At 73.4% G+C, this 40,691-nt stretch carries 39 protein-coding genes, 1 other RNA gene and 1 pseudogene; 17 read left to right on the forward strand and 24 right to left on the reverse strand.

What is annotated here, in order from left to right; all coding sequences use genetic code 11:
* The 3 genes and pseudogenes from A3IG_RS0118955 to A3IG_RS30405 all read right to left on the reverse strand — a co-directional run.
* A pseudogene (locus tag A3IG_RS0118955) lies at positions 1-216 on the reverse strand (YciI family protein); the annotation flags it as partial.
* A gap of 186 nt (positions 217-402) precedes the next feature.
* Positions 403-1,335, reverse strand: coding sequence for a hypothetical protein (locus A3IG_RS34320; RefSeq protein WP_157862365.1), 933 nt, complete (start codon positions 1,333-1,335; stop codon positions 403-405).
* 182 nt (positions 1,336-1,517) lie between these two features.
* Positions 1,518-1,946, reverse strand: a complete 429-nt coding sequence (locus A3IG_RS30405; RefSeq protein ID WP_018385169.1) for an ATP-binding protein — start codon at positions 1,944-1,946, stop codon at positions 1,518-1,520.
* A gap of 196 nt (positions 1,947-2,142) precedes the next feature.
* Between A3IG_RS30405 and A3IG_RS0118975 the strand changes: the two genes are divergently transcribed.
* Together A3IG_RS0118975 and A3IG_RS0118980 are read left to right on the forward strand one after the other, a co-directional pair.
* Positions 2,143-2,997, forward strand: a complete 855-nt coding sequence (locus tag A3IG_RS0118975; RefSeq protein ID WP_265736654.1) for a helix-turn-helix domain-containing protein — start codon at positions 2,143-2,145, stop codon at positions 2,995-2,997.
* Between the two features lies 1 nt (position 2,998).
* Positions 2,999-3,223 (forward strand): DUF397 domain-containing protein, encoded by a 225-nt coding sequence (locus tag A3IG_RS0118980; protein WP_236719299.1) that lies wholly within the window; start codon positions 2,999-3,001, stop codon positions 3,221-3,223.
* A gap of 149 nt (positions 3,224-3,372) precedes the next feature.
* Here the strand turns inward: A3IG_RS0118980 and A3IG_RS30410 are convergent, their stop codons facing one another.
* The 5 genes from A3IG_RS30410 to A3IG_RS34600 all read right to left on the reverse strand — a co-directional run bounded on the left by A3IG_RS30410 (position 3,373) and on the right by A3IG_RS34600 (position 7,421).
* Entirely contained in the window at positions 3,373-3,915 is a 543-nt protein-coding gene (locus tag A3IG_RS30410) for a GNAT family N-acetyltransferase (protein ID WP_018385172.1), read from the reverse strand.
* A 444-nt stretch (positions 3,916-4,359) separates the two neighbouring features.
* Complete coding sequence (locus tag A3IG_RS0118990; RefSeq protein WP_018385173.1) at positions 4,360-5,142, reverse strand: phosphotransferase; 783 nt, start codon at positions 5,140-5,142, stop codon at positions 4,360-4,362.
* A 19-nt stretch (positions 5,143-5,161) separates the two neighbouring features.
* A complete protein-coding gene (locus A3IG_RS0118995; protein WP_018385174.1) occupies positions 5,162-6,061 on the reverse strand; it encodes an aldo/keto reductase in 900 nt (299 codons plus the stop codon).
* Complete coding sequence (locus A3IG_RS0119000; protein WP_018385175.1) at positions 6,061-7,242, reverse strand: cupin domain-containing protein; 1,182 nt, start codon at positions 7,240-7,242, stop codon at positions 6,061-6,063. Before A3IG_RS0119000 ends, A3IG_RS0118995 begins: the two co-directional genes overlap by 1 nt.
* 17 nt (positions 7,243-7,259) lie before the next feature.
* The gene (locus A3IG_RS34600; protein ID WP_169366232.1) at positions 7,260-7,421 is read right to left on the reverse strand and encodes a hypothetical protein; all 162 of its coding nucleotides are present in this window, start codon (positions 7,419-7,421) and stop codon (positions 7,260-7,262) included.
* A gap of 181 nt (positions 7,422-7,602) precedes the next feature.
* Here A3IG_RS34600 and A3IG_RS0119010 point away from each other — a divergent pair, with 181 nt between their 5' ends.
* Complete coding sequence (locus A3IG_RS0119010) at positions 7,603-9,021, forward strand: helix-turn-helix domain-containing protein (RefSeq protein ID WP_236719298.1); 1,419 nt, start codon at positions 7,603-7,605, stop codon at positions 9,019-9,021.
* 55 nt (positions 9,022-9,076) lie between these two features.
* A complete protein-coding gene (locus A3IG_RS0119015) occupies positions 9,077-9,280 on the forward strand; it encodes a hypothetical protein (RefSeq protein WP_018385178.1) in 204 nt (67 codons plus the stop codon).
* A 4-nt stretch (positions 9,281-9,284) separates the two neighbouring features.
* On the opposite strand, the gene rnpB is transcribed toward A3IG_RS0119015, so the two are convergent.
* Both rnpB and A3IG_RS34325 read right to left on the reverse strand, forming a co-directional pair.
* Positions 9,285-9,688, reverse strand: an RNA gene (rnpB, locus tag A3IG_RS32025) — RNase P RNA component class A.
* Positions 9,689-9,729: 41 nt separating this feature from the next.
* Positions 9,730-10,404, reverse strand: a complete 675-nt coding sequence (locus A3IG_RS34325; protein ID WP_018385179.1) for an antibiotic biosynthesis monooxygenase family protein — start codon at positions 10,402-10,404, stop codon at positions 9,730-9,732.
* Positions 10,405-10,662: 258 nt separating this feature from the next.
* Here A3IG_RS34325 and yaaA point away from each other — a divergent pair, with 258 nt between their 5' ends.
* Positions 10,663-11,460, forward strand: coding sequence for a peroxide stress protein YaaA (gene yaaA, locus A3IG_RS34330; protein ID WP_026220419.1), 798 nt, complete (start codon positions 10,663-10,665; stop codon positions 11,458-11,460).
* A gap of 59 nt (positions 11,461-11,519) precedes the next feature.
* Complete coding sequence (eda, locus tag A3IG_RS0119030; protein WP_018385181.1) at positions 11,520-12,140, forward strand: bifunctional 4-hydroxy-2-oxoglutarate aldolase/2-dehydro-3-deoxy-phosphogluconate aldolase; 621 nt, start codon at positions 11,520-11,522, stop codon at positions 12,138-12,140.
* Between the two features lie 54 nt (positions 12,141-12,194).
* Here eda and A3IG_RS0119035 read toward each other — a convergent pair whose 3' ends face one another.
* From A3IG_RS0119035 to A3IG_RS0119045, 3 genes are read right to left on the reverse strand one after another with little or no spacing between them, the layout of a single operon-like run.
* A complete protein-coding gene (locus tag A3IG_RS0119035) occupies positions 12,195-13,409 on the reverse strand; it encodes a bifunctional RNase H/acid phosphatase (protein WP_018385182.1) in 1,215 nt (404 codons plus the stop codon).
* On the reverse strand, positions 13,409-14,152 hold the full coding sequence (locus A3IG_RS0119040; protein WP_040911908.1) for a zinc ribbon domain-containing protein: 744 nt from the start codon (positions 14,150-14,152) through the stop codon (positions 13,409-13,411). Before A3IG_RS0119040 ends, A3IG_RS0119035 begins: the two co-directional genes overlap by 1 nt.
* Positions 14,149-15,027: a Nif3-like dinuclear metal center hexameric protein gene (locus A3IG_RS0119045; protein ID WP_018385184.1), complete on the reverse strand. Its 879-nt coding sequence runs from the start codon at positions 15,025-15,027 to the stop codon at positions 14,149-14,151. Before A3IG_RS0119045 ends, A3IG_RS0119040 begins: the two co-directional genes overlap by 4 nt.
* A gap of 213 nt (positions 15,028-15,240) precedes the next feature.
* Here A3IG_RS0119045 and A3IG_RS34335 point away from each other — a divergent pair, with 213 nt between their 5' ends.
* Positions 15,241-16,692, forward strand: a complete 1,452-nt coding sequence (locus A3IG_RS34335; protein WP_211219469.1) for a hypothetical protein — start codon at positions 15,241-15,243, stop codon at positions 16,690-16,692.
* Between the two features lie 260 nt (positions 16,693-16,952).
* Positions 16,953-17,129, forward strand: a complete 177-nt coding sequence (locus A3IG_RS34605) for a hypothetical protein (protein ID WP_018385186.1) — start codon at positions 16,953-16,955, stop codon at positions 17,127-17,129.
* Positions 17,130-17,270: 141 nt separating this feature from the next.
* On the opposite strand, the gene A3IG_RS0119060 is transcribed toward A3IG_RS34605, so the two are convergent.
* The 8 genes from A3IG_RS0119060 to A3IG_RS0119095 all read right to left on the reverse strand — a co-directional run bounded on the left by A3IG_RS0119060 (position 17,271) and on the right by A3IG_RS0119095 (position 25,292).
* Positions 17,271-18,125 carry a MaoC/PaaZ C-terminal domain-containing protein gene (locus A3IG_RS0119060; RefSeq protein ID WP_018385187.1) on the reverse strand — a complete coding sequence of 285 codons (855 nt, stop codon included), beginning with the start codon at positions 18,123-18,125 and terminating at the stop codon, positions 17,271-17,273.
* A gap of 201 nt (positions 18,126-18,326) precedes the next feature.
* Positions 18,327-19,199 carry a DUF5336 domain-containing protein gene (locus A3IG_RS0119065; RefSeq protein ID WP_018385188.1) on the reverse strand — a complete coding sequence of 291 codons (873 nt, stop codon included), beginning with the start codon at positions 19,197-19,199 and terminating at the stop codon, positions 18,327-18,329.
* A 130-nt stretch (positions 19,200-19,329) separates the two neighbouring features.
* The gene (locus tag A3IG_RS0119070; protein WP_040911896.1) at positions 19,330-20,289 is read right to left on the reverse strand and encodes an N-acetylmuramoyl-L-alanine amidase; all 960 of its coding nucleotides are present in this window, start codon (positions 20,287-20,289) and stop codon (positions 19,330-19,332) included.
* A complete protein-coding gene (locus A3IG_RS32015; RefSeq protein WP_018385190.1) occupies positions 20,279-21,304 on the reverse strand; it encodes a hypothetical protein in 1,026 nt (341 codons plus the stop codon). The genes A3IG_RS0119070 and A3IG_RS32015 overlap by 11 nt, the downstream gene beginning before the upstream one ends.
* 79 nt (positions 21,305-21,383) lie before the next feature.
* Positions 21,384-21,959 carry a class I SAM-dependent methyltransferase gene (locus A3IG_RS0119080; RefSeq protein ID WP_078500675.1) on the reverse strand — a complete coding sequence of 192 codons (576 nt, stop codon included), beginning with the start codon at positions 21,957-21,959 and terminating at the stop codon, positions 21,384-21,386.
* A 68-nt stretch (positions 21,960-22,027) separates the two neighbouring features.
* Positions 22,028-23,068 (reverse strand): prenyltransferase, encoded by a 1,041-nt coding sequence (locus A3IG_RS0119085; protein WP_051087558.1) that lies wholly within the window; start codon positions 23,066-23,068, stop codon positions 22,028-22,030.
* A 59-nt stretch (positions 23,069-23,127) separates the two neighbouring features.
* Positions 23,128-23,865 (reverse strand): class I SAM-dependent methyltransferase, encoded by a 738-nt coding sequence (locus A3IG_RS0119090; protein ID WP_018385193.1) that lies wholly within the window; start codon positions 23,863-23,865, stop codon positions 23,128-23,130.
* 59 nt (positions 23,866-23,924) lie between these two features.
* A complete protein-coding gene (locus A3IG_RS0119095) occupies positions 23,925-25,292 on the reverse strand; it encodes a glycosyltransferase family 4 protein (protein ID WP_018385194.1) in 1,368 nt (455 codons plus the stop codon).
* 308 nt (positions 25,293-25,600) lie between these two features.
* Between A3IG_RS0119095 and A3IG_RS0119100 the strand changes: the two genes are divergently transcribed.
* Positions 25,601-26,200, forward strand: a complete 600-nt coding sequence (locus A3IG_RS0119100) for a TetR family transcriptional regulator (RefSeq protein WP_018385195.1) — start codon at positions 25,601-25,603, stop codon at positions 26,198-26,200.
* Between the two features lie 121 nt (positions 26,201-26,321).
* Here A3IG_RS0119100 and A3IG_RS0119105 read toward each other — a convergent pair whose 3' ends face one another.
* Positions 26,322-26,555 carry a ferredoxin gene (locus A3IG_RS0119105; RefSeq protein WP_018385196.1) on the reverse strand — a complete coding sequence of 78 codons (234 nt, stop codon included), beginning with the start codon at positions 26,553-26,555 and terminating at the stop codon, positions 26,322-26,324.
* Between the two features lie 498 nt (positions 26,556-27,053).
* Between A3IG_RS0119105 and A3IG_RS0119110 the strand changes: the two genes are divergently transcribed.
* Genes A3IG_RS0119110 through A3IG_RS30430 form a run of 5 tightly spaced genes read left to right on the forward strand, consistent with a single transcriptional unit; the run spans position 27,054 to position 32,788 of the window.
* Positions 27,054-28,421 (forward strand): prenyltransferase/squalene oxidase repeat-containing protein, encoded by a 1,368-nt coding sequence (locus A3IG_RS0119110; protein ID WP_018385197.1) that lies wholly within the window; start codon positions 27,054-27,056, stop codon positions 28,419-28,421.
* On the forward strand, positions 28,421-29,086 hold the full coding sequence (locus A3IG_RS0119115) for an SCO2322 family protein (protein ID WP_018385198.1): 666 nt from the start codon (positions 28,421-28,423) through the stop codon (positions 29,084-29,086). Before A3IG_RS0119110 ends, A3IG_RS0119115 begins: the two co-directional genes overlap by 1 nt.
* The gene (locus A3IG_RS30425; protein WP_078500689.1) at positions 29,086-30,246 is read left to right on the forward strand and encodes an energy-coupling factor transporter transmembrane component T; all 1,161 of its coding nucleotides are present in this window, start codon (positions 29,086-29,088) and stop codon (positions 30,244-30,246) included. Before A3IG_RS0119115 ends, A3IG_RS30425 begins: the two co-directional genes overlap by 1 nt.
* A complete protein-coding gene (locus tag A3IG_RS0119125) occupies positions 30,243-31,865 on the forward strand; it encodes an ABC transporter ATP-binding protein (RefSeq protein WP_018385200.1) in 1,623 nt (540 codons plus the stop codon). The genes A3IG_RS30425 and A3IG_RS0119125 overlap by 4 nt, the downstream gene beginning before the upstream one ends.
* Positions 31,862-32,788: an ECF transporter S component gene (locus tag A3IG_RS30430; RefSeq protein WP_051087557.1), complete on the forward strand. Its 927-nt coding sequence runs from the start codon at positions 31,862-31,864 to the stop codon at positions 32,786-32,788. Before A3IG_RS0119125 ends, A3IG_RS30430 begins: the two co-directional genes overlap by 4 nt.
* On the opposite strand, the gene A3IG_RS30435 is transcribed toward A3IG_RS30430, so the two are convergent.
* Positions 32,785-35,178, reverse strand: a complete 2,394-nt coding sequence (locus A3IG_RS30435; protein WP_018385202.1) for a bifunctional glycosyltransferase 87/phosphatase PAP2 family protein — start codon at positions 35,176-35,178, stop codon at positions 32,785-32,787. The genes A3IG_RS30430 and A3IG_RS30435 overlap by 4 nt on opposite strands.
* Positions 35,179-35,470: 292 nt before the next feature.
* On the opposite strand from A3IG_RS30435, the gene A3IG_RS0119140 reads away from it, so the two are divergent.
* Entirely contained in the window at positions 35,471-35,833 is a 363-nt protein-coding gene (locus tag A3IG_RS0119140; RefSeq protein WP_026220421.1) for an antibiotic biosynthesis monooxygenase family protein, read from the forward strand.
* Positions 35,834-35,959: 126 nt separating this feature from the next.
* On the opposite strand, the gene A3IG_RS0119145 is transcribed toward A3IG_RS0119140, so the two are convergent.
* Positions 35,960-38,215, reverse strand: coding sequence for an MFS transporter (locus tag A3IG_RS0119145; RefSeq protein WP_018385204.1), 2,256 nt, complete (start codon positions 38,213-38,215; stop codon positions 35,960-35,962).
* Between the two features lie 294 nt (positions 38,216-38,509).
* On the opposite strand from A3IG_RS0119145, the gene A3IG_RS32020 reads away from it, so the two are divergent.
* Together A3IG_RS32020 and A3IG_RS0119155 are read left to right on the forward strand one after the other, a co-directional pair.
* Positions 38,510-39,598 (forward strand): peptidoglycan-binding domain-containing protein, encoded by a 1,089-nt coding sequence (locus A3IG_RS32020; protein ID WP_157862362.1) that lies wholly within the window; start codon positions 38,510-38,512, stop codon positions 39,596-39,598.
* Positions 39,599-39,881: 283 nt separating this feature from the next.
* On the forward strand, positions 39,882-40,544 hold the full coding sequence (locus tag A3IG_RS0119155) for an HAD-IA family hydrolase (protein WP_018385206.1): 663 nt from the start codon (positions 39,882-39,884) through the stop codon (positions 40,542-40,544).
* Positions 40,545-40,691 lie beyond the last annotated feature (147 nt).

Below are 40,691 nucleotides of genomic sequence, written 5' to 3' on the forward strand. Positions count from 1 at the left end.
CGGCGGGCGCCCCTCACCGTCATACCGGACCCACGCCCCCTCCGGAGCCAACGCCTGACCGTCCACGAACTCGCCCGTCTCCTCCAGCCGCGCCGCGAAGTCGTTCATGTACTGCACGTGCGCCGAGATCTCCTCCGGCGTCCACCGGTCCATCGGCACGTCGTTGACCGCCGCCGGGGCACCCCGGTAGTGCTTCAACAGCAGGTACTTCGCCATCGTGGTTCTCCTCGGTACTCGTGCGACCCCCGGTGGATGCCGCCTTCACCCCCAGGACGGAGCAGGACACGGGTTCTCGACATCGCCGTCCGACTTTTTTGGAATCTCGCGGACGGGCGTGGTCAACGGGGCGAGCGTCGCCCGGGGCGGCCCCCGGGCGGCTCGCCCGTTCCGATCCTCCCGAGGCTAGAAGGAGGTTCCGAAGCCGCCGATGTAGCCACCGGAGCCGAGGCTGCCGGTACCGCCGAAGCTGGGGCGGGTGGGAGGCGGGGCGGGGGTGGGGCCGGAGGGGGTGGTGCGCCAGGTGTGCCGGGTCACCTGGTTCCACCAGGTGCTGAACGCCATGGGCTCGCCCAGGTCGCGGCACTCGCGCTCGACCTCGGCGCACGCGTCGGGGTCCCAGGCGAACCGGGGCCGGGGGCTGGTGGAGCGCCAGAGCTCCAACAGGCTCTCCTCCAACTCGTACGCGGTCAGCCGTGGCGGCGCGGGCTCGCTGGGCGCCTCCGGGGAGATCCCGATGTTCACGGTCCTGCCGCTCCTGCTCGGGGCGTGGACCCAGTGGCGGTGGGAGGCGACCGTCCGCACCACCTGGCGCAGTCGTTCCGCCGCGCGCCGGCGCTCCTCCTGGACGGCCTGCTGCTCGGCGCGGTGGGCCGCGACCAGGGCCTCGATCTCCTCGCGCACCGGGCGGTACTCCTGGGCCGCGTGCTCCAGCCGCTCCAGGAAGACCTGTTGCGCCCTCGCCGACCGTGCCGCCGTCCTGCGTCGCCTGCCGGGCCAGGGGAACGGCTCCCCCGGCGTCGCCCAGGACCTCACCCGGTGGTACAGGTCCACGGAGGCCCGTCGCCCACCGTGTGCCCGGTGCAGCTCCTCCAACGCCCGGGACACCGCGTCGAGGTAGCGGCGCGCCGCGGCCTGCCAGCGCACGCGTTGCGCCTCGGTGCAGGAGATCCCTCCGTACCGCCCGATCTTCCACGGCCGGAAGACCACGATGTGGCCGGGCAGCGGCGCCGAGGCGACGGGGACGAAACGAGCACCGCACAGCTTCGCCGCGTCGAGGGCCACCCTGTCCTCGTCCAGCGAGACCCGGACGGTCTCACCGGAACCGGTCTCCGTCACGACGACCGACCTTCCCGCCCCGCCGGCCGCGACCACCCGTGCGGCCCGGGCGAACTCCGCGTCGCGGCCGTCGTCTCAGGACGGCCGCACGTACCCGGGCAATACCCGCCGCAGTGGCCGGATATGCGGCCACCACCGCCGGCACCCGCCCGAGGGGCGTGCGTCAGAGGGACCGGGGGTTCCTACCCGTCCCCCTCACCCGCTGAGGCCACCAGGAGGAACGTCGCTCGCACGCGGTTGCCCTCGGGCGTCCGACCGAAGTCGAGGGCGCACCCGTGGCCCAGCAACAGGCGAAGCCCACGGCCGGACTCGCACTCGTCGTCCGCGTCCGGGTCGCCGACGCGCGGGAGCTGAGGTGACCGGTCACGGACCCCGATGAGGACGTGATCCTCGTCCCTCTCGATGGTCAGGCCACATCGCGGGTCCTCAACGTGCCTGATCACGTTGGTCAGGAGCTCGCTGACCACCAGGGCCGCGAGCTGCTCGGCCCGCTCGTCGCCCCCGAGGTGCCGCACGGATCTCCGCGCGACCTCACGCCACCCGGCAAGGCCCTTCGGCTCCGCCGACAGGGACCAGTTGAACCCGGTCTCTTGATCCTGGGACACAGGCATGAGGCACCTCCAACAGGGCGAGTAACGCAGGCGCGTTCACCCAACGTGGTCGGATGTATGACACGCCGTCACCACCGATCATGCAAGTGCCCACCACTCGAGTCAAGTACTTGCTTGGCAACTTGCCACGCAAGAAGACTCGCTTGAGTGTGTACGAACGGTAACCTGCACCGCGAAGGGAGTAGCTGTGTCTGTTGTGTCCAACACCGGTCCGCTGGCGGCCCGGCGACAGCTCGGAGCCGCACTGCGTCGACTCCGGGACCAACGCGCCATGACGGCGGAGGAGGTTGGCGGGCACCTCGACTGTCACCTATCGAAGGTCACGCGGCTGGAGCAGGGCAAACGCGCCTGCACCAAACGGGACTTCGAGGCCCTGATGGATCTGTACGGGGTCGAGGCGCAGGAGCGTGAGCGACTCCACGCGCTCATGTTGCGGGGCAGACAGCGGGTCGCGCCCTGGTGGCACGCCTACCGCGATGTGATCTCAGCGAACTACGACGAGTTCCTGACGTACGAAGCGGAAGCGTCGCGCTGCCTCGAATATCAGCCGTTGCTCATCCCCGCTCAGCTTCAGACCGAAGACTACGCACGCGCGGTTACCGGCGTTGGCTTCGCCGCTCTCGGCCCTGATCAGGTGGACAGCCTGGTCGAGGTCAAGTTGAAGAGGCAAGCCCGCCTCCGCGAGGAACCTCCGCTCGAGATTCGGGCCGTGATCACGGAGGCCGCCCTACGCTTCCACGTCGGCGGCCCTGCGGTCATGCGAGATCAGCTCCGGGCACTCACCAAGGCCGCCGCAGCCCCTCACGCCAGTCTGCGGGTCATCCCTTGCTCAGCCGGCGAGAAGGGCATCGCAACGGGAGCGTTCACCCTGTTCGGCATCGGGAATGACGCAGACGTGGCGTTCGTTGAGTCGGCAGAAGTCACAACCTTCCGCGATGAACCACTCACGCTACGTCGCCTGAACCGCTTGTTCAAGAACCTCTCCGAAGCTGCGCTGCCTGAGCAAGATAGCCTTGACCTGGTCAAACGTATCGAGAGAGAGCTGATCTGAGATGAGCGAACGGGCCGTCATGTCTGCGGCTGATGTTGAAGGCGTGTCGTGGCGCAAGAGCACCTACACGGCCAACAACGGTAACTGTGTCGAGGTGGCTGACGGCCTCACAGGTGTCATCCCGGTCCGCGACTCCAAGGACCCGGCCGGCCCGGCCCTGCTTTTCACTTCCGACGCATGGTCCTCGTTCGTGGAGGCGGTGAAGCGGGGCGAGCTGCCTCTCTGACAAACGGAGAGTTGAAGCCCGCCTGTTCCTCGGGTGGGCTTCCCCATGTCCGGGGAAACTGACCGGCTGGAGCGGCGGCACCGACCGAGGCGTGTGACTCTGCCGGTGCTTACCCCGAACGTCGCGGGGACACGTAGCGCCACACGAGATCACATGCGGTTATGCGTAGTTGTGGATTGCTGAGATGCCGATGCGTGCCCGCGTTCCAGCAGCGTGATGGTGACACCGGGCGCGACCTGGCGCTCGCCGACAGGTATGAATCCGCGCCGACGATAGAGCGCTATCGCGGGCAGGTTGGCGGTTCCGGTGGACACGACCGTCAGTTCCGCGGGCTCGATCGAGTCCAGGGCGTTGAGCAGTGCTGTGGCGACGCCGCGGCGGTGTGCGACGGGGTGAACCACGAGGCGGCAGATCTCCAGAGCGCCGTTCGGCAAGCGGGTCCAGGCCACCGCTCCGACAAGTCCCGACTCGTCGCGAACTCCGAGGAACGACTCCTCACACGCGCGCAGCTGCTCGAGGGTCTCGTGCAGGGGCGGGATTCCGTCGAAGCCGATGAGCCGCGCTTCGACCGCGTATGAAGCCCGCTGGAGGTCCCACAGATGGCTCAGGATGTCGGAATCGGTCAGGTCGAGCCGGAACGGTTCACCAAGAGGCCAGTGGGATTCGGGGGCGGCGTGGGATCGGCCGGTCATACTGCGATTCTCTCAAAGCTCGCGTCTACCTCCGCACCGAGGCTCTTGGCCCAGCAGCGTCACTCCGATTCATCCGTGATGTGTTCAAGGAATTCAAGATGGCCAAACTCTCAGCACGCAGAGCCGGCCAAACCCCACTGAGAGCGACCTGGTGGCGCGCCTGGCCGCGACTGGCGTGCGTGGCGCGGTGGCTGCTGATGGTCGGCGCGGGCGGGGGGCTACCAAGTGACAGGAACCGTGGGTGCGGTTCGGCCTGGACCATCGCGGCAGAGGGCGCTGACGTGACGGCGACGATGCTGGTCATGCCCGTTGTGTAGTCGATCCTGCGCCCGTCGGGGTGCAGATGCGCGTTGCCGATCTTCGGGATTCCACGGTCCCAGTCCCGGGCAGTGCGTTCGTGGCCCCCCACCTGTGCCGCAGCGTCCCGTCGCCCGGCCCTGATGGTCAGGGTCTGCCCTCAAGGAGTCGTCGCAGCGCCGGCTCCAGGTCGGGGTGGTCGCCGCGGCTGGCGGACTGGAGCAGGTCCGCCACGACCACGAGCATCACGGCGCGGCCTGACTCACCCGTGATGAGGTCGCCGAACGTCTCCCGAACCTGGTCCGCAAGCGAGGGCTCGCGGAGGGAGTAGGCCAACAGCAGCGCCGCGTCGTATCCGGCCGGGGCCAACCCCCATCCCTCCCAGTCGAGGATGACTCCGCTGGTGGTGATGTTGGCCAGGTGCAGGTCCCCGTGGGCCGTCGTCCACTCGGTGATCCTGGGCGCGGCACATCCGGTGTACTGGGGGACCACACGGTCGATCCACTCCTGCCGTACTGCGACTCGGTCCGTGTCCACCGTGGCGATCCGGTCCAGGTCCGCGCGGAGCTGCTTCCACCAGGTGGGCGGGAGTTCCAGCGGGGAGCGTACGACCGGATCGGGTGAGCACGTGGGGGCGTCGATGTACTGGGTCAGTTCCGCCCGGTACGCCGTGTCGTCGACCACCTGGTCGTGCACGGCGTACAGGGCCGGTTTGCTCACCGTGCCGTCGAGCACGGATGCCGCGGCGGTGCCCTCCCAGATCTTGCCGCCCTGCTTCCCGGCCGGTGCGGAGACCAGCCGTAGCCAGCAGGCGCCGTGTCGGAGGTGGTCCGCGCGGCGGGACAGGGTGCGCCCGTGCCAGCCCCACACCGTGGGCCCGGTCGGGGTCACGTCGAGCGCGCCGGCCGCCGCGGTGAACGCCGCGTGCATGCTCTGTTCGGTGGCAGGGTCACGTGGGGGTGAGTACATCCAAGACCGTCCGGAGGTGATCGCTGTCGAGCGGGCCGCCGGCCAAGCCGGCGAGGGCATCGTCCCAGTGTGCCGCTGTGCTGGCCGAGACCAGCACTCGTGAGACACCCGGGCACGAGGCCACGGCCAGCAGGCACGCCCCCGCGACCGACAGGCCCGGTCGGATGAAAGCGGCCAGCTCCGGGGTGGCCGCGGCCAGCAACTCGCCTCCATGCAGCGGGGCGGACGCGTAGACGTCCAGGTTGGCGACGGCTGCCTCGGCGATGGGGCCGCGGTCGTTCAGTGCCGCGGCGAGTGGGCCGGCCATGACGAGGCTGACGGGGAGCTGCACGGCGACCAGGTGGTGGGCGCTGCCGCAAGCCGCCGCACGAGCCGCGGCAAGCAGGCCCCGCACGGTGAGCACGCCGTCGGCGAAGCCGGACCAGGTGGCGACTCCGTAGCCTCCGATGCGGCCGGCCGCGGCCTCTTCCTCGAGCACACGGAATGCCGCGGCCACCTGCTCGGGGGTTCGGGCGCCGGCACGTTCGGGGTTGTGCAGGAGCACCACCTCCAGCCGGCTCCGGCCGAGCTGCTGCCGGTTGCGGTTGAGCTGCCAGCGCACGTAGGCCGGAGCCAGGCTGTGGCCGCTGGCCGCCTCCTCCGGCGAGAGCACGCCGGCCCTTTGAGCCGCGGCCGCTTCCGCGGCCGGGACGAAGCCCACCTTCGTGGAGATGCCCAGGCGCGGGTGGGCGCGGAGCACGGGGGCGAGCAGGGTCTGGGCTCGGCCACGAAGGTAGTTCGGCGCAGTGTCCACCCAGGGGTCCGGTGCGGTGGCCGCGCGCCGTGCGGCGGCGGCCACCTCCCTGCACCGGTGCGTGCCCAGCGCCAGGGTCGCGGGCATCACCGTGGCCCGATGGCGGTCGCGACCTGGCCGCCGACCAGTTCGCCGACCACTGCGGCCACCTGGTCGAGGATGAGGCCGGAGGCGGCGGCGAGGGTGGCCAGGGTGTGCTCGCCACCTCGGCGGAGCACGGTGAGCAGCGGCCCGACCGGGGCTGTGAACTCCCACTCGCATCCAGCTGCGGAGAACACCACGCCGTCCTCGACGGTGTGGAGGACGCTGCGGGCGGTGGTCAGCCGCACCGCCAGGTCTGGGTTGGCAGGTGGCCGACCGGTCAGGTAGGGCAGGGACGGTCGGAGCCGTCCCGGGTCGGCCGCATCCCGCGCGTCCAGGTACCGGGCGACCAGGTTCGGGTCGTCGAGAGCGGCGGTCACTTCCTTTCTCAGCAGGTCCAGGTGGGCTCTGTGCTGGTCCGCGGGCCCGTGGACGGGCAGGTCCGCGCGGATCACGTCGCGGGAACGCAACGTCTCGCACAGCCAGGTCAGCAGGTCAGCGCCGGTGTGGGTGCGCATTCCGCAGGTCAGGTGCAGGCTGTTGGTGTGCTGGTCGGCGGTGACGGCGTGCCACCAGCCGCGCGGCAGGTACAACAGGTCCCCTGGGCGCAGCACCAGGTCGGCGACGGGTTCCTCTGGTGGGGGCTGGGGTGTCTCGGTATCCACTGCCAGCGGCGCGCAGCGAGTCGGGCCGAACAGGCGCCACCGCTTGGCGCCGTGGAGTTGGACCACGATCACGTCGTGGTCATCCCAGTGCGTACCGAAGCCCTCCACCGGGGTCCACGAAGCGTAGGCGTTGACCTGGACGTGTGTGCGGAGCCAACGCTCCAGTTCTTCGGCGAGGTCCCGCACTGGTGGGTGGAGTTCGTCGACCGCGTCAAGGACCAGGCTCGCGCCGTCGGCGAGGCGGGCGTGCAGCTCGGCGGGTTGGAGGCGGTGCCAGATGGTGCGGCGGCGGGTGATCTCGGTCGTGGCGTACCGGTGTTGCGGAAGGGGCTCGCCGTTGGTGGACAGCCGCAGGCGCGGCGGCTCGAGGCGGTGGACGGCCAGCAGGTCGTTGAGGTCGGCGAAGGTGAGCAGGGCGGCGGCGTCGGGCAGGGCGCCGGGCAGGTGGCGGTAGTCGCGGCCCAGCGCCTGGGCGAGGAAGTTCTCCCCGCCCAGGCGCCGCGCGATCGACAGTGTCGTCATCGCGAGTTCGGCCGTGCTCAGTCGTTGCCGTCCGAGCGGCCGGTGCCGCCGCCGTCCGACTCGGCCATCGAGGTAGCGCGGTCCCGGGCGGCGACGACCCGCCGCCGGGCCAGCACCAGGCCCTCCAAGTCGGTCGGACGGTTACCCGAGGACTGGGCGATGGTGGAGTTCACTCGCATGATCCCTCCTTCTGAAGTGCCGGACCGGGGTGGTTCGGCACTTCCAGCGTCGTGAACACGGCAGCGGCAGTCATTGCCGAAGGGCGCGCGGCGCATTGCGGGCTCGGCGCAATACGCCCTCCCGTCGCCGGCCTCCGGGTAGATACCGTGAGCCGGCTGCCACACCCGAGGGGGTACCTCGATGCCCGTGGTAACTCGCCGCAGACGCGCAGAGATCCAACACGAGGCCGCCCGCATCCGCCGCGAACAGCAGCGCCGCCAACAGCCGGCGGCCCGCATCGCCGAGGCCATCCGCCGCGCGTTACCGGAAGTGTCGGCCCTGGAGGCGTGGCGCCTGGCCCTGGGCTGGTCCCGCACAGAAGTCATCAACCAGATCGGCGCGATGTACCGCGCCGACGGCCTCCTGCCACCAGGGCTGAACCCGAGCATGCTGTGCCGGTGGGAGCACGGGACGGAACGCCCAGGCGAGGAGTACGCGCGGATGCTCGCCCGCGCCTACGGCCTGTCCCTCGACCGTCTCGGGCTGACACGCCCCACCCGCCCCAGTGACCACACGTTGCCAGTCCGGTACGGTCAGTGGGATCACACGCGCCCGTGCCCCTGGTGGGGAGAGGGAGAGCCGATGACCACCGCCGCCGGGCTACCCGCCGTCCGTGAGTCCGTCCACCTCGCGCTCCTGGCCGACCCGGGCGCCGGCGCCGGGGTCATCGAAGCCGCCGAGGCCGCCATCGAGCACTATGCCCTCAACTACTCCAAGCACCCACCGAGCGTCCTGTTCGACGAGGTGCGGCGCGTCCGCGAACTGCTCGCCGACCCACTGGCACGTGACATGCAAAGCCGGGTGGACTTGCACCGGGTCACCGGGTGGCTGTCCGCCCTGCTCGGCAATCTGGCGTACCACCTCGACGACCTCACTGGCGCCCAGGTGCACCTCGGCGTGGCCGCAGTCATGGGCCAACGAGTCGGGGACGCACGTCTCACCGCTTGGGCCTACGGCGCGCAGAGCATGACCGCCCGATCCCGCGGCGACCTCGCCGCCGCCGTGGCCCTCGCGCAACGCGGGGTGGACACAGCGGCGGGACCACTCGCCCGCGCGCAACTCCTTGGCTGGGCCCTGTTGCCCGCAGTGGCCCAACAAGGCCGCACCGAAGACGCTGATACCACCCTCGCAGCGGCCAACGACGAACTCGCGGCAGATCCCGTCGGGTGGGCGCCGGGTCGCTTCGGCTACGACGCCGCCGAACACGCCCTCCACCAGGCCGACGCCCACCTCGTCTTGGGCCGAGCTGACCAGGCAGCAGCAACGGCCGAGATCTCCGCCGCGGCCTGCATTGTCGGCACCCCGGGCTGGGCCTCCGCCACGCTGCTCCACGCCCAGGCAGAAGCCCGAGCTCACCCCGGCGACGCCGCCGCCCGGGCCCTGGACGTCCTGGAGCGGGTGCCGGCTGCCCGGCTTCGCTCCACCGCCCGCACACGACTGGCCGCCCTCGCCACCGCGGTGACAGCGACCTCCACCGCTGCGGTGGCCGAACTCCACGAGCGACTGCTCGCCCTACCGGACCCCATCGATCCCCACGGACGACCCGCCACCGACACCTGAGTCCAGACGGTGGAACCCAGGGTGCATCAGGCCACGGAGCCTCGCAGGCTCGGTCGTGGCTCGGATCATCGTGGCGCCGCCGTCCCTGTCAGGCGGTCGCCAGGTGCGTGCGGACGGGGAGATCCTCGGCGTGGGGTACGACGTTAGGGACCTGCTGGAGTTCTGCCGCCGGGCCGGCCTCAACCGGGATGACACCGACCTGTGCGACAGGGCACTGATCGAGTGGCGCGGAGAGAGTTGCAGCAGGTCAAAGCAGTAGGCGACGGACGAGACGGCCTGTACGCCGGGTTCTGTCTCCGTGGGGCCTTGCGGCCCCACGGGAGGCGGCCATCCATCTAGGGCTGCCGTTGCCGACAGCCTCGTGCGGTCTACCCGCGGACTCGGGCGGGCAGCCCTCGGTCGTCCGCGCAGAGCCGTCTTGCGGCGGCTCCTCTTGACCTTGCTCCGGGTGGGGTTTACCGAGCCGTCCGGGTCACCCCGGACGCTGGTGGTCTCTTACACCACCGTTTCACCCTTACCGGGGGCCGAGGCCCCCGGCGGTCTGCTTTCTGTGGCACTGTCCCGCGGGTCACCCCGGGTGGGTGTTACCCACCACCCTGCCCTGTGGAGCCCGGACGTTCCTCGGCGGAGCCCGTCAGGGCCCCGACGCGACCGCCCGGCCGACTCGTCCGTCGTCCCCCCATGATAGTCACCCGTGGGCGGCGGCGATCACTGCCGGACCAGCGAGGCGTGGTGGCGGTACCGGCGGAACCTGGCCGCGCGGACCCCGGCCAGCCCTCTGATCGCCGCCATCTCCTGCTGGTGGCCGACGCTGCGCAGGAACGCCTCGTGGGCCGGGAGGTCGACCCACTCGGCGCAGGAGACCAGCGTGGTGCCGTCCACGCTGCTGAGCAGGTGCATCCTGAGCAGTCCCGGGGCCCTGACGTCGGCGGTCTCGGCGTCGGCGTAGCCCAGCACCTGCTCGTACCGCAGGTCCAGCAGGTCACGCTGGCCCTGCGGGCCGGTGACGTCGGTGGTGACCACCACGAAGAGACCGGTGGCCCGGTCGGGGTGGAGCGCGGTGGTCAGGCTCAGTCGGTAGGGGACGGCGTCCTCGGCGGCGTCGGTGAACTCGTCGGTCGAACACTGGGTGAAGGTCAGCAGCGCGTCGCCGTCGGTGCCGAGCAGGCAGGTGCGGGACAGCACGCCGGCTGGCCAGTCCTCGTTCTGCCACCCGGCCTTGGTGTCCGCGGCGGCGGTCTGCTGGTCGTGCTGGGTGTCCACGGTCCACTCACGCACCCAGACGGTGCTCACCTGGGACCGTGGGACGGGTATCAGGAACGGGCCCGGCGCCTCGGCGGGGGCTGGTTCGGTGCGGTCCGGCGGGTCGGAGGGGGCCGGCATGAGCTGCTCCTGTATTCGGTGGTCGGTGGCCGGCGACCGGTCGTGGGTCGCTCGGGTCGGTGGCTGAGCTGGCTTCGGGGCAGTGCGTGCGTGACGTCGGTGGTCCGGTGGTCCCGGGGCGGGCCGCGACTCGGGACCGGCGGGGGGCGAAGGGCCGCGGCGTGTGGCGGCGCCGGAACCCTGCCTGGTGGGGTCCTATGCTGCGCTGGGCAGCCACCGCTGTCATCACCTGTGCGTCGCTGTCTGAGGAGTTCCGCCGTGCTCGTACTGCTTCCGCCGTCCGAGGGTAAGGCCACCGCCGGGTCAGGACCCGCGGTACGCGTGGGAAAGCTGGCGCTGCCGGAGTTGTCCCCGGCCCGGGAACGGGTGCTCGACGCCCTGGTGGAGCTGTGCGCCGCGGACGAGGACAAGGCGCTCGAGGTGCTGGGGCTGGGCCCGGGGCTCCGCGGTGAGGTGGCGAAGAACGCGGCGGTGCGGGACGCGCCGACGCTTCCCGCGGGGCGGCTCTACACCGGGGTGTTGTACGACGCGCTGGACCTGGGCTCGCTGGACGAGGCGGCGCGACGGCGGGCGAGGCGGTCGCTGCTGGTGTTCTCCGGGCTGTGGGGTGCCGTGCGGGTGGCGGACCGGGTCCCGCCCTACCGGTGCCCGATGGGGGTGCGGCTGCCCGGCATCGGCGCCCTGGCCTCGTTCTGGCGGGGGCCGATGGACGAGGTGATGCCGCAGGTGGCGGGGAGCGGGCTGGTGTTGGACCTGCGCTCGGCGGCCTACGCGGCGGCGTGGAAGCCCACCGGGGCGGTCGCTGGGCGGACCGCGACGGTGCGGGTGCTCCAGGTCACGGTGGTGGACGGGGTGGAGCGGAGGACGGTGGTCAGCCACTTCAACAAGGCCACCAAGGGTCGGCTCACCCGGGACCTGCTGGTCAGCGGCGCGAGTCCGAGGACGCCCGCGGGCCTGGTGACGACGCTGCGGGACCTGGGGTACCGGGTGGAGGCCCGGGAGCCCTCGAGGGCGGGGCGGCCCTGGGAGCTGGACGTGCTGGTGGAGGAGATCTAACCGTTGCGCTCTTCGCAACGACCGTTGCGAAGGCGCCGAAGCGTGGGGAGGATGAGGGGGTGTCCTCCGTACTGGACCTCGCGCCCGTGCTGCCCGTCGTCGTCCTCGACGAGGTGGCCCACGCCGTTCCCCTGGCCCGGGCCCTGGTGGCGGGTGGGCTGCCGGCCGTCGAGGTGACCCTGCGCACCCCGGCGGCGCTGGACGCGATCAGGGCGGTGGCCGCGGAGGTGCCCGGGGCGGTGGTGGGCGCCGGCACGGTGCTGGACGGCGGCCAGGTGGGCGCGGCGGTGGCGGCCGGGGCGCGGTTCCTGGTGAGCCCGGGGTGCACGGACTCGCTGTTGGGGGCGATGCGGGGGTCCGGGGTGCCGTTCCTGCCGGGGGTGTCCACCGCGTCGGAGGTGCTGGGGCTGCTCGAGCGCGGGGTCACCGAGATGAAGTTCTTCCCCGCCGAGGCCGCGGGCGGCACCGCATACCTGCGGTCCCTGGCGGGGCCGCTGCCCGGCGCCCGGTTCTGCCCCACCGGTGGCATCGACGCGCGGCGGGCGCCGGAGTACCTGGCGCTGCCCAACGTCGGCTGCGTCGGGGGCACCTGGATGGTCCCGGCCGACGCCGTGGCCGCCGGCGACTGGGACCGGGTGCGCCGGCTCGCCGCGCGGGCCGCGGCACTGCGGGCCCGTTAGCCAGCGTTGGCCGTTCCCCCGCCGACGAGGGGGCACCCGGAGTCCGCCGCGGGTTCAGCGCAGGTGGGCGGTGTCGTTGAAGAGGCGCAGCGAGGCGTTGCCGTCCGGGTAGTAGTTGAGCACGCAGAACGACGCCGCGGACAGCTCCATCCGGAACAGCGCCTCGGAGGGTGCTCCCAGGGCCAGTCGCACCAGCACCTTGATCGGGGTGACGTGGCTGACCACCAGCACCGTCCGCCCGGGGTAGCGGGCCAGCAGGCGGTCCCGGCAGACGGACACCCTGCGGGTGACGGTGGCGAAGCTCTCCCCGCCGGTAGGCGCGGCCCGCCCGGAGGCCAGCCAGGCGTCGAGGTCGGCCGGGTGGCGTTCGCGCACCTCGGCGAAGGTCAGCCCGTCCCAGGCGCCGAAGTCGGTCTCCCGCAGGCCGTCGTCCACCCGCACCGTCAGGCCGAGCCGGTCCGCGGCCACCTGCGCGGTCTGCCGGCAGCGGGACAGCGGTGAGCTGACCACGGCCTGCACGGTGCCGCGGGCCGCCAGGGCGTCGGCCACCCGTTCGGCCTGCCAGCGGCCCTTGTCCGTCAGCTCCGGGTCCGAGGTGCCGGAGAACCTCTTCTGCGGGGTCAGCGCCGTCTCGCCGTGCCTGAGCAGCACCAACGTGGTCGCGGTGCCCAGGTCGGGGGCTCCGGCCAGGTCCGCGGGGCCGGCCGGGCGGACGGGCGCGGACGGCTCGGCCGCGGTGGGGGCCTCCACGGCCACCGGCCCCGCGGCGGGCGGCCCCTGCACGGCCAGGGCCGCGGCCTCCGCGGTGGGCGCGGTCGCGGCGAGCGCGGCACGGGACATGCCCGGCTCCCAGGGCCTGCCGCTGCGGCCCGCGTCCATCGCCTCGTTGGCCAGCCGGTCCGCGTGGGAGTTCTGGTGCCGGGGGATCCAGGTGTAGCTGACCCGTCCCGGCGGGAAGACGCTCCTGGCCTCGGCGGCGAGCGGGCGCATGTCCGGGTGCTTGATCTTCCAGCGGCCGGACATCTGCTCCACCACCAGCTTGGAGTCCATCCGCACCCGGACCGCGGCGTCGGGGTCGAGGGCGTGCGCGGCACGCAGACCGGCGACCAGGCCCCGGTACTCGGCGACGTTGTTGGTGGCGACGCCGATGTACTCGGCGGTCTCCGCCAGCACCTGACCGGTGTCGGCGTCCCGCACCACCGCCCCGTAGCCGGCGGGCCCCGGGTTCCCCCGGGAACCTCCGTCGGCCTCGATGACGAAGGTGGGCATCAGATGCCGGACTCCGCGGTGCGCACCAGGATGCGCCGGCAGTTCTCGCAGCGCACCACGGTGTCCGGGGCGGCGGCCCGGACCTCGTTCAGCTCCGTCACCCCGAGCTCGAGCCGGCAGCCCTCGCAGCGCCGCTGGTAGAGCCGCGCCGCACCGACGCCGGCGGACTGGGCCCGGATCTTCTCGTAGAGCTTGAGCAGGTCCTGCGGGACGGCGCCGGCGATCACGCCGCGCTCCTTGGTGAGCGTGCCGGTCTCCGCGTCGATCTCCCCGTAGGCGTCGTCGCGGCGCCGCTCGACCTCGGTGACGCGGGCGCCCAGCGCGGCCACCCGCTCGGCGAGCTCCGCGGCGCGCTGCTGGGCCGACTCGCGGCGCTCCATCACCTCGAGGACGACGTCCTCGAGGTCCGACTGGCGCCTGGCCAGCGAGGCGATCTCCCGCTGGAGGTTCTCCAGGTCCTTGGGCGAGGTAATCGCGCCGGAGTCCAGGCGCTGTTGGTCGCGGGCGGCGCGGGTGCGCACCTGGTCCACGTCCTGCTCGGCCTTCTTCTGCTCCCTGGCGGTGTCGCTCTCCTCGGTCTGTGCCGCGACCAGCAGGTCGCGGACCTGGGTCAGTTCGCCACTGAGCCGCTCGACCTCGGCGTGCTCGGGAAGGGTCCTGCGCTTGTGCGCCAACTGCTCGAGGCGGGAGTCGACGGCTTGGAGGTCGAGGAGGCGGATCTGGTCGGCGGGCGCGGCGTTCAGCGTGGGGCTCCTGGGCTGCTGGTCGGGACGGGCGGGTGTATGTCGGCTGGCCTGGCCGGTTCGTGTGCGGTCCACGGGTCCGTGACCCGGGTGGAGACGTCGGTGCGCAGGGCCCAGCCGTGCCGGTCGGAGATCTCGTCGAGCTGGGCGGCGGCCTGGACGCACCACGGCCACTCGGTGGCCCAGTGGGCGGCGTCCAGCAGGCCGAGCGGGCTGGCCTGCTGGGCCTCGGACGCGGGGTGGTGGCGCAGGTCGGCGGTGAGGAACGCGTCCACGCCCGCCGCCCGCACCTGGTCGAAGAGGCTGTCCCCGGAACCGCCGCTGACCGCGACGGTGCGCAGCGGGGCGTCCGGGTCCCCGGCGACCCTGATGCCGGCCGCGGTCCCCGGCAGGGACCGGGCGGCGAGTTCGGCGAAGCCGGACAGGGTCATCGGTTCGCGGGGCTCGCAGATCCTGCCGAGGCCGCGGCGGCCCGCCGGGTCGGTGGGGTCGGGCACCAGGGGTCCGAGCACCCGCAGGCCGAGGACGCTGGCGAGGGCGTCGGAGACCCCGGGGTCGGCGGTGTCCGCGTTGGTGTGCGCGACGTACAGCGCCACCCCGTTCCTGATCAGCGTGTGCACGACGCGGCCCTTGAACGTGTCGGCGGCCACCGTCGTCGTCCCCCGCAGGTACAGCGGGTGGTGGGTGACCAGCAGGTCGGCGCCGGCCTCGACGGCCTCGAGGGCGACCGGCAGGACCGGGTCAACGGCGAACAGCACCCGGGACGCCGCGGCGTCGGGATCTCCGCAGACCAGGCCCACGGCATCCCACTGCTCGGCCCGCGCGGGGGGCCACAGGGCTTCGAGTTCGGCGAGGACGTCGGACAGCTTGGGCACGGTCCGAAGGCTACCCTGCGCGGCGGGAGGGACCACAGCCCCGCCGGGCGATCGACGGGCGGGGCGGCCCGCCCGCGGCGGACACCGTCGGCTGGTCATGCACATCCCCGGGGCTCCGTTCCGGGGAATCCCAGTGCGACCACTCTTATTGGTGAACCAACGCATCTCCTGCCGATCCACCGGTGTGGACGAAAACTACCTTCTGGCACGGAGGTGACCCAATTGACTATCTGTGACGCCCCAGAGGAGACGGTCGCGACGACGCCGGTCCCCGGTGCGGTCATGGCCCGGGTGGGGTTCACGTTCTCGGCGGACGGCTCCTACGCCGCCTGCCTGGCCCGGGGTCGGGACGGTGGGTGGTTCCCCGAGCGGTGGGCGCTGCGGGGACCCCGACCGCACACGGTGTCGCTGCGGGGCCGGGGCGGTCCCGAACGACCGGGCGGTGGGTTGCTGGCGCTGCCCGACGGGAGGGTGCTGATCTGTCGGCGTGACCGGGACGACGGCCGCAGGGACGGGGGGCGCGGTCGCACCCCGGGACGCGGCGCGGGTGTTCGGCGCGTCGGGCTGTTCCGGCTGGCGATGCTGTGTCCGAGCGGGGAGGGCACCTTGGAGCTGCCGCTCGGCGAGCTCGAACTCGACCAGGTCTGGCTGGTGCCGCTCCCGGCGCCCGGTCCTGGGACCGGTCCCGGCCGTTGGAGGATCGGTCCTTCCGCGGCGCTCGCGGTGGGCTGCGCACCGGTCGCCGAGGGCGCGGTGGTCACCTCGGTGTGGCTGGTCAACGCCCGGGACCCGCGGCCGCGGCGGATCGCGGAGCTGCCGGGGCGGCACGTCGGCGGGGTCTGGCTGGACCGGGCGGGCCGGATGCTCGCGCTTGACCGGGTGGCCAGGGGCCGGGTGAAGACGGTCGTCCTCGACCTGGACACGGGCCGGAGCAGCCCCCTGCTCCAGATCGCCCAGAACAGCAATGACCGGCTGGTGCTCGCCGATCCGGGCAGCGGGCTGCTGGTGGTGCGCAGTGACGCGCCCGGCAGCGACCGGCTCGGGTGGGGAGTCCTCGGCAGTGACCGCCCGGTCCGCTTCCCGGAGTGCCTCCGGCCGGTGGACGGGGCGCCGGTCACCCCGTTCGCGATGTGGCCAGGGGCGGCGCCGACGCCGCAGGAGTGCGCGGTCGCGGTGTGGGCCGGCGGGCCGGCGGGGGTGCGCTGCGCGGTGTGGCGGCCCGCGCAGCGGCGGCTGGTGGCGCTGGAGCCCCCCGACGGCTGGCTCGCGGGCGCGGGCCACTGGTCGGCGGACGGGTTGAGGTTGCCGTTCAGCACACCGCGGTGCCCCACGGGGGTGGTCACGGTCGGCGGGCCGGCGGCGGTGCGACGGCGGGCGGGCGGTCCGACGGGGGCCACCACCGGAACGCGGGGGCACGGCGGGCCGGGGGCGGTGGAACGGCAGGCCGGCGGGTACCCGGGGGCGGCGGAGCACGCAGGGGCGGAACGGGCGGCGGGACCGGCGGGCCCCGGGGGTACGGGGGCGGCGGGACCGGCAGGGGCGGAGCAGGTGGTGGCAGACGTGGGTGCGGGCGACGGGGCGGACCCGCGGCCGGCGCCTCGGGGGGTGCCGCCGTTGCGCAGACCCGTGCCGCTCCAGCAGGCGCCATTGACTGCCGGAGGTTGACGTGTCGTTCCGATTGTGACCAACCGTGATCAGCACCGTGATACGCCTGTGACTATTGGGACAGAAGTGGCCTCTGTGGCTGTTTTTCGGTCCCAGACGGATCATCATCCCGATAGACTTTCCCCCTGGGCGCCACGCAACGTGATCCCGTGCACCGACTGGTGCCTGACGGGTCGTTGCGGCTGCCGAACGGCACGGCCAGGACACCCCCATCCCCGCCCACAGCTCGAGACACAGGCGATTCCACGGAGAGACCATTCATGTCCGAAGCCCGAACCGACACCATCGACAACCGCATGGCGGAGGCGGAAGCCGGACCCGGGAACGGCAAGCACCGCGGACCGGCCGCCGACGACTCCCAGTCGCCCGCGACCGGCCTCGGACACGGTCGGCACCGCCGACCGACCCCGGTCCAGGACCCCATGACCAGGCAGTGATGCCCGGCCGGGCAGCGGGGCCGGCCGCGAGCGCACCTCGCGACGGCGCCGCCCGACCCGGCCGGTAACCGGTAGCCGAGCAGAGGCGGTGGGTCCGGGGTTTCCCGGGCCCACCGCTTGTCGTTCACGGGGCTGTACCGGTCAGGAGTGTTCGATCAGGGTGTCGGTGAGCACCGGCGCCTCGTCGCGCTCCACCGCGGTCGCCACCACCTGCACGGCGCCGTGGCGGCGCCACATCCGCAGCCGGATGGTCTCCCCGGGGAACAGGACCCCGGCGAACCGGGTGGAGTAGCCGCGCACCCGCGCGGGGTCGCCCCCGAGTTCGGTGTCCACCACGGCCTTGAGCACGATGCCGTAGGAGCACAGACCGTGCAGGATCGGACGGTCGAATCCGGCGAGGCGGGCGAACGCGGGGTCGGCGTGCAGCGGGTTCCAGTCGCCGGACAGCCGGTAGAGCAGTGCCTGGTCCGCGCGGGTGGCCCGGTCCACGGTGCGGTCCGGCGGGAGTTGCGGGGCGGGCAGCCGGACGGAGGGGCCCCGCTCGCCGCCGAACCCGCCCTCTCCCCTGACGAAGATCTGGGTGTCCGAGGCCCACAGCGGCCCGTCGTCGTCGCTGACCTCGGACCGCAGCTCGATCACCGCGGCCTTGCCCTTGTCGTGGACGGCGGCGACCCGGCTGCTCTGCACGGCCCGCCCCCGGGCTGGGATCGGCCGGTACGCGGTGAGTCGCTGTCCGCCGTGCAGGACCGCCGCCAGGTCCACGTCAAGGCCCGGGAAGGACAGCCCGCCGTCCGCGGCCATCGCCCCGCCGGCGACGGTGCCGAAACTCGGCAGCACCTGCAGTCTGCTCTCCAGGGTGTAGCGCAGCTCGTCCGGGTCGGTGGCCGCGGCGCCGGCGCCGATCCCCAGGTGGTACAGCAGGACGTCCTTGTGGTCCCAGGTCAACTCGACCACGCGGGGCTCGGCCGCGAGCGCGGCGGCGACGTCGATCGGCATCGGCTTCCTCTCCGGCCACGGATCTCCGTGTGCCCTGGCGTGCGCGCAACGTTGCCTGTATAACGCATCGTTCCGGAGCCTGGGAAGAGCTGACCTGGCGTCAGCAAGCCGGACGGCGCCGGTACCAGGACCAAGGGACCGGCCCCCGGACGCCGATGGCGTCCGGGGGCCGGTCCGTGGTCCTGCGGAGTGGTGTCGGCCTCAGCCGCGCTGTATGCCGGAGGTGTCCTGGAGGGCTCCACGACGGCCGTCCTGGGTCTGCGCGATCAGCACGGCGCCGCGCTGCTCAACGGCCAGGTACCAGACGCCGGGGGTGAGTTCGGCGATCGGCACGGACGACGAGCCGTCCTCAGGCATCAGCGGCCGGCTGACCGGCACCGCGAACCAGAACGGGGAGAAGTCGCTCGGGCCGCCGGTGGCCGCGGGGGGCTGCGGGGCCGGAGCCTGGGCACCGGGGTAGGACGGGGCGCCACCCGCGGGCCCGGGGTAGCCGTAGCCGCCCGGCTGGCCGGGCTGGGGCTGACCGGGCTGCGGCTGGCCGGGGTAGCCGTAGCCGGCAGGCGGCTGCGGGCTCGGGTACGGCGAGCGGGGCGCGCCCATCAGCGGCGCCTGGAGTGAGGGCACCCGGGCCGCCAGGACCGCGAAGATCCCCTGCGCGAGGCCACCCACCAGCGTCAGGTACGCGCCGACACCCAACTCGGTGTGGTCGTTGAGCGACCCGAACATCTCCCCGGCGCCCTCGGGCTCCACCCAGAGGTTGGCGAACATGGACCACAGGGCGCCCCAGGCGACGAAGACCGACAGGGCGATGCCCCACTGCTCCAGGGTGAGCCCCGCGGCCTTGCGCTCCACGGGCTTGGACATCCGGGAGACCGCCAACAGCCCGGCGCCGATCAGGGCGGCGAGGTGGACGGTCGGCAGCATCGGGAAGGTGGCCGCGCTCCACGCACTTGACGTGCAGCCGTCACCGTCACAGTCCTCGATGCTGAAGAACGCCAGGAACGAGGCGATGAACAGCAGCAGCGCGGCGCCGATTACCGCGGCGTCTCCTCTAGTGAGGGAACGGATGTTCACTGATAAGTCCTTTTTGGGTCTTGGTGTCGTCGCTGTCGCCGGTACATCGGGCGCGAATGAGGCCACCATCGTACGGGTGCGGCACCAGCTTCGTACCTCGGGTACAAATCCGCAGCAAGAGCGTTACGCATCAGCCGACGAGATAACCGGAGATCCCGTCGGCGATCCCCCGGGCGACGCGCTGCCGGCCCGCCGCGCTGGCGAGCAGGTCCGCATCGGCGGAATTCCGCATATTGCCGCATTCGATGAACACTTTCGGAACTTTCGAGAGATTGAGTCCGCCCAGGTCCTGACGGACGGTCATCCCGCTGCCACCGCCGAGGTAGGTGGCGGGCGGGAGGGAAGTGGCGTCGGCGTAGTGCTCCTTGAGTTCCAGGCCGAGCCGTCGCGAGGGACCCGTGATCGCCCCGGTGTCGGCGCCCCCCGCGTCCACCGCCGCCGGCACGATCACGTGGAAACCGCGGGCGGTCGGCGAGGTGGAGCCGTCCGCGTGGATGGAGACGGCGGCGTCGGCGTGCGCCTCGTTGCCGATCCGCGCCCGCTCGTCCACGCACGGCCCCCAGGCCCGCTGCCCGAGGTGGGTGTAGGTGACCTTCGCGCCCCGCTGGTCCAGCAGGGCGCCGACCCTGCGGGCGACGTCCATGGTGAACTCCGCCTCGCTGTACCCGCGGTTGGTCGCGGTCCCGGTGGTGTCGCACTCCTTGCGGTTGGTGCCTATGTCCACCAGGCGGTTGATCTCCGCGGGGTGATCGACGTTGTGCACGTTGTGACCGGGGTCGAGAACGACCACCTTCCCGGCCAGCGGGCGACCGGCGTCCGCTTCCCGGGCGTCGTTCGTGGACTGACGGGGTGACACACTCCCCGACGGGTCCCCGCGGCCGGAGTCGGGGTCCGCTCCCTCGCGTCCCGCCTCCCTGGGCGACCGCGTCGCGTCCCCCGCCCCGGACGGCGTTGCCGCTGACCGGGTCCTCCCGGCCGGCTCACCGTCGTCGTCCACCGCTCCCCACGCCAGCCAACCCGCGAAGCAGAACGGCACCGCCGCGACTGTGACGATCAACGCTGTCCTGCCACGACGTGACTCAGAGGGCATACGCGGACCTGGCCTCCAGACCGTGTTCGTCGGCGATCGGGTTCCACAGCCGGACGAAGGACTTCTTGGCCTTGGTCGCCTTGGCGCTGCTGGACCCCCCGCGATAGTAGTCGGCGTCATGCGGGGCCCCGCCCGGGGCGCATCCCCCGTCCGCCGCGGTCGCCGCCCAGGCCGCGTACGCCCGGTCCGCGTCCGCGGAGTGGCTCCAGGCGGCGCGGAGTTCCGCGGCCGCCGCCGCGCCGCCGGACACCAGGTCGAGTTCGAGACCGTCCAGGCGGCGGACCAGGTCCTCCCTGCGGCCGGCCGCCGCGGAGAGGTCGTCGGCGGCGGCCTCCACCGCACGCGGCGAGACGCAGCCGTCCACCGCCTGGACCGCGTTGACCACCGTCTCCCGGTCGTCGGCGCTCTCCTCCAGCAGTTCGTCCACGGCCCGGGCCTGGTCACCCGCGGTGGCGGGAAGCCCGGTCGAGGGGCTGGGCGCCGCAGACGAGGCCGTGGGCCGGGACCCCTGCTCCCCGGAGGGCTGCTGACCGCGTCCGGTGGACGGGGCGGCCGACACCGAGCCGGCGGCCGCCGGGTCCCGCCCGTCGTCGTCCCGGTCCATCAGCCGGACCGCTCCGAACCCCAGGCCCACCCCGACCACCACCACGGCGACGACAACCAGCCAGGTGCGCCAGGCGCCGGAGCGCCGCGGGGGCTCGGCAAGCGGCCCCGTGCCGGGCGGCGGCGGCACCAGCCGGCCCGGGGTGAACGGGGGCCGGACGGGCGGCTGGTCGGCTGGCTGGGCGGGCGGCTGGGCAGGCGACGAGGGGCCCGGGGGCCGCGGGGGCTGGGGTGGGGGCGGGGGCGGTACCGGCCAGACCGCGGCGGGTTGGGTGGTCCGGTCGTGCGGGGACGGCGGGACCGGCGGGCCCCACGGCTCGGTGGTCCGGTGCTCGCCACGGACCCAGCCGCCCGCTCCCCCGTTCGCCCCCGGGTCCCACACCGCCGGCCCCGAGAAGTCGTTGTCCCCCACCGGTTCCCCCTGACGCCGATACCCGCTCTCGGATCGATTCTCCGTCGGAACGGGCCGGCGCGCACCGCTGTACGCCGACTCAACCGCGGCGCAGCACCCGTAGTGAGCGGGTGACCGAGACCTCGGTGAACCCGCCCCGGTCCAGGGCCCGCCGGTAGATGGCGAACGGTGCCTGCCCGCCGTCGGCGGGGTCGGGGAACACGTCGTGGATGACCAGCAGCCCGCCGGGCGCCAGGTGCGGGGTCCAGCCCCGGTAGTCCGCGTCGGCGTGCTCCTCGGTGTGCCCCCCGTCGATGAAGACCAGCCCGAGGGGCTTCGCCCAGACCGCCGCGACCTGCGGCGACCGTCCGACCACGGCGATGACGTGCTCCTCCAGGCCCGCCCGGTACAGGGTGCGGCGGAAGGTCGGCAGGGTGTCCATCCGCCCGACCCGCGGATCGACCAGGCCGGGGTCGTGGTACTCCCAGCCGGGTTGCTGCTCCTCGGAGCCGCGGTGGTGGTCCACGGTGACCGCGACCGTGCCGGCGTCCCGGGCCGCGGCGGCCAGCAGGACGGTGGAGCGTCCGCAGTAACTGCCCACCTCCAGCAGCGGCAGGCCCGACCGGGCGGCGGTGACGGCGGCGGCGTACAGGGCGAGCCCCTCGTCCTCGGGCATGAACCCCGGTGCGGCGAGGAACGCCTCGCGCACCGCGGGGGCCGGGACCGGCCCGGTCGGCCGCTCGTTCACCGGCACCGCTCCGACTCGCAGCCGCTGTCCCGCGGGGCCAGTCCGACCGGCAGCGTCCCCCCGCCGAAGACCGTGGTGGTGGCGTGGTCCCCGCCGAGCGCGGCGACCGCGAGGAGCAGCGCGCCCGCGGTCCACGAGGTGCGTTCCTCCGGCCACACCGCGTCGTCCGGGTAGACGTACCCGGTCCAGTACATCCCGTCCTCCGCCCGCAGGTGCTGTATCCAGCGCAGGATCAGCTCCGCCCGGTCCGGCTCGCCCACCGCCCACAGGGCCAGGGCGAGTTCCGCGCTCTCCCCGCCGGTCACCCAGGGCCGGTCGGCCACGCAGCGCACCCCGAGGCCGGGGACCACGAAGCGGTCCCAGTCGGCGGCGATCCTGCGGTGCGCCTCGGCGCCGCGCAGCACCGTGCCGAGCACCGGGTAGTACCAGTCCATGGAGTAGCGGCCCTTGTCCAGGAACCGCTCGGGGTGGGCCAGTACCGCGTGGCCGAGCCGGCCGGTGGCCAGTTCCCAGTCGAGCTGCGGCTGTTCGCGGTGCTCGGCAACGGCCAGGGCGCAGCGCAGCGCCTGGTAGATGCTGGAGCAGCCGGTGAGCAGCGCCTCGTCGGGCACGGTGCCGTCCGGGGCCCTCCGCCAGGCGATCTGTCCGCCGGGGGCCTGGAGGCCGAGGACGAACTCGACGGCCGCGTACAGGTACGGCCAGACCCAGTCCAGGAAGGCCTCGTCGGAGGTGGACAGGTAGTGGTGCCAGGCACCGACGGCGAGGTAGGCGCAGAAGTTGGCCTCCCGGGCACGGTCGGTGGGTTGGCCGTCGGTGTAGGCGGCGTACCAGGAGCCGTCGGGGTTCTGGTTGTCCGCCAGCCAGCGGTAGGCGGCCTCGGCCCGGTCGTGTTCGCCCGCGACGTCCAGCGCCATGGCGGACTCCACGTGGTCCCAGGGGTCGAGGTGGCCCCCGGCGAACCAGGGGATGGCGCCGTCGGGGCGCTGGATGGCGGTGATGCCGCGGACGGTGGCGGCGATCTGTTCCGCGGTGAGTATCCCGGGGCGTTCCAACGGCGCGGACCCGTGGCCCGGCCCGCGCGGCGGTCGGGGCCGGCTCACCGGGAGACCGCCTCGGTGGGCAGGTGCGGCTTGGCGGCGTAGGCCACGAAACTCTTGCCGATCAGCGGGTTGAGGGCCTGCTCGGCGATCCGGGTGGCGACGGGGCGTTTGACGATGTCCCAGACGAGCAGTTTGTGGTAGGCCCGGACCGGCAGGGCCTGGTCGTTGTCCACGCCGAAGGCGCACTTGAGCCACCAGTACGGGGAGTGCAGTCCGTGGGCGTGGTGGGTTCCGTAGGGCTCGAGGCCCGCCCCGCGCATCCGCTCCAGCAGTTCGTCGCCGCGGTAGATGCGGATGTGGCCGCCCTCCACCTCGTGGTAGGCGTCGGAGAGCAGCCAGCAGATCTGCTCGGGGAGCCAGCGGGGCACGGTGACCGCGATCAGGCCGCCGGGGCGTAGCACCCGGACCATCTCGGCGAGCACGCCCTTGTCGTCGGGGATGTGCTCCATCACCTCGGAGATGATCACGCGGTCGAAGGTCTCGTCGGGGAACGGCAGGGCCAGCGCGTCGCCCTCGACGGCGGTGGCCCTGGCCCCGGCGGGTGCCTCGCCCTCGGCGTCCATCGCGGCGAACCAGCGGGCGACCTCGCGGACCTCGTCGCTGTTGCGGTCCAGGGCGACGACCCGGGCTCCGCGGCGGTAGCACTCGAAGGCGTGGCGGCCGGCGCCGCACCCGAGGTCGAGCACCTGGTCGCCCGGGGCGAGCGGGAAGCGGGAGAAGTCCACGGTCAGCACGGGGGCTCTGCTTTCTTCTGGACGTGCGCGGTCCTGGGCGGGGTCGGGGGGATCACGGGTCAGGGTGCGCGACGGGCTCGGGCGGCTCGACCTGCTCGGGAGGGGGCGGCGGCGATGGCCCTGCGGTAGTGCTCCACGGTGCCGCGGGCGGCCCGTTCCCAGGTGAACCGGGCCAGTACTCGTTCCCGTCCGGCCGCACCGAGCCGGCGGCGCAGCTCCGCGTCGCCGAGCAGCCGGCCGAGTGCGGCGGCCAGCGCGCCCGCGTCTCCTGGCGGGACGGCCAGGCAGGTCTCGCCGTCCGGGCCCGCCACCTCGGGGATGGCGCCGCCGGTGGTCGCCACCAGCGGGGTTCCGGTGGCCATCGCCTCGGCGGCGGGCAGCGAGAAGCCCTCGTACAGGGACGGCACGCAGGCGACCTGCGCGCCGCGGAGCAGCGCGACCAGCTCCTGGTCGCTGATGCCGGTGACGAACTCCACGGCGTCCTCGAGGCCGTAGCGCTCCAGGGCGGTGGCGACCGGGCCACCGGCGGCGTGCCTGCCGACCACCACCAGGTGCGCGTCGGGGTGTTCGGTGCGCAGTTTGGCCATCGCCTCGACGAGGTGCACCAGTCCCTTGAGCGGCACGTCGGCGCTGGCCGTGGTGACGATGCGGCCCGGTGTGGTGGGGACCGCCGGGTCCGGGGAGAACAGGGCGGTGTCGGCGCCGATGGGCACCACGTGGACCCGGCGGGCGGGCACCTGGAGGTCGTCCACGATCTCCCGGCGGGAGGAGGCGGAGACGGTGAGCACCGACGGCAGCCGGTGGGCCACCCGCCGCTGCATCCGGGTGAACCCGTACCAGCGGCGCACCGACAGCCGCTGCTGCCAGTCGGTCGCGGCCCGCAGGGCCAGCCTCCGGTCCACGGTGATCGGGTGGTGGACGGTGGTGACGAGGGGGAACCCGAGCCGTTCGAGACCCAGCAGGCCGTAGCCGAGGGTCTGGTTGTCGTGGACCACGTCGAAGGCGCCGCGCCGTGCGGCCAGGTGGCGGAGGGCGCGCAGGCTGAACGTGAGCGGTTCTGGGAAGCCCGCGCTCATCATGACGGCGACCTCGAGCAGGTCGATGGCGTCCCGGTACTCGTGCCGCGCCGGTACCCGGAACGGGTCGGGCTGGCGGTACAGGTCGAGGCTGGGCAGTTCGGTGAGACGGAGCGTCCCCGGGCCGACGTCCTGGTCGAGCACCGGGTAGGGCTGGGCGCCGATGACCTCGACGTGGTGGCCGAGCCTGGCCAGCTCCCGGGAGAGGTGGCGGACGTAGACGCCCTGTCCTCCGCAGTGGGGGTTCCCCTTGTAGGAGAGCAACGCCACGCGCAGCGGCGTGTCGTCGGAGCCGGGGCTGGTCGGTCGCACGGGCTCGGGCCCGATGGCCTGCGCGGCCTCAGCGGTCACTCGCGGGCCCCCTTCTCATGCGGTCCAGCGGGAGCGTATCCGCTCCCCCCAGGTTGGAACACGTTTCAGATTCGGGCCGCGACGGCCCCTCAGAAGATACCCGCCACAGGATTCCCCACAGCCCCGGGGATGGGTGACGCACGCCACGCCGGGCGCGCGATCGGACCGCCTGGGCGCGTGGGGCACCGGGCTCGCCGGGCCGCCGCGCTAGTCTGGAACACGTTCCAGGAACCGGTGTCGCCACTGCCGTCCTGCCACCACGCGCCGCGCGCCACGGTTCGCGGACGGAAGCCGTTGAAGTGGGACGGATGACCACGAAGACCAACTCAACACTGACGGAACGTCAGGAACAGAGACGCCGCCGCATCCTCCAGGTCAGCGCGCACCTCGCCAACCGGGGCGGCTTCGAGGCCGTCCACATGCGGGAGGTCGCCGAGCTGTCCGGCGTGGCCCTGGGCACGCTGTACCGCTACTTCCCCTCCAAGGTGCACCTGCTGGTCGCCATCATGCAGGAGCAGCTCCAGCAGATGCACGAACGGCTGCGCAGGCGCCCGCCCGACGCCGGGGACCCGGCGGCGGCCGTCGCCGAGACGCTGACCCGCGCCTTCCGGGGAATGCAGCGCGAACCCCGTCTCGCAGAAGCGATGGTGCGGGCGTTGACCTTCGCCGACCGTTCGGTCAGCGCCGAGGTGGACACGGTGAGCCGACTGACCACGGCCATCGTGCTGGACGCGATGGGCCTCACCGGACCGCCCACGGCGGAGCAGCTCTCCGTGGTCCGCGTCATCGAACACACCTGGCACTCGACGTTGATCGCCTGGCTGTCGGGACGTGCCTCGATCGCGCAGGTCACGGTGGACATCGAGACGGTCTGCCGGTTGGTCACGCCGTCCCGGCCGAACCCCTGAGCCGTTGGTCGGCCGCAGGCCCCGCACACCGGACGGTCCGGACTCGGACGCCCGGGAGCCGGACGGTCGGGAGCCGGTCGGGCCCTCGCGCGTCAGCCGGTCCACGGGGCCGGCGCCGGGCTCAGTCGTCCGGCGGGAACACCAGCTCGCCGCTGTCGGCGCGCCGCAGCGCGATGGCCTCCACCGGGCAGGTCTCGGCGGCGTTGAGCACCGCCTCCTCGGCGTCCACCTCGGCGTGCCGGGGCTCGGCCTTGTTGGACGCACCGAGCTGGAACCACTCGGGAGACGACCCGGCGCACAGGCCCGAGCCGATGCAGATCGAGTGGTCTACCTCCACCTTCCAGCGGTCACCCATCAGCCGTTCCTTTCCCTGCGTGGTCGGCGGCTCACTGGAGCCGTTTCTACTCCTGCCGCGAGGAGGATGCCTCGAGCCGGACCGCTGACGAACGGCGCGGCGCCCGCGGGGAGTCGGGGAGGCGCCACGGAGGGACCGGGCGACGGATGGCCGGCACCCGACACCTGGCACACCCCCCGGAAGCGGAACACCAGTACAGTGGCCCTGACAAGTTCACACGTTCATCCGTGCCCCAGCAGGAGAAGCCGGTGGGATTCCGGCACTGACCCGCAACCGTGTACCGGCGCCGCAGCCGCGTCAGCCGGGCAGTCGGAACGCCTGCTGGGACACGAGCGGCTTTCGGGTACGGCAGTCGCCCTGCCCACCCGGCACCGTCGAGGTATACGGAGCTGAGCCCGGTGCTTCGCCCCGACGCGTCCCACCTGTCCCCAGGTGCGGGCGCGTCGGCGCGTCGGCGGCGGTGCCCGGCATTGACCGCACTGAAAGGCATCTGCCGACATGTCCCGCCCGCCCCTGCCCCCCCAGCACCGAGACCGGCGACGCCCGTGGGGAACCGGTCCCCTGCGCGGACGCCCGCTCCGCCCGGGCCCGGCACGCCGCGCCGCGACCGTCCTCGCTCCCCTGCTGGTCGCGGGCTCCCTGGCCGCCGCGACGCCGACCGCCCACGCCGCCCCCTCCCCTAAGCCCCCGGCGACCACCGACCCCGCCCTGTACGGGTCCATGGACCCCACCTTCGACGGGGTGTGGCGGCAGTCCTACGCGTTGCTCGCCCTGGACACCGCCGGGGTGAAGCCCGCGCAGGAAACGGTGGACTGGCTGGTGGAGCAGCAGTGCGCCGACGGCGGCTTCACCGCGTTCCGCGCGGACGTCGCCCGGCCGTGCGTCGCCAAGGCCCAGGACACCAACGCCACCGCCGCCGCGGTGCAGGCCCTGGTCGCCCTCGGCGGGCACGACGCCGAGGTGGACCGGGCGACGGCCTGGCTGCGCACCGTGCAGAACAAGGACGGCGGTTGGTCCTTCAACCCGGGGAACCCCAGCGACACCAACTCCACCTCCGTGGTCATCGGCGCCTTCGCCGCCGCGGGCACCGACCCGGCGAAGGTGACCAAGGCCGGCAAGGACCCCTTCGACGCGCTGCTGGGCTGGCAGCTCGGCTGCTCCGCGCGGGCCGCGGACCGCGGGGCCTTCGCCTACCAGCCGGACGACAAGGGCACGCTCTACGCCAACGACAGCGCCACCGCGGCGGCGGCGCTCGCCGCGTACGGCAGGGGGCTCCCGGTGCGCCTCGCCGACGTCGCCGAGTACCACAAGGAGCGGAAGGTCCAGGGCGACCTCGACTGCGCGGGGGCGGACCGGGACCGTGCGCTGGCCCCGCCGGCCGCGGCGGACCTCGCCATCGAGTACCTGGCCCGGCGGATGTCAGCCAACGGCTGGCACCTGGACTCCCCGCAGAAGGGCGCGGGACCGGACTTCAGCACCACGGTGCACGCCGGTCTCGCCCTGGCGGCCAGCTACCGGACCGGCCCCGCGGACAGCGTGCTGAACTGGCTCGGCCGGGAGGCCGACGAGTGGGCCAAGGGCCAGCCGGCCGCCCTGGCCGAGCTGATCCTGCTCTCCCGGGCGACCGGCCACAACCCCCGCGAGTTCGCCGGCGGCGACCTGGTCACCCAACTCGTCAACCTGGGCCCCGAGCCGACGTCCGACCCCGCGGAGAAGACCACGAAGCCCGAGGGGAAGGACCAGGCCGCCGCGGACGAGGACGACGGCGACAGCGGCGGGCTCAGCGTCTGGCTGACCGTGGGCATCGGACTGCTCGTCGGGATCGGCGGCGGGTTCCTGATCAGCATGCGCAGGAAGCGGGGCTGATGCGTCGCCCACCCCGCGCCGCCACCGCGGTGCTCCTCGGGTTGCTGCTCACGGCGCTCGCGGTGCTCGCCGCGGGCCCCGCGCACGCCACCGGGTACCGGTACTGGTCGTTCTGGCACGCGGACGGGGACGGCTGGACCTACGCCCAGCAGGGACCCGGATCGGCGCGGCCCGACGACGGGTCCGTGGACGGCTGGCGGTTCGCGATCAGCGAGGACCGCGCCAGTGAGGCCAAGACGCCCCGGGGGGCCGCGAACTTCAACGCGATCTGCGCCGACACCCCGGCCGTGTCCGGCCGCAAGCGGGTGGCGCTGGTCATCGACTTCGGCACCGCGGGCGACGCCCCGGACGGCCGGCAGCCGCCACCCCAGCGCACCGCGTGCGCCGTGGTCGGCCGGAACGCCACGTCGGCCGACGCCCTCGCCGCGGTCGCCGGGCCGCTGCGCTACGACTCCCACCTGCTGCTGTGCGCCATCGCCGGCTACCCGAAGTCGGGCTGCGGGGAGACCGTGTCGGGCCGGGACCCGGCCGCGTCCGCCTCGTCGGAGGCGCTCGACGGGACGGACGACTCGGACGGCCTGAGCGTGGGGCTCTGGGTCGGTCTGGCGGTGGTGGTCGCCCTGGGCTCGGCCGCGGTGTGGCAGAGCCGCCGTCGCCGGTCCTGATGGCCAGGCGGCCCGCCCTGCACGCGGGGGCGTGGTGGTTGTGGGCCCTCGGGCTCGCCGCCGCCGCGTCCCGCACCACCAACCCGCTGCTGCTGCTCCTGCTGCTCGCGGTCGCCGGGTACGTCGTCGCCGTCCGCAGGACCGACGCGCCCTGGGCGTTCTCGTTCGCCGCGTACGTGCGGTTCGGGGCGCTGGTCCTGGCCATCCGGCTGGTCTTCGCGACGCTGCTGGGTTCCCCACTGCCCAGCGTCACCGTGCTGTTCACCCTCCCCGAGGTGCCGCTGCCCGAATGGGCCCAGGGGGTGCGCATCGGTGGTCCGGTGGCCGCCGAGGGCCTGCTCTTCGCCCTCTACGAGGGGCTGAAGCTGGCCGTGCTGCTGATCTGCGTCGGCTCGGCGAACTCCCTGGCGAACCCGGCGCGGCTGCTGCGCTCACTGCCGGGCGCCCTCTACGAGGCCGGGGTGGCGGTGGTGGTGGCGATGACGTTCGCGCCCCACCTGGTCGCCGACGTGCAGCGGCTGCGCACCGCCCGGCGGCTGCGCGGACGCAACGACCGGGGCGCGCGCTCGGTGCTCCAGGTCGCCCTGCCGGTGCTCGAGGGCGCCCTGGAACGCTCCCTGGCGCTGGCCGCCGCCATGGACACCCGCGGATACGGGCGGGCCGCTCCGGTGCCGGCCGCGGTGCGGCACACCACCTCCGTCCTCGTCCTGGGGGGCCTGCTCGGGGTGTGCCTCGGCACCTACGGGCTCCTCGCCGACCAGCGGGACCTGTTCGGGCTGCCGGTGCTCGCCGTGGGGCTCGCCGCGGCGACCGCCGGACTCGCGCTCGGCGGGCGGCGGGCGGTCCGCACCCGGTACCGGCCCGACCCGTGGGGCGTCAGGGAGTGGCTGGTCTCCGGGTCGGGACTGGCCGTGGCGGGGCTGCTGATCTGGGCAGGACGGCACCAGCCGGACGCCCTGCACCCGCAGACCGTCCCGGTCACCGCGCCCTCCCTGCCCCTGCTCCCGGCCGCGTTCGTGCTGCTCGGCCTGGTCCCCGCGGTGGCGGCACCCGCGCCCGCGCGGGCCCCGCGCCCCCACGGCGACCCCGACCGGGGCGCCCGCCGGGCCACCCGTCACCCCGTCCCCGGGAACGACTCCGAGAAGGGCCACCGCCCGTGATCCACTTCAACCAGGTCTCCGTCGTCTACGCCGATGCCCGGACCCCGGCCCTCGACGGGGTGGACCTGACCGTGCCCGAGGGCGAGCTGTGCCTGCTCGTCGGCCCCTCCGGGGCGGGCAAGTCCACCCTGTTGGGCGCCGTCAGCGGGCTCGTCCCCCACTTCACCGGCGGCACCCTGCACGGCACGGTCACCGTGGACGGGCGGGACACCCGCACCCACCGGCCCCGGGAACTGGCCGACCTGGTGGGCACCGTGGGGCAGGACCCGCTGGCCCACTTCGTCACCGACACGGTGGAGGACGAACTCGCCTACGGCATGGAGTCGCTGGGCATCGCCCCGGACACCATGCGCCGCCGGGTGGAGGAGACCCTGGACCTGCTGGGCCTCGCCGACCTGCGCCACCGTCCGCTGTCGACCCTCTCCGGGGGCCAGCAACAGCGCGTCGCCATCGGGTCGGTGCTCACCCCGCACCCCAAGGTCCTGGTCCTGGACGAACCCACCTCGGCGCTGGACCCGGCCGCCGCCGAGGAGGTCCTGTCGGTGCTGCAACGCCTCGTCCACGACCTGGGCACCACCGTGCTGCTGGCCGAACACCGCCTGGAACGGGTCGTGCAGTACGCCGACACCGTGGTGCTGCTGCCCGGCCGGGGCCGGCCCCCGGTCATCGGGTCCCCCGCCGAGGTCATGGCCGTCTCCCCGGTCCACCCCCCGGTGGTCGGCCTCGGCCGCGCCGCCGGCTGGTCGCCCCTGCCGCTGTCGGTGCGCGACGCCCGGCGCCGCGCCTCGGAGCTGCGCGCCCGGCTCGTCGGGGAACCCCCGGCGAGCCGGGCCGCCGAGGCGGCCGAGCCGGTCGCCGAGCCGGTGGCCACCGTGACCTCCCTCGGGGTCCTGCGGGGAACCGTGCCGGCCCTGGACGGCGTCACCCTCGGCCTGTCCCGCGGGGAGGTCGTGGCGCTGATGGGGCGCAACGGCGCCGGCAAGTCCACCCTGCTCCGGACCCTGGTCGGGCTGCACAAGCCCACGTCCGGCCGGGTCACCGTCGGTGGCGTCGTCCCGCACCGGACGCCGGCCACCGAACTGACCCGCCGGGTCGGCCTCGTTCCCCAGGACCCCCGCGACCTGCTCTACGCGACCACGGTCCGCGGCGAGTGCGCCAACGCGGACGTCGATGCGGGGGCCGCCCCCGGCACCTGCCGGGACCTGGTCCTGCGCCTGCTCCCCGGCATCGACGACGACGTCCACCCCCGGGACCTGTCCGAAGGCCAACGACTGGTCCTCGCGCTAGCGGTGGTGCTGACCGCGCGTCCCCCGCTGCTGCTGCTCGACGAGCCCACCCGCGGCCTGGACTACGCCGCCAAGGCCCGCCTAGTGACGGTGGTCCGCGAACTCGCCGAGCAGGGCCACACCACCGTGCTGGCCACCCACGACGTGGAGCTGGCGGCGGAACTCGCCGATCGGGTGGTGATCCTGGCCGACGGCGAGGTGGTCGCCGACGGCCCGACCGCGGACGTGGTCACCTCGTCCCCGGCGTTCGCCCCCCAGGTGGCCAAGGTGCTGCACCCCCAGCCGTGGCTCACCGTGCACCAGGTGGAACGCGCGCTGGGGGCGGCGTCGTGAGCCCGGCGGCGGCGCGCCCACCGGAACGGGAACCCGGCACGGGCGGCCCCGCGCCCCGCGGGGCGCGGCAGGTGCGACCGGTGCGCCTCGGGGCGCGTTCCGTCGTCGCCCTGCTGCTGGTCAGCGCCGTCGGGGTGGCCGCGTTCTGCTGGCCGCTGCTCGCCGACCCCCAGTCCAGCCTCGCCCACTCCGCCGACGCGCCCTGGCTGTTCGCGGCGCTCCTCCCGCTGCTGCTCGGGGTGGTGGTGGCGCAGATATCCGACGGCGGCATGGACGCCAAGGCGGTCGCCCTGCTCGGGGTGCTCTCGGCCGTCGGTGCCGCGCTGCGTCCCCTGGGCGCCGGCACCGCGGGCCTGGAGCCGATGTTCTTCCTGATGGTGCTCTCCGGGCGGGTCCTCGGCCCGGGCTTCGGGTTCGTCCTCGGCGCCGTGTCGATGTTCGCGTCGGCGCTGCTCACCGGCGGGGTGGGCCCGTGGATGCCGTTCCAGATGCTCAGCATGGGCTGGGTGTCGATGGGCGCCGGCCTGCTCCCCGGGCCGCACACGCTGCGCGGACGGGGGGAGTTGGCGCTGCTCGCCGGCTACGGGGTGGTCTCCTCGGTGCTGTACGGCACCGTCATGAACCTCCAGGGCTGGCCCTACCTGGCCGGGATGAGCAGTTCCCTGTCGTTCCACCCCGGCGACCCGGTCGGCGACAACCTGGTGCGCTTCGCGGCCTACTGCCTGACCACGTCGCTGGGTTGGGACCTGCCCCGGGCCGCGCTCACCGCCGTGCTCACCTTCACCCTCGGCCCGCCCCTGCTGCACGCCCTGCGCCGGGCCACCCGCCGCGCGGCCTTCGACGCACCGGTGCGGTTCCGGCCGGCCACCCCGGGCACGGGCGGGGACCAGGACCGGCCCGCGCCCGGAGGCGGAACGCCCTAGCTGGGCTTCGAGCTGTGCGCGCGGGTCCGCTCACCGGTCGCGCCCGGTGCGGACGGCTCCGCGGCGTCGTGGCGCCCCGTGCCCTGGCGGACGACCCTGGCCCGCGTCGCCGTGGCATCCGACGGTTCCCCGCCCGTCCCGGCACCGGTGCCGGGCCCGTCCGCGACTGGCCCGTCCTCGGCGTCGTCGTCCCCGTCGTCCTCCGCGGGTCCGTCACCCGCGGGGCGGTCCCGGTTCGACGCGCGCTGGTCCGACTCCCGTTCCTGCGGCTGGCCCCGGCGCGGCGTGCCCTCGGGCGCCGTGCTCGGCTGCGACCCGTTGGCCTGCGACCCGCTCGGCTGCGACCCGCCGTCCGGTCGGGGCACGCTCTCGTCCATCGCCCGCACCGGCTGCGGCAGCGGCAGCGGCAGGACCGGTGTGGTCCCCGCAGTGGCCGCCTTCTCCCTGGTCAACGGCGAGGTGCCGGTCAGCGCGTACAGCAGGCCGAGGCCGCAGAGCACCACGGCCACCCCGCCGACCGCGTCGAGCACGTAGTGGTTGGCGGTGCCGACGATGACGAACGTGGTCATCAACGGGTACATCAGGCCGAGCACCCGCAGCCACAGGTACGGGGAGAGCACCATGATGATCAGGCCGCACCACAGCGCCCAGCCGACGTGCAGCGACGGCATCGCCGCGTACTGGTTGGACAGCTTGGTGAAGGCGCCGAACTCGGGCTTGGACAGGTCCACCGTCCCGTGCACCGTGTCGATGTAGCCCAGGCCGGGCATCAGCCTCGGGGGTGCCAGCGGGTACAGCCAGAACCCGATCAGGCCGAGCAGGGTGGCGAACCCGAGGGAGGAGCGGGCCGCCCGGTACATGGTGGGCCGACGTACGTACAACAGCGCGAGCAGGACCAACGGCACCAGGAAGTGGAACGTTGAGTAGAAGAAGTTCACGCTGCTCTCGAGCCAGGGCAACTCCACCACCCGGTGGTTGAGCCAGTGCTCGACGTCGAGGAACAGCGCACCCTCGATGTCCAGCACCTGCCGGCCGTTCGCCTCCGCGACGTGGCGCTGGTCCGGGACGGAACCGCGGACGAAGGAGTACACCCAGTAGCCGACGCGGATCACCAGCAGTTCGAGCAGCAGGTTGGGCCGGTGCAACGGGCGCCGCCACGCGGGCACCAGCGGAATCCGCCGGTAACGCGTCACCACGCCGGGCGCGAACTCCGTGGGGATCGGCCGGTCCCACAGCGCGGAACGACGGCTGACGAACGGAACGACGCAGGCCCCGAGGAGTGCCGCGGTCAACGGCACGTTCTCCGAGACGACACCGAGCGCGGATATGTTCGGCACCAGCCACTCGCCGCCGGCCGTCATCACCAGGATCACGAACACCGGCCACACCAGCCGGTCCGACTTGTGCCGACCGACCCTGCCGACCGCAGCGAGCAGGATCCACAACTGCTGGTGCTGCCAGGCGACCGGGGACACCGCCACCGCGACACACCCGGTGAGCGCGGCGGCCAGGAGGACCTGTCCGTCCTTGGCGCACCAGGCAGCACGGCGCAGCCCGACCACCGCGACCAGACCGGCTGCCACGCCGAACAGCAGCAACTCGCCCGGCCCCTGCAGTCCGATCCGCAGCAGCATCCCGTGCAGGGACTGGTTGGACACACCGTCCGCCGGGGCGCCGAGCCCGGCTCCGGCCACGTGGTGCACCCAGTAGGTGGCCGAGTCACCGGGCAGCGCGGCCCAGGCCAGGGCGGTGCAGCCCAGGAAGGTCCCCCCGGCGACGAGCGCGGCCCTGCGCCGCCCCACCAGCCACAGCAGCACCGCGAACAGCAGCACCACGGGTTGCAGGGCAGCCGCGAGGCCGATCAGGGCCCCGGCCTGGCGGCGGGGTGTCGCGGGCAGGCAGCCGACCAGCACCAGCAGCACCGGAAGGATGCTCATCTGCCCGAGGGCGAAGGTGTTGCGGACCGGGAGCGACAGCACCAGCACGCTGACCACCACGGGTGCCGCCAGGGTCGCGGTGCGCGACGATATGGGCCCGGGCAGGGCCCTGGCCACAACCAGTCCCAGGGCGACCACCAGCAGCAACGTCCCCAGCGTCCAGAACACGCCGAGGCTGTCCTCGGCCGCCCCGGTCAGGGGTTTGAGCACCAGCCCGGAGAACGGGGTCCCGGTGAACTTGTCGTGGTCGTACAGGCCGCCCCGGAAGTGCAGGACGCCGTTGGGACCGATCCAGGTCTCCAGGTCGGTGAGCCGCTCGTCCGGGGGCAGCCGCAGTACCGAGGCCGCCTGGCGCGCGGCCAGCAGCAGGGCGACGAGCCACAGGCCGGCCAGCGTCATGACGGTGCGCGAACCCCGCAGGTCCCCCAGGCCGCGTCCTCCTGCGTTCGTCATGTGCCGCTGCTCTCCCTCTCTCCGCTCGTGGCGCCGCGTGCGTCCTTGCGGCACGCCTTGTGTCTCGCGTACCCACCGGCTCCGGCGCCCACGACAGCCGACTCGGACCGGCTGGGTCGTCCCGCCGGCCCACCGGCCGGGGCCCGGGGCCCGGGGCCCGGCGGGCGCCCCACGGAGGTGGACGCGGCTCGCCCGGCCGTCGCCTGACCAGCGCCGCGAAACGACCCAAGGGATGAGAATCGCACATCCATACTTAGCTGGCTGACGGCCGGGGTAGGGCAAGATGGTCCGCATGAGTGTGGTGAAGATCAACGTACTCACGGTGCCGGCCGAGCAGCGCGAGACGCTGGAACAGCGGTTCGCCGCCCGCGCGGGCGCCGTGGAGAACTCCGACGGCTTCGAGCACTTCGAGTTGCTTCGCCCGATCGAGGGAACCGACACGTACCTGGTGTATACCCGCTGGCGCAGCGAGGAGGACTTCCAGAAGTGGATGTCCCAGGCGATGGGGCCGGCCCACGGCGGGGGCCCGTCCGGCGGCGGGGGCGCCCCGGCAGGCGGTGCGCACGGCGGCGACGGCCGGCAGCGACCGGCCGCGACCGGGTCCACCCTGTGGTCGTTCGAGGTGGTCCAGCAGGCCACGGCGAAGGGCGACTGAGCCGCGCCCCAGCGCCGGGCACCCGGCCGACGCACGTGAACCGGCCGCGGCAAGGCGCACGTCCCCCTGCACGTGCACCGCTCGCCGACGGCGGTGTGGCCGCCGCGGTCAGGCGCTCCCCGGCGGTCAGCGGTCCCGCGGGTGCGGCAGGTGCTGCGGCTGCGGGCGGTCCGCGTCGTCCCCGCAGAGCTGCGGACTGAGCCGGTCCAGGAGCATGGACAGGTCCCGGTAGCGGCCGGGGTCCCAGTCGCCGAGCAGTTCCGCGAGCGCCTCCCGGCGGGCGTGCACCAGGCGGTCGGCCACCTCCCTGCCCGCGGCGGTGAGCACGAGTTGGTTGCCGTCGCGGTCCGCGAGGTGCCGCTCCTCCAACTGCCGCGTGGCGTCGCTGAGCACCTCGAGCGACACCTTGGCGTGCTCGGCGAGCAGGACCGGGTCCGTGGCGCCGTAACGGTTGATCCGCAGGACCAGCCAGGCCGCTGCCGGAAGCAGGTCGAGGCCGGCGAGGTGGGTGATCCTGACGTAGAGGTCGTGGCGCCCCTGGCGGGTGCCGAGCAGGGACAGGCCGCGGGCGACCTCGTCGAGCGAGGAGCGTTCCACCGGGTTGGTTCCGATGGTCTCCCCCGGCTCCGGCGCGCGCACCGTCTCGCGCAGGGGTTCCTGCTTCAGGAACCACGCCACCAGGAAGGCGAACGCGGCGATGGGCATCGCCCAGAAGAAGACGCTGGAAATGGAGACCGCGTAGGCGTGCAGCACCGCCGCGCGCACGTCCGCGGGGAGCTCGGCGACGGCCCTCGGGTCGCCCCTCACCCGGGACGCGAAGCCCGGCGGCAGCGTCCGGCCGGCCAGGGCCCTGCCCAGCTCGGTGCCGAGCCGGTTGGCGAAGATGGTGCCGAACACCGACACCCCGAACGACGCGCCGATGGAGCGGAAGAACGTCGCCCCCGAGGTGGCCACGCCCAGGTCCTGGTAGTCCACGGTGTTCTGCACGATCAGCACCAGGACCTGCATCACCAGGCCGAGGCCGAAGCCGAGGACGAAGAAGTACCCGCTCATCTCCGCCGTGCCGCTGTTCTCGTCCAACATGCTCAGCAACAGCAGCCCGACCGCGGTGACCGCCGTGCCGGCCAGCGGGAACTCCCGGTACCTGCCGGTCCTGCTGACGACCTGCCCGGAGCCGATGGAGGCGATGAGGATGCCGCCGACCATCGGCAGCATGCGCACCCCGGACATGGTGGGCGACACGCCGTGCACCACCTGCAGGAAGGTCGGGAGGAAGGTGAGGGCTCCGAACATGGCGAAGCCGACCACGAAGCCGATCACCGAGCACAGGCTGAACGTCCGGTTGCGGAACAGTCCCAGGGGGATCACCGGCTCCGCGGCCCGACGTTCCACCAGGACGAAGCCCACCAGCAACAGCGCGCCGAGGACGGCGAGCGCGACGATCCGCCAGGACGCCCAGGGCCAGGTCACCCCACCGAGTGAGGCCATGAGGACCAGGCTGGTGGCGACGGAGGCGATCAACACAGTGCCCAGGTAGTCGATCTGGTGTTCGGAACGGCGGACCGGAACGTGCAGCGCCGCGGCGATGACGGCCAGGGCGACCACGCCGACGGGCAGGTTGATGTAGAACACCCAACGCCAGCTCAGGTGGTCCACGAAAAGCCCGCCGAGCAGCGGGCCCAACACGCTGGTGAACCCGAAGACGGCACCGAACACGCCCTGGTAGCGGCCTCGGTCCCGCGGCGCCACCAGGTCTCCGACGATGGCCATGGACAGCACGATCAGGCCCCCGCCGCCCAGCCCCTGCAGGGCCCGGAAGGCGATCAGCTCGCCCATGTTCTGGGACTGGCCGCACAGCGCGGAACCGATCAGGAAGATGACGATCGAGCCCTGGAACAGCAGCTTCCTGCCGTACATGTCCCCGAGCTTCCCCCACAGCGGGGTGGCGGCGGTCGCCGCGAGCAGGTAGGCGGTGACCACCCAGGACAGGTGGTCAAGGCCACCGAGGTCACTGACGATGGTCGGCAGCGCCGTGGAGACGATGGTCTGGTCCAGGGCCGCGAGCAACAGGCCGAGCAGCAGCGCGGTGAGGGGAACCCAGATCCCCTTCGAACGGGACGCCCGTCCGTCGCCGAACACGTCGTCCGCGGGTTCGTCCTCCGACCCGCCGTTCCCACCGTTCCCACCTGAGCCGCCGTCTCCATCGTTCCCACCGCCACGGCCACGGCCGCCGCCGCGCGGACCGGCTCCGCGGGTCGCCCACCCCCTCCGGCCCGGAGGGCCGCCCAGGTCCGTCCCGGAGAGCCCGGTGGCACCGGACGGCCCCGCACCGGGTGGCCCGGGAACGTCCGCGGCGGCCCGCGGCGCCGTGTGCTGCGCCATGGCCTGACTCCTCGGTCTCCTGACTGGTCCTCCCCGGCGCGCGGAGGGATGCCGGCCACGGGTACCACTTACGGCAACGACGAAACCTCCATGGGATGATCTCGTGGACTCGAGGTGCCGAAACGGGGCAGAGCCCGAGGAACCACCTGCGGGACGGCGATGCGTTTCTGCATAATCGGTGGCCGATCGAGCGGAACGGACTTTCGCTCGCGGGCCGGTAGCGCCCGCGCACGCGAACTCGCCGCACCGCGGACAGACGCTCCGCGGGAACATTCCACGAGAAGGGGACCACCGGTGGCGGCAGAACAGTGCTCGGTGTGTGGGGCAGGCGTTGGTGCTGACGGTCTGATGATGTGCGACTGCGCGCCGCGCACGGCCGAGGAGGCGGTTGCGGCGGCGTTCGACGCCTTCCGCCCCACACGGGTGCGGCCCTACCTCGCCTCCCACGACCCCGCTGCCTCCCCCGACGACCCGGCGGACGCCCCGGCCGGGCACCCCCGCCCCGGCCCGCCGCCCAGGCGCGACCAGTTCCTCGACCAGCCGGGCGACGGGGCCTTCCCCTCCCCCGGCCCGGCGCCCGCGCCCGCGCCCAGCGGCCGGCACGCGCACACCGGCGGGCCCAAGGCCGAGGACGTGGAGCTGTTCGAGGACGAGCCGTCGACCGACCCGACCACACCGGTGCCCGCGGTCCGCGCCGCCGGCCGCCCGCGGGGGCGCGGCTCCGGCCGCAGGCACACGGACAAGCGCAAGGTGGCCGCGGTCGTGGTGGTGGCCGCCGCACTGAGCCTGGGGATCGTGGCGTTCGCCAGCGGCTCCGACGGGACCGGGCAGGGCGACGAGGGCGCCCTGCCCGTGCCCAGCGGAGCCGCGCCCGGCACCACGGAACCGGACACCGCTTCCGGTCCCGCGTCGCCCTCGGCCTCCTCGTCGGGCCGCTCGCCCTCGGCGTCCTCGGCCCCGTCGTCGGCCAGCGGCAGCCCCACGTCCGAACGCAGCAAGCGGGCCAAGGCCTCCAACGAACCCACCCGGGCCGAGGGCGACCTCACCGAACGCCCCGCCCCCAGCGCCAGCCCCTCCGAGAGCGGCGACCCGGACGGGGGAAGCGACGGGGGGAGCAGCGGCGGCAGCGAGGGACCGCAGAGCCCCTCGGCCGGCTCACCCGTGCTGCGGCAGGGGGACAGCGGTTCTGGCGTGCTGGAACTCCAGCAGCGCCTCAAGCAGATACCGTTCGTCTACGTGCTCGGTGACGAGGACGGCGTCTACGACGAAGCCGTCACCCGGGCCGTCCGCGACTACCAGCGCAGCCGTGACGTCAGCGGGGACCCCAGCGGCGTCTACGGCCCTAACACCCGCCGCGCCCTGGAGTCCGAGACCTCCGCCTGACGGTCGGCCAGCCCGTTCCCATCGTCCTCCGGTTCGGCGGGGGACGGCCCTCCCCCGTGCCCCCCGTGCCCGGCCGGTGAACGCCCCCACCGGCCGGGCACCGTTCTCGCGCGCCCGGGCCCCTGGTTCGTTCGGGTCCGGCGGTGCTACTTTGTATAGCGCAGGAACAAACTTGGTTCCGCGCCTCGCCCCGACCACCCCGGGAGCCTCGCCACCTGGCAGTGGGAGCCCCGGAGGGCACTGAGGCGCGGAACCAACCGCTCTTCCGCGCAAGGAGTTCCAGATGACCGAGCTGACCGCCCGCGCCGTTCTCCTGGACATGGACGGCACGCTCGTCAACTCCGACGCCGTGGTGGAGCGGTGCTGGCGCCGCTGGGCCGTCGGGGTCGGACTCGACCCGGAGGTCGTGCTCGGTGTGGTGCACGGGCGCCAGGGCCACGAGTCGATGGCCCTCCTGCTGCCCGAGCGCTCCATGGAGGAGAACCTCGCGGACAACGCCGAGATGCTGGTCCAGGAGACCAACGACACCGAAGGAGTGGTCCCGGTGCCGGGCGCGGCAGCCCTCCTCGCCGCCCTGAACGGGTTGCCCCACGCGCTGGTCACCTCGGCCAACGTGCCGCTGATGCGGACCCGGATGAGCGCCAGCGGACTCCCGCTGCCCGACGTCCTGGTCACCGCGGAGTCGGTCAGCGCGAGCAAGCCCCACCCGGAGGGCTTCCTCAAGGGCGCCGCCGAGCTCGGTTTCAGCCCGCAGGAGTGCGTGGTCTTCGAGGACGCCCCGGCCGGCATCGCGGCGGCCCACGCGGCGGGCATGCGGGTCGTAGGGGTGGGGCCGAGGGCCGCCACCGGGCCGCTGACCCCCGCCGTCACGGTGCGGGACCTGGAGCAGGTGCTGCTGACCGCCGACGCGGACACCGGGCTCCTGCGACTGGCGTTCCGTCACTGACGGCCGGTTGCCGGCGGGGCTGACCGGCGCTCCACAACGCCGCCTAGGGCCTGTCTGATAAGTAGCGTCGTCCGCCCGGAGGGCGGGGGTCGCGGCGTCTGGTGCGTGCGATCGCAAGGCGGAGGGTCGTCCTCGTACTGGGCGTAC

It is taken from the genome of Wenjunlia vitaminophila DSM 41686 (assembly GCF_000380165.1).
In the GTDB taxonomy this organism is placed as follows: Bacteria; Actinomycetota; Actinomycetes; order Streptomycetales; family Streptomycetaceae; genus Wenjunlia; species Wenjunlia vitaminophila.

Bases quoted from the DNA above. Each gene is read 5' to 3' on its own strand.
- A3IG_RS30405 (WP_018385169.1), bottom strand. From the start codon at position 1,946: ATGCCTGTGTCCCAGGATCAAGAGACCGGGTTCAACTGGTCCCTGTCG.
- A3IG_RS0118980 (WP_236719299.1), top strand. From the start codon at position 2,999: ATGAGCGAACGGGCCGTCATGTCTGCGGCTGATGTTGAAGGCGTGTCG.
- A3IG_RS30410 (WP_018385172.1), bottom strand. From the start codon at position 3,915: ATGACCGGCCGATCCCACGCCGCCCCCGAATCCCACTGGCCTCTTGGT.
- A3IG_RS0118990 (WP_018385173.1), bottom strand. From the start codon at position 5,142: ATGCACGCGGCGTTCACCGCGGCGGCCGGCGCGCTCGACGTGACCCCG.
- A3IG_RS0118995 (WP_018385174.1), bottom strand. From the start codon at position 6,061: ATGCCCGCGACCCTGGCGCTGGGCACGCACCGGTGCAGGGAGGTGGCC.
- A3IG_RS0119000 (WP_018385175.1), bottom strand. From the start codon at position 7,242: ATGACGACACTGTCGATCGCGCGGCGCCTGGGCGGGGAGAACTTCCTC.
- A3IG_RS34600 (WP_169366232.1), bottom strand. From the start codon at position 7,421: ATGCGAGTGAACTCCACCATCGCCCAGTCCTCGGGTAACCGTCCGACC.
- A3IG_RS0119010 (WP_236719298.1), top strand. From the start codon at position 7,603: ATGCCCGTGGTAACTCGCCGCAGACGCGCAGAGATCCAACACGAGGCC.
- A3IG_RS34325 (WP_018385179.1), bottom strand. From the start codon at position 10,404: ATGCCGGCCCCCTCCGACCCGCCGGACCGCACCGAACCAGCCCCCGCC.
- A3IG_RS0119035 (WP_018385182.1), bottom strand. From the start codon at position 13,409: ATGCCCACCTTCGTCATCGAGGCCGACGGAGGTTCCCGGGGGAACCCG.
- A3IG_RS34605 (WP_018385186.1), top strand. From the start codon at position 16,953: ATGTCCGAAGCCCGAACCGACACCATCGACAACCGCATGGCGGAGGCG.
- A3IG_RS0119060 (WP_018385187.1), bottom strand. From the start codon at position 18,125: ATGCCGATCGACGTCGCCGCCGCGCTCGCGGCCGAGCCCCGCGTGGTC.
- A3IG_RS0119070 (WP_040911896.1), bottom strand. From the start codon at position 20,289: ATGCCCTCTGAGTCACGTCGTGGCAGGACAGCGTTGATCGTCACAGTC.
- A3IG_RS0119080 (WP_078500675.1), bottom strand. From the start codon at position 21,959: ATGCCCGAGGACGAGGGGCTCGCCCTGTACGCCGCCGCCGTCACCGCC.
- A3IG_RS0119100 (WP_018385195.1), top strand. From the start codon at position 25,601: ATGACCACGAAGACCAACTCAACACTGACGGAACGTCAGGAACAGAGA.
- A3IG_RS0119105 (WP_018385196.1), bottom strand. From the start codon at position 26,555: ATGGGTGACCGCTGGAAGGTGGAGGTAGACCACTCGATCTGCATCGGC.
- A3IG_RS0119110 (WP_018385197.1), top strand. From the start codon at position 27,054: ATGTCCCGCCCGCCCCTGCCCCCCCAGCACCGAGACCGGCGACGCCCG.
- A3IG_RS0119115 (WP_018385198.1), top strand. From the start codon at position 28,421: ATGCGTCGCCCACCCCGCGCCGCCACCGCGGTGCTCCTCGGGTTGCTG.
- A3IG_RS30425 (WP_078500689.1), top strand. From the start codon at position 29,086: ATGGCCAGGCGGCCCGCCCTGCACGCGGGGGCGTGGTGGTTGTGGGCC.
- A3IG_RS30435 (WP_018385202.1), bottom strand. From the start codon at position 35,178: ATGACGAACGCAGGAGGACGCGGCCTGGGGGACCTGCGGGGTTCGCGC.
- A3IG_RS0119140 (WP_026220421.1), top strand. From the start codon at position 35,471: ATGAGTGTGGTGAAGATCAACGTACTCACGGTGCCGGCCGAGCAGCGC.
- A3IG_RS0119145 (WP_018385204.1), bottom strand. From the start codon at position 38,215: ATGGCGCAGCACACGGCGCCGCGGGCCGCCGCGGACGTTCCCGGGCCA.
- A3IG_RS0119155 (WP_018385206.1), top strand. From the start codon at position 39,882: ATGACCGAGCTGACCGCCCGCGCCGTTCTCCTGGACATGGACGGCACG.